This is a genomic window from Nocardioides hungaricus (genome assembly GCF_054782915.1).
On the sequence record NZ_BAAGRO010000038.1, the window covers coordinates 1 to 46,131 of the forward strand.

General features: G+C 69.1%; 48 protein-coding genes. 23 read left to right on the plus strand and 25 right to left on the minus strand.

Features of this window, described 5'->3' with window-relative positions:
* Positions 1 to 299 precede the first annotated feature (299 nt).
* Positions 300 to 926, plus strand: coding sequence for a DUF2510 domain-containing protein (locus tag ACYVKX_RS16150; RefSeq protein ID WP_460834450.1), 627 nt, complete (start codon positions 300 to 302; stop codon positions 924 to 926).
* A 268-nt stretch (positions 927 to 1,194) separates the two neighbouring features.
* Here ACYVKX_RS16150 and ACYVKX_RS16155 read toward each other — a convergent pair whose 3' ends face one another.
* Positions 1,195 to 1,464 carry a hypothetical protein gene (locus ACYVKX_RS16155; RefSeq protein WP_460834453.1) on the minus strand — a complete coding sequence of 90 codons (270 nt, stop codon included), beginning with the start codon at positions 1,462 to 1,464 and terminating at the stop codon, positions 1,195 to 1,197.
* Here ACYVKX_RS16155 and ACYVKX_RS16160 point away from each other — a divergent pair.
* The 3 genes from ACYVKX_RS16160 (at position 1,456) to ACYVKX_RS16170 (ending at position 3,738) form a co-directional block, all read left to right on the plus strand.
* The gene (locus ACYVKX_RS16160; protein ID WP_460834456.1) at positions 1,456 to 2,949 is read left to right on the plus strand and encodes a CehA/McbA family metallohydrolase; all 1,494 of its coding nucleotides are present in this window, start codon (positions 1,456 to 1,458) and stop codon (positions 2,947 to 2,949) included. The two genes, ACYVKX_RS16155 and ACYVKX_RS16160, sit on opposite strands and share 9 nt — an antisense overlap.
* Positions 2,950 to 2,962: 13 nt before the next feature.
* Positions 2,963 to 3,148, plus strand: a complete 186-nt coding sequence (locus ACYVKX_RS16165) for a hypothetical protein (RefSeq protein WP_460834459.1) — start codon at positions 2,963 to 2,965, stop codon at positions 3,146 to 3,148.
* A 92-nt stretch (positions 3,149 to 3,240) separates the two neighbouring features.
* The gene (locus ACYVKX_RS16170; protein WP_460834462.1) at positions 3,241 to 3,738 is read left to right on the plus strand and encodes a M15 family metallopeptidase; all 498 of its coding nucleotides are present in this window, start codon (positions 3,241 to 3,243) and stop codon (positions 3,736 to 3,738) included.
* Here the strand turns inward: ACYVKX_RS16170 and ACYVKX_RS16175 are convergent.
* Both ACYVKX_RS16175 and ACYVKX_RS16180 read right to left on the minus strand, forming a co-directional pair.
* On the minus strand, positions 3,726 to 4,088 hold the full coding sequence (locus ACYVKX_RS16175) for a VOC family protein (protein ID WP_460834467.1): 363 nt from the start codon (positions 4,086 to 4,088) through the stop codon (positions 3,726 to 3,728). The two genes, ACYVKX_RS16170 and ACYVKX_RS16175, sit on opposite strands and share 13 nt — an antisense overlap.
* 7 nt (positions 4,089 to 4,095) lie before the next feature.
* Positions 4,096 to 4,866 (minus strand): trans-aconitate 2-methyltransferase, encoded by a 771-nt coding sequence (locus tag ACYVKX_RS16180; protein ID WP_460834470.1) that lies wholly within the window; start codon positions 4,864 to 4,866, stop codon positions 4,096 to 4,098.
* A 66-nt stretch (positions 4,867 to 4,932) separates the two neighbouring features.
* Here ACYVKX_RS16180 and ACYVKX_RS16185 point away from each other — a divergent pair, with 66 nt between their 5' ends.
* Positions 4,933 to 5,421, plus strand: coding sequence for a MarR family winged helix-turn-helix transcriptional regulator (locus ACYVKX_RS16185; protein ID WP_460834472.1), 489 nt, complete (start codon positions 4,933 to 4,935; stop codon positions 5,419 to 5,421).
* A gap of 8 nt (positions 5,422 to 5,429) precedes the next feature.
* Here the strand turns inward: ACYVKX_RS16185 and ACYVKX_RS16190 are convergent, their stop codons facing one another.
* The 7 genes from ACYVKX_RS16190 to rsmI form a co-directional block, all read right to left on the minus strand.
* Positions 5,430 to 7,265, minus strand: coding sequence for an ABC-F family ATP-binding cassette domain-containing protein (locus tag ACYVKX_RS16190; RefSeq protein ID WP_460834474.1), 1,836 nt, complete (start codon positions 7,263 to 7,265; stop codon positions 5,430 to 5,432).
* Positions 7,266 to 7,277: 12 nt separating this feature from the next.
* Positions 7,278 to 8,183, minus strand: a complete 906-nt coding sequence (locus tag ACYVKX_RS16195) for a 4-(cytidine 5'-diphospho)-2-C-methyl-D-erythritol kinase (protein WP_460834476.1) — start codon at positions 8,181 to 8,183, stop codon at positions 7,278 to 7,280.
* Positions 8,174 to 9,046, minus strand: coding sequence for a 16S rRNA (adenine(1518)-N(6)/adenine(1519)-N(6))-dimethyltransferase RsmA (gene rsmA / locus ACYVKX_RS16200; RefSeq protein ID WP_460834478.1), 873 nt, complete (start codon positions 9,044 to 9,046; stop codon positions 8,174 to 8,176). The genes ACYVKX_RS16195 and rsmA overlap by 10 nt, the downstream gene beginning before the upstream one ends.
* Before the next feature lie 10 nt (positions 9,047 to 9,056).
* Entirely contained in the window at positions 9,057 to 10,199 is a 1,143-nt protein-coding gene (locus ACYVKX_RS16205; RefSeq protein WP_460834480.1) for a ubiquitin-like domain-containing protein, read from the minus strand.
* A 517-nt stretch (positions 10,200 to 10,716) separates the two neighbouring features.
* The gene (locus ACYVKX_RS16210; protein WP_460834482.1) at positions 10,717 to 11,556 is read right to left on the minus strand and encodes a TatD family hydrolase; all 840 of its coding nucleotides are present in this window, start codon (positions 11,554 to 11,556) and stop codon (positions 10,717 to 10,719) included.
* Complete coding sequence (locus tag ACYVKX_RS16215) at positions 11,553 to 12,389, minus strand: alpha/beta fold hydrolase (RefSeq protein ID WP_460834486.1); 837 nt, start codon at positions 12,387 to 12,389, stop codon at positions 11,553 to 11,555. Before ACYVKX_RS16215 ends, ACYVKX_RS16210 begins: the two co-directional genes overlap by 4 nt.
* Positions 12,386 to 13,234, minus strand: a complete 849-nt coding sequence (gene rsmI, locus ACYVKX_RS16220; protein ID WP_460834488.1) for a 16S rRNA (cytidine(1402)-2'-O)-methyltransferase — start codon at positions 13,232 to 13,234, stop codon at positions 12,386 to 12,388. Before rsmI ends, ACYVKX_RS16215 begins: the two co-directional genes overlap by 4 nt.
* Before the next feature lie 19 nt (positions 13,235 to 13,253).
* Here rsmI and ACYVKX_RS16225 point away from each other — a divergent pair, with 19 nt between their 5' ends.
* A complete protein-coding gene (locus ACYVKX_RS16225) occupies positions 13,254 to 14,933 on the plus strand; it encodes a dolichyl-phosphate-mannose--protein mannosyltransferase (RefSeq protein ID WP_460834490.1) in 1,680 nt (559 codons plus the stop codon).
* Here the strand turns inward: ACYVKX_RS16225 and ACYVKX_RS16230 are convergent.
* Entirely contained in the window at positions 14,919 to 15,866 is a 948-nt protein-coding gene (locus ACYVKX_RS16230; protein WP_460834493.1) for an SDR family NAD(P)-dependent oxidoreductase, read from the minus strand. The two genes, ACYVKX_RS16225 and ACYVKX_RS16230, sit on opposite strands and share 15 nt — an antisense overlap.
* Positions 15,867 to 15,898: 32 nt before the next feature.
* On the opposite strand from ACYVKX_RS16230, the gene ACYVKX_RS16235 reads away from it, so the two are divergent.
* Together ACYVKX_RS16235 and ACYVKX_RS16240 are read left to right on the plus strand one after the other, a co-directional pair.
* Positions 15,899 to 16,315: a pyridoxamine 5'-phosphate oxidase family protein gene (locus ACYVKX_RS16235; protein ID WP_460834495.1), complete on the plus strand. Its 417-nt coding sequence runs from the start codon at positions 15,899 to 15,901 to the stop codon at positions 16,313 to 16,315.
* 10 nt (positions 16,316 to 16,325) lie between these two features.
* Positions 16,326 to 16,580 carry a DUF3263 domain-containing protein gene (locus ACYVKX_RS16240; RefSeq protein ID WP_460834498.1) on the plus strand — a complete coding sequence of 85 codons (255 nt, stop codon included), beginning with the start codon at positions 16,326 to 16,328 and terminating at the stop codon, positions 16,578 to 16,580.
* Between the two features lie 251 nt (positions 16,581 to 16,831).
* Here ACYVKX_RS16240 and ACYVKX_RS16245 read toward each other — a convergent pair whose 3' ends face one another.
* A complete protein-coding gene (locus tag ACYVKX_RS16245; protein ID WP_460834500.1) occupies positions 16,832 to 17,104 on the minus strand; it encodes a ribbon-helix-helix domain-containing protein in 273 nt (90 codons plus the stop codon).
* Between the two features lie 2 nt (positions 17,105 to 17,106).
* Complete coding sequence (locus tag ACYVKX_RS16250) at positions 17,107 to 17,355, minus strand: hypothetical protein (RefSeq protein WP_460834501.1); 249 nt, start codon at positions 17,353 to 17,355, stop codon at positions 17,107 to 17,109.
* A 266-nt stretch (positions 17,356 to 17,621) separates the two neighbouring features.
* Here ACYVKX_RS16250 and ACYVKX_RS16255 point away from each other — a divergent pair, with 266 nt between their 5' ends.
* On the plus strand, positions 17,622 to 17,966 hold the full coding sequence (locus tag ACYVKX_RS16255) for a helix-turn-helix domain-containing protein (RefSeq protein WP_460834503.1): 345 nt from the start codon (positions 17,622 to 17,624) through the stop codon (positions 17,964 to 17,966).
* 17 nt (positions 17,967 to 17,983) lie between these two features.
* On the opposite strand, the gene ACYVKX_RS16260 is transcribed toward ACYVKX_RS16255, so the two are convergent.
* The 6 genes from ACYVKX_RS16260 to mobF form a co-directional block, all read right to left on the minus strand.
* Positions 17,984 to 18,547, minus strand: coding sequence for a hypothetical protein (locus ACYVKX_RS16260; RefSeq protein ID WP_460834505.1), 564 nt, complete (start codon positions 18,545 to 18,547; stop codon positions 17,984 to 17,986).
* Positions 18,548 to 18,551: 4 nt separating this feature from the next.
* Positions 18,552 to 18,917 (minus strand): sulfate permease, encoded by a 366-nt coding sequence (locus ACYVKX_RS16265; RefSeq protein ID WP_460834507.1) that lies wholly within the window; start codon positions 18,915 to 18,917, stop codon positions 18,552 to 18,554.
* 153 nt (positions 18,918 to 19,070) lie between these two features.
* Complete coding sequence (locus tag ACYVKX_RS16270) at positions 19,071 to 20,825, minus strand: ThiF family adenylyltransferase (protein WP_460834509.1); 1,755 nt, start codon at positions 20,823 to 20,825, stop codon at positions 19,071 to 19,073.
* Positions 20,822 to 21,817: an SMODS domain-containing nucleotidyltransferase gene (locus tag ACYVKX_RS16275; RefSeq protein WP_460834511.1), complete on the minus strand. Its 996-nt coding sequence runs from the start codon at positions 21,815 to 21,817 to the stop codon at positions 20,822 to 20,824. The genes ACYVKX_RS16270 and ACYVKX_RS16275 overlap by 4 nt, the downstream gene beginning before the upstream one ends.
* Positions 21,814 to 22,905, minus strand: coding sequence for a CBASS cGAMP-activated phospholipase (locus tag ACYVKX_RS16280; protein WP_460834514.1), 1,092 nt, complete (start codon positions 22,903 to 22,905; stop codon positions 21,814 to 21,816). Before ACYVKX_RS16280 ends, ACYVKX_RS16275 begins: the two co-directional genes overlap by 4 nt.
* Before the next feature lie 86 nt (positions 22,906 to 22,991).
* Positions 22,992 to 26,513 (minus strand): MobF family relaxase, encoded by a 3,522-nt coding sequence (mobF, locus tag ACYVKX_RS16285; protein WP_460834516.1) that lies wholly within the window; start codon positions 26,511 to 26,513, stop codon positions 22,992 to 22,994.
* Between the two features lie 283 nt (positions 26,514 to 26,796).
* Between mobF and ACYVKX_RS16290 the strand changes: the two genes are divergently transcribed.
* Positions 26,797 to 27,891 carry a DNA cytosine methyltransferase gene (locus ACYVKX_RS16290; protein WP_460834518.1) on the plus strand — a complete coding sequence of 365 codons (1,095 nt, stop codon included), beginning with the start codon at positions 26,797 to 26,799 and terminating at the stop codon, positions 27,889 to 27,891.
* A gap of 6 nt (positions 27,892 to 27,897) precedes the next feature.
* Here ACYVKX_RS16290 and ACYVKX_RS16295 read toward each other — a convergent pair whose 3' ends face one another.
* On the minus strand, positions 27,898 to 28,479 hold the full coding sequence (locus tag ACYVKX_RS16295) for a sugar O-acetyltransferase (RefSeq protein WP_460834521.1): 582 nt from the start codon (positions 28,477 to 28,479) through the stop codon (positions 27,898 to 27,900).
* A gap of 47 nt (positions 28,480 to 28,526) precedes the next feature.
* A complete protein-coding gene (locus tag ACYVKX_RS16300) occupies positions 28,527 to 29,462 on the minus strand; it encodes a LysR family transcriptional regulator (RefSeq protein WP_460834523.1) in 936 nt (311 codons plus the stop codon).
* Positions 29,463 to 29,582: 120 nt separating this feature from the next.
* Here ACYVKX_RS16300 and ACYVKX_RS16305 point away from each other — a divergent pair, with 120 nt between their 5' ends.
* From ACYVKX_RS16305 to ACYVKX_RS16325, 5 genes are all read left to right on the plus strand, one after another.
* Positions 29,583 to 30,791, plus strand: a complete 1,209-nt coding sequence (locus ACYVKX_RS16305; RefSeq protein WP_460834526.1) for an MFS transporter — start codon at positions 29,583 to 29,585, stop codon at positions 30,789 to 30,791.
* A gap of 125 nt (positions 30,792 to 30,916) precedes the next feature.
* Positions 30,917 to 31,729 (plus strand): helix-turn-helix transcriptional regulator, encoded by an 813-nt coding sequence (locus ACYVKX_RS16310; protein WP_460834528.1) that lies wholly within the window; start codon positions 30,917 to 30,919, stop codon positions 31,727 to 31,729.
* 226 nt (positions 31,730 to 31,955) lie between these two features.
* Entirely contained in the window at positions 31,956 to 32,666 is a 711-nt protein-coding gene (locus tag ACYVKX_RS16315) for an ArdC family protein (protein WP_460834531.1), read from the plus strand.
* Positions 32,667 to 32,746: 80 nt separating this feature from the next.
* Complete coding sequence (locus tag ACYVKX_RS16320; protein WP_460834534.1) at positions 32,747 to 33,949, plus strand: tyrosine-type recombinase/integrase; 1,203 nt, start codon at positions 32,747 to 32,749, stop codon at positions 33,947 to 33,949.
* Positions 33,946 to 36,417 (plus strand): tyrosine-type recombinase/integrase, encoded by a 2,472-nt coding sequence (locus ACYVKX_RS16325; protein ID WP_460834537.1) that lies wholly within the window; start codon positions 33,946 to 33,948, stop codon positions 36,415 to 36,417. Before ACYVKX_RS16320 ends, ACYVKX_RS16325 begins: the two co-directional genes overlap by 4 nt.
* Before the next feature lie 75 nt (positions 36,418 to 36,492).
* Here ACYVKX_RS16325 and ACYVKX_RS16330 read toward each other — a convergent pair whose 3' ends face one another.
* Entirely contained in the window at positions 36,493 to 37,080 is a 588-nt protein-coding gene (locus tag ACYVKX_RS16330; protein ID WP_460834540.1) for an RNA polymerase sigma factor, read from the minus strand.
* Positions 37,029 to 37,787 (minus strand): hypothetical protein, encoded by a 759-nt coding sequence (locus ACYVKX_RS16335; RefSeq protein ID WP_460834543.1) that lies wholly within the window; start codon positions 37,785 to 37,787, stop codon positions 37,029 to 37,031. Before ACYVKX_RS16335 ends, ACYVKX_RS16330 begins: the two co-directional genes overlap by 52 nt.
* Before the next feature lie 308 nt (positions 37,788 to 38,095).
* On the opposite strand from ACYVKX_RS16335, the gene ACYVKX_RS16340 reads away from it, so the two are divergent.
* From ACYVKX_RS16340 to ACYVKX_RS16375, 8 genes are all read left to right on the plus strand, one after another.
* Entirely contained in the window at positions 38,096 to 38,398 is a 303-nt protein-coding gene (locus ACYVKX_RS16340) for a hypothetical protein (RefSeq protein WP_460834547.1), read from the plus strand.
* The gene (locus ACYVKX_RS16345; protein ID WP_460834550.1) at positions 38,395 to 38,859 is read left to right on the plus strand and encodes a hypothetical protein; all 465 of its coding nucleotides are present in this window, start codon (positions 38,395 to 38,397) and stop codon (positions 38,857 to 38,859) included. Before ACYVKX_RS16340 ends, ACYVKX_RS16345 begins: the two co-directional genes overlap by 4 nt.
* Entirely contained in the window at positions 38,856 to 40,583 is a 1,728-nt protein-coding gene (locus ACYVKX_RS16350) for a type IV secretory system conjugative DNA transfer family protein (RefSeq protein ID WP_460834552.1), read from the plus strand. Before ACYVKX_RS16345 ends, ACYVKX_RS16350 begins: the two co-directional genes overlap by 4 nt.
* Before the next feature lie 41 nt (positions 40,584 to 40,624).
* Positions 40,625 to 41,623 carry a DUF6011 domain-containing protein gene (locus tag ACYVKX_RS16355; RefSeq protein WP_460834555.1) on the plus strand — a complete coding sequence of 333 codons (999 nt, stop codon included), beginning with the start codon at positions 40,625 to 40,627 and terminating at the stop codon, positions 41,621 to 41,623.
* 97 nt (positions 41,624 to 41,720) lie between these two features.
* Positions 41,721 to 42,134 carry a single-stranded DNA-binding protein gene (locus ACYVKX_RS16360; RefSeq protein ID WP_460834557.1) on the plus strand — a complete coding sequence of 138 codons (414 nt, stop codon included), beginning with the start codon at positions 41,721 to 41,723 and terminating at the stop codon, positions 42,132 to 42,134.
* 12 nt (positions 42,135 to 42,146) lie between these two features.
* Positions 42,147 to 42,683, plus strand: coding sequence for a hypothetical protein (locus ACYVKX_RS16365; RefSeq protein WP_460834560.1), 537 nt, complete (start codon positions 42,147 to 42,149; stop codon positions 42,681 to 42,683).
* Between the two features lie 118 nt (positions 42,684 to 42,801).
* Complete coding sequence (locus tag ACYVKX_RS16370) at positions 42,802 to 43,101, plus strand: hypothetical protein (RefSeq protein WP_460834562.1); 300 nt, start codon at positions 42,802 to 42,804, stop codon at positions 43,099 to 43,101.
* Positions 43,101 to 44,411 (plus strand): hypothetical protein, encoded by a 1,311-nt coding sequence (locus tag ACYVKX_RS16375; protein WP_460834564.1) that lies wholly within the window; start codon positions 43,101 to 43,103, stop codon positions 44,409 to 44,411. Before ACYVKX_RS16370 ends, ACYVKX_RS16375 begins: the two co-directional genes overlap by 1 nt.
* A 44-nt stretch (positions 44,412 to 44,455) precedes the next feature.
* Here the strand turns inward: ACYVKX_RS16375 and ACYVKX_RS16380 are convergent, their stop codons facing one another.
* Both ACYVKX_RS16380 and ACYVKX_RS16385 read right to left on the minus strand, forming a co-directional pair.
* Complete coding sequence (locus tag ACYVKX_RS16380) at positions 44,456 to 45,652, minus strand: tyrosine-type recombinase/integrase (protein WP_460834566.1); 1,197 nt, start codon at positions 45,650 to 45,652, stop codon at positions 44,456 to 44,458.
* Positions 45,653 to 45,658: 6 nt separating this feature from the next.
* On the minus strand, positions 45,659 to 45,886 hold the full coding sequence (locus ACYVKX_RS16385; protein WP_460834569.1) for a helix-turn-helix transcriptional regulator: 228 nt from the start codon (positions 45,884 to 45,886) through the stop codon (positions 45,659 to 45,661).
* Between the last annotated feature and the right edge of the window lie 245 nt (positions 45,887 to 46,131).

The following is a 46,131-nucleotide window of genomic DNA, read 5'->3' on the forward strand; positions in this document are numbered from 1 at the left end:
GATCTCGTGACCGTCAGCGGGCAGGTTTCATGTCCGCCACTGGGCAGTTCCTGCTGGCCCTTGACAATCCGAACCGAGAAAATCTATGCGAGGTTGGCGAAAATCCATGCCTTCTGACGTGTCCAAGGCAACCATGCACCGGACCGGCTACCAGTGAGTCACTTAGCGCGTTGCCCCGGAGGGGGTAAGCGCATCGAGGTTCACACAAGCGCTGCGAGCAGTCCGTGGTCACCACTAGGCTCGCGCGGACTTCGCGGAGACGGACGCGAGGCAGCAACACAATCAGTAGGGAGAGACTCATGACCGACGGAAGCACCACACCCGCAGGCTGGTATCCGAGCGGGGACGGCGAGCGGTACTGGGACGGGACCGCCTGGACGGAGCAGACCCGACCGGCTCAGCCGCAGACGGGTTCGCCCGCGCAGGTTCCGCAACAGCCCGTGTACTACCAACAGCCTCCCCAGAAGAAGAAGCACACGCTGCGCAACGTGCTCCTCGTGCTGGTCCTCCTCATGGTGCCCTTCGTCGGCGGCTGCTTCGCTATCCTCGGCCTGGCTGCTGACTCTGTCGACAAGGCCATCAATGACGAAGCCAAGAACGACAAGCCGACCGCCGTTACCGAAGGTAAGGCGTTCGACCACGATGGGTTCGCCATCGCGGACGGCTGGAAGGTGACACCAGAGCAGTTCGGGGGCGCGACCATCAAGAACCTGAACGTCACCCTTGAGGATGACCAGGATGTCCCTGGTGGAGGGCGTACGGCGCTGCTCACGTTCCGCCTCTATGACGGCAAGACCGTCGTGACTGAGATTGAGTGCTCCTCCAACGAGATGCAGGAGGGCGAGTCGACCAAGATGGACTGTTTCAACACCGACTCCAAGAAGCTCGGCAGCTACGACACCATCAAGGTCGCGGACGCCTTCTAACCCATCTCACAGGGAACCCCACTGGCGCTGAGCCAGTGGGGTTCTTCTGCATCCAGTGAAGTCCACCCTGTCGGTCTCGGGCGCTAAGCTGCCCGCGTCCTTACCAGCGAATCTCCACGCTCTACCGCTCGAAAGGTCGTGACCGCGAAGCGGGGCCGTCAGGACAATGTTCATCTGGCAACCGTAGGTGCGGACCTCGTAGGTACGTGCAGTGGGCATGACAGTCGTCAAGGGTACGGCGGACATTCCCCTGGCCCGAAACCCGCGGCTACCCTGCTGGTGTGCTGTCGTGGCGATCCCGCAACTCGTTCCTGTCCATCTGCTCGGAGGGGTCGATGCTGTCCGTCGGCAGCGTCGCGTCGTTCGCGTCGATCGGGTCGGTCGGGTCGGCGATGTCGGCCTTCTCGATCGGCTCGTGGATGTCGACGGGGTCCATGCTCTCCTCGCAGAGCAACCTCTCGGTGCTGAGCCACCAGAGCAACGGCTCGATGCTCTCCAGCCAGGCCCGCGGCGGGATCGGCACGAGGCGATGAGCCACCTCGACCGCCGCGCCCTGCTCGTCGCCGGCGCCGGCACCGTCGCCTCCGCGCCCCTGCTGACCTTCGCGCCCGCCGAGGCGGGCACCAGGACCACCAAGGTGTTCCGCGGGAGGTTCTCGGCCTCCACCAGGGACGACTGGTACTACCTGCCGTTCAAGGTGCCGAAGGGGGTGCGCCGGATCGAGGTGAGCTACACCTACCCCGACCCGATCGACAGCGGCCTCGGGTTCAGCAAGAACGTCATCGACATCGGGATCTTCGACTCCTCCGGGATCGGGGTCGGCAACGCGAAGGGCTTCCGCGGCTGGTCGGGCGGCGCCCGCACCTCCTTCCGGCTGAGCCGGACGTCCGCGACACCTGGCTACCTGCCCGGGCCGATCACGCCGGGCAGGTGGCGCATCGCCCTGGGGCCGTACCAGGTCGTCACGCCGATCGACTACGAGGTGCGGGTGACGCTGGTCCACGGCGCCGCCGGGGCCGACTTCGAGCCGGCCCCGGCGCCGACCGCCGTACCCGGGACCGGCGCCGGCTGGTACCGCGGCGACCTCCACGTGCACACCGTCCACTCCGACGGCTCGCAGACCCAGAGGCAGGTGCTCGAGTACGCCGTCGCGGCCGGCCTCGACTTCATCGGCACCTCCGAGCACAACACGAGCTCGGCCACCGGGACCTGGGGGCGCTACGTGCCCGAGGGCTTCCTGGTCATCCCGGGCGAGGAGGTCACGACGCGGCTCGGCCACTGGCTCGCGACCGGCATCCCGAACGGCACCTGGATCGACTGGCGCTACCGCGACGCGCAGCGCCTCGCCGAGTTCACCCAGCAGGTCCGGGACCTGGGCGGCATCTCGATCGCCGCCCACCCGAACGTCCCCGTGCCCTCGATCCGCTGGGACCTCGACACCGAGTTCACCCACATGGACGCGATCGAGGTCTGGAACGGACCGTGGGACGCCTTCGACTCCGCGGCGGTGACACGCTGGCACGACCTGCTCACCAGAGGCGTCTTCAAGCCGGCGGTCGGCAACTCCGACACCCACCGCGAGAGCCAGCGGATCGGGCTTCCGCAGACGGTCGTGCGGGCCGAGGAGTTGTCGGTCGAGGCGCTGGTCCGGGCCTACCGGGAGGGTCGGTGCTGGATCGCCGAGTCGTCGGCGATCGACCTGGGCCTCACCGCGACGCTCGGCAGTGTGACCGGCCAGATCGGCGACCGCGTCCCGAGCGATCCCGGGTCGGAGGTCGCCGTACGCCTGGAGGTCGCCGGCGTGCCCGGCTGCCGGGCCACGCTGCTCGGTCCGGGCTCCGTCCGCTTCGGCTCCGCCGCCGCCGACGAGAGCGGCGCGATCGCCCTGGACCGGGGCGTCCCGGGCGGTACGCCGTTCGTGCGGGCCGAGGTGCGCCGCGGGACCGCCATGGTCGCGCTGACGAACCCGATCTTCCTCACTCCCGCGGGGTCACCCGCGGCCTCGCCACGCCGGAGCTCGTGACATCCTCGTCCCCGTGAGCGGCAGCGGCGGCGTGAACTGGACCCTCCTCCTCATGGCCCTGGCCTGCCTGGTGCCGCTGGCCGCGGGAGTCGCGATGCTGTTCGCCGACGGCGGCAACCGGCCGCTCGGGTGGGGCCTGATCGGGTTCTTCGGCGCGGGCGTCGTGGTGCTCGGCCGTCGGGCCCTCGGGCGCGGGTAGGTACTCGCGGGGGACCGGTGCCGGCCCCTGGTCGGGCGACTAGGCACCTGCGGGGGAGGTCCGCAAGCAGTCCGGCTGCCTACGGTCCCCGTGTGGTCAGACTCCTCGCCCTTCCCGTCACGATCCTCGTCGTCGCCCTGGTCGCGATCGGCTGCCGCTCCGGCGGAGCGGCCGAGCAGCCGTCGGCCGGCGCGACGCCCGCCCGGCCGACGGTCGCCCGCCTCGATCCGGACCTCCGCGGGGCCGTCCGGGCCGCGGGCCGCGCCGCGCGGGACGACGGCGTGAGGCTGAAGATCACCAGCGGCTGGCGCAGCCGCGAGCACCAGCAGCGCCTGTTCACCGCGGCCGTCGCCACGTACGGCAGCGAGGAGGAGGCGCGCCGCTACGTCTCCACCCCGGACGTCTCCGCGCACGTCACCGGCGACGCGGTCGACATCGGCCCGACCGACGCCGACGACTGGCTGATCCGGCACGGTGCCGACTACGGGCTGTGCCAGGTCTTCGCCAACGAGATCTGGCACTTCGAGCTGGCCACGACCCCGGGCGGCACCTGCCCCGCGATGCTGCCCGACGGGAGCTATCGGGGATAGCCGAGCAGCTCGACCCGGTTGCCGTGCGCGTCGAAGGCGTGACACCGCTCGAAGCCGGGGAACGTGTGCCGCTCCCTCCAGTCGACCTCGAAGCCCAGCGCGACCAGCCGGTCCGCGATCGCGTCGAGGTCGGCGACGACCAGGGCCGGGTGCGCCTTGCGAGCGGGTGCGAACGGCTCCTCGACGCCGACGTGCACCTCCGCCGCCTCGGCGCGGAACCAGCAGCCGCCGCGCCCGGCGAGGTCGGCCGGCTTCGCCACCTCGGCCATGCCGAGCCCCTCGGCCCAGAACCGGCGCGCGCCGTCCTCGCCGCCGCGGGGGCAGGCGACCTGGACGTGGTGGAGCCTCATCGGGGACTCACGCCGCCACCTGCGCGACCACGAAGATCCGGCGGAAGGGCAGCACGACGCCGTACTCGTGCACGGGGTACGCCGCCGCGAGCCGTTGCCGGAACTCCGCCTCGAACGCCGGGCGCAGGTCGCCGGGCAGCGCCTGCAGGGTCGGGCGGGCGCCGGTGCCACAGACCCAGGTGAAGACCGGGTCGGGGCCGGTGAGGACATGGAGGTACGTCGTCTCCCACGCGTCGACGGCGCAGCCGAGCCGGGCCAGCGCGTCGAGGTAGGCGGCCGGGTCGTGGCTGGCGGGTACGGCGGCGGCGCGAGTGTGGGCGGCGTACTGCTCCTCGGCGGCCAGCTCGGTGCGGATCGTGTGGCTCGGCTCGTCGAAGTTGCCGGGCACCTGGAAGGCGAACCAGCCGCCGGGGCTCACCTGGTCGACCAGCCGGGGCAGCAGGTCGAGATGGCCGGGGACCCACTGGAGCGCGGCGTTGGAGACGAAGACGTCGACGGGCGCGGGCGGCGCCCAGTCGCGCAGGTCGGTGACGTCGTAGCGGACGCGGGAGCCGGTGGCGCGGGCCCTCTCGACCATCTCCGGGCTGGAGTCGAGGCCGGTGACGGCGGCGTCGGGCCAGCGGTCGGCGAGCAGGGCGGTGAGGTTGCCGGGGCCGCAGCCGAGGTCGGCCACGGTGGCGGGCGCGGTGGCGCCGACCCTGCTCACCAGGTCGCCGAACGGGCGGCCGCGCTCGTCGGCGAAGGTCAGGTAGCGGTCCGGGTCCCAGGTGTGCGCCATGCCCGCATCGTGCGCCGGATATATCTTGATGTCAAGATTCTCGACGCATCCTCTACGCTTCTCCCCATGCGGGACGAGGTCGACGAGCTGGTCGAGGCGTGGGCGCGCGAGCGTCCTGACCTCGACGTCGCGCCGGTCGAGGTGTTCAGCCGGATCGGCCGGCTGGCGCGGCACCTGGACCTGGCCCGCCGGGATGCCTTCACGGCCGCCCGGGTGGAGTCGTGGGAGTTCGACGTGCTGGCCGCGCTGCGGCGGGCCGGCGCGCCGTACGAGCTGTCCCCCGGCCGACTGCTCCGCGAGACGCTGGTGACCAGCGGCACCATGACCAACCGGGTCGACCGGCTCACCTCCCGCGGGCTCGTCGAGCGGCTGCCCGACCCGCACGACCGCCGCGGCGTGCTGGTGCGGCTCACGCCCGAGGGCAAGGCGGCCGTCGACCAGGCCTTCGAGCAGCTGCTCGAGGCGGAAGGGACCTTCCTCGCCGGCCTGCCCGAGCGCGACCGCACCCGGCTGGCCGGCCTGCTGCGCACGCTGCTGGCGCCGTTCGGCTCCTAGAGCGTGTCCTAGTCGAGCACCTCGGCCGCCTCGAGCCACTCCCGCTCGAGCTCGTCCTTCTCGGCCGCCAGCTCGTCGAGCTGGGCGGTGAGCTCGGCGAGCCTCGCGTAGTCCTGCGCGTGCTCGGCGATCTGCTGGGCGATCTCGGCGTTCAGCTCGGCCTCGCGCGCGGCGACCCGCTCGAGCTGCCTGTCGATCCGCGCCAGTGTCTTGCGGGCCGCGCGCTCCCCGGCGCTCCCCGCCTTGACCTTCCGGGCCTGCTCGTTCCGGGCCTGCTCGTTCGCGGCTTGCTCAAACGGCGCAATTGCGCTGTTAGAACGGTCAGCCGGCGGCCCGACCTGTCCAAACGGCGCAATTGCGGCGAGATGGCGCCGCTCCAGGTACTCATCCACACCCCGCGGCAGCATCGAGATCTGGCCGCCGAGCAGCGCCCAGACGGAGTCGGTGACCCGCTCGAGGAAGTACCGGTCGTGGGAGACGACGACGAGCGTGCCGGGCCAGCCGTCGAGGAAGTCCTCCAGCACGTTGAGGGTCTCGATGTCGAGGTCGTTGGTGGGCTCGTCGAGCAGCAGCACGTTGGGCTCGGTGAGCAGCAGGCGGAGCAGCTGGAACCGGCGCCGCTCGCCGCCGGAGAGGTCGCCGATCCGGGCGGTGAGCCGGTCGCCGGTGAACCCGAACCGCTCCAGCATCGCGGTCGCCGTCACCTCGCCGTCCGTCGTCCGGGTGACCCGGCGGATCGACTCGACGGTGGGCAGCACCCGGCCCTCGGGGTCGAGGTCGTCGAGCTGCTGGGTGAGGTGCTGGAGCGCGACCGTGCGGCCGTGCCGCACCCGACCCGCGGCCGGGGCCAGCTCGCCGGCGAGCAGCGCGAGGACCGAGGTCTTGCCGGCGCCGTTGACGCCGACGATGCCGACCCGGTCGCCGGGGCCGAGCCGCCAGGTGGCGTGCGTGAGCAGTCGCCGGTCGCCGCGCACGAGGTCGACGTCCTCGACGTCGATCACGTCCTTGCCGAGCCGCTGGGTGGCGAACCGCTGGAGCTCGAGCCGGTCCCGTGGCGGCGGCACGTCCTCGATCAGCTGGTTGGCGGCGTCGATGCGGAACTTGGGCTTCGACGTCCGCGCCGGCGCGCCGCGACGCAGCCAGGCGAGCTCCTTGCGGACCAGGTTCTGGCGGCGTACCTCCGAGGCGGCGGCCTGGCGCTGCCGCTCGGCCTGGGCGAGCACGAAGGCGGCGTACCCGCCCTCGTAGACGTCGACGACACCGTCGTGCACCTCCCACGTCCACTGGCAGACCTCGTCCAGGAACCACCGGTCGTGCGTGACGACGACCAGCGCGGACGGGCGGGCGGCGAGGTGCCGGGCGAGCCAGGCGACGGCCTCGACGTCGAGGTGGTTCGTGGGCTCGTCCAGTACGACGAGGTCGTGGTCGCCCAGCAGCAGCGCGGCCAGCGAGCAGCGGCGGCGCTCGCCGCCGGAGAGCCCCGTCACCGACCGGTCCAGCGAGACGCCGGCGAGCAGCACCTCGACGATCTCGCGCATCCGGGGTACGGCGGCCCACTCGTGGTCGTCGCGCCCGCCGAGCACCGCCTCGCGGACGGTGTGGCTGTCCACGAGCTCGTCGCCCTGGTGGAGGTAGCCCACCAGCAGCCCGCGCTGCCGCGAGACCCGGCCGAAGTCGGGCTCCTCGAGTCCGGTCATCACCTCGAGCAGCGTGGTCTTGCCGTCGCCGTTGCGGCCGACGATGCCGACCCGCTGGCCGAGGGAGATGCCGAGGGAGACGTCGGTGAGGAGCGGCCGGACGCCGTAGGACTTCGAGACCCGCTCGAGGTTGATCAGATTTGCCATGCCGGATGGACTCTAGGCGTAAGCCACCAGGTGGGCGCCGGCGACGGGGCCGTTCGCGGCGAGGACGACGGGGTGGCCGGTGCCCGACAGCTCGGCGGCGAGCGAGCGGGCCTGGTCGGCGGAGCCGCAGAGGAACACGCAGGTCGGGCCGGATCCGGACACGATGCCGCGCAGGGCACCGGCGGCCTCGCCGAGCTCGATCAGGTCGCCGAGCTCCGGCCGCAGGTCGAGGGCGGCGGCCTCCAGGTCGTTGTGCAGCGAGTCCGCGAGCGCCCAGGTGTCGCCGGCGGCGATCGCCTCGAGCAGCGCGTCGGCGGGCACCGGCTCGGACGGCGCGTCGGGGAACATCCGGTCGAAGTGCCGGTAGACCTCGGGCGTCGCCAGGCCCCGCTCGGCCGGCACGACGACCCACCACCAGGTGCCGCGGTCCTCGACCGGCTCGACCAGCTCGCCGCGGCCGGTGCCGAGCGCCGTACCTCCGAGCAGCGCGAACGGCACGTCGCTGCCGAGCCGCGCGGCCAGCGCGAGCAGGTCCTCGTCGGAGGTGCGGACCCCCCACAGCCGGTCCAGCGCGACCAGCGCCGCGGCGGCGTCCGCCGAGCCGCCCGCCATGCCGCCGGCGACGGGGATCGCCTTGGCGATGTGCACTTCGCCGGTGCGCGCGATGCCGTGGTGGGCGGCGAGCAGGTCGGCCGCCCGGTCGACGATGTTCTCCCCGGCCAGGGGTACGGCGTCCGCCGGCATCCAGTCCGGCAGGCCGGCGCCGAGCGACCAGCCGGGCGCGGTGCGGGCGGTGAGGTCGTCGTACAGGCCGACGGCCTGGTAGACGGTCAGCAGCGGGTGGAAGCCGTCCTCGCGCGGGGCGCCGACGCCGAGGTGCAGGTTGACCTTGGCGGGCGCGCGGACCGTCACCTCCATGTCGTCTCCGGGGGCAGACCTTCCGCGATCCGGACGAAGTCCTCGACGGTGAGCGTCTCGCCGCGCGCCAGCGGGTCGACCCCGGCCGACGCCAGTGCGGCGTCGACTGCCTCGCCGGGCGCGAGCACCCGCAGCGCGCCGCGGAGCGCCTTGCGGCGCTGGGCGAACGCGGCGTCGACGACCGCGAAAACCTGCTCGCGGGTCACGGTGGTCGCCGGCGGCTCGCGCCGGGTCCAGGCGACCAGGCCGGAGTCGACGTTGGGCGCGGGCCAGAAGACGTTGCGGCCGACGGCGCCGGCCCGGCGGACGTCCGCGAACCAGGCGGCCTTGACCGAGGGGACGCCGTACACCTTGGAACCGGGCTTCGCGGCCAGCCGGTCGGCGACCTCGGCCTGCACCATCACCAGGCCGCGCTCGAGCGAGGGCAGCAGGGTCATCAGGTGCAGCAGGACCGGCACAGAGACGTTGTAGGGGAGGTTGGCGACCAGCGCGGTGGGAGGCGGGCCGGGGACCTCCTCGATCCGCAGCGCGTCCGCGAGGACGACCTCGAACCGGTCGGCCTGGGCCGGGGCGTGCTCCGCGATCGTCTCGGGCAGCAGCCCGGCGAGCCGGTCGTCGACCTCGATCGCGACCACCCGGCCGGCGACCTCCAGCAGCGCGAGCGTCAGGGAGCCGAGACCGGGGCCGACCTCGACCACCACATCGCTCGGGCCGACGCCGGACTCGCGCACGATCCGGCGCACGGTGTTGGCGTCGATGACGAAGTTCTGGCCCCGCTGCTTGGTCGGCCGCAGGTCGAGCCGGGCCGCCAGCGCACGGACGTCCGCGGGCCCCAACAGGCGAGGGCCCGCGGACGTCGACATGGGGGTCAACCTATCGAGGCAGCCCCAGCGAGGCGGCGCAGGCCGGCCAGGCGCCGTACCCCCCGGACGCGTCGCGGACCTTGGTCGCGATCGCGATCTGGGTCTCGCGGCTGGCGTTGCTCGGCAGGCCGCTGCCGCCGTACGCCTGCCAGGTGCCGAGGCTGAACTGGAGGCCGCCGTAGTAGCCGTTGCCGGTGTTGATGGCCCAGTTGCCCCCGGACTCGCACTGGGCGAGCCGGTCCCAGACGGTGCTGCCGCCGGCGAAGTTCGCCACGGGTGCCTTGGTGCCGACCTTCACGATCTCGTCGACCGGCTGGCGCAGCACGGTCTGCTTGAGCACCCTGCGGACCGAGATCTCGCCGTTGCGGTAGACGATCCGGTAGGTGACGTTGCGCAGTCCGGTCTCACCGGCGCGTACGACGGAGGTCTCGCCCTCGTACGCCGAGGAGTCCTCCTGCTCGACGGTGCCGAAGTCCACGGCCTCGCCGGCGACGTACCTCTTGACGATGCGGACGTTCGTGAAGACCAGCTTGTCGCCGTCCTCCAGCGCCTGCTTCGGGCCGGGCGTGGTCTCGTCGTACCTGGTGAGGGTCACGCCGAGCTCCTTCAGCGCGTCCTCGACGGTCAGCGCGGTGACGGTCCTGGTGACCATCTTCCGCGCGCCGAGCTTGACCTTCAGCTTCTTCGGCGTGACGACCTCGAGGGTCATGCCCTCGCGGTCGATGCTGCCGCCGCGGCTCGCGGAGAGCTCGGAGCCGCGGTAGGCGCGGCCGACCTGATCCAGGGCGCGGGAGACGGTGGTGGCGGTGACCCAGTAGGTCTGGCTCTCGCCGTCGACGTTCAGCTCGAAGGGACGGGCGAACTCGACGGTGATCTCGCTGCCGTCGGTGATCTCCTCGTCGAGGCTCGGCGCGACGACGTCCTTGTCGCCGACCTCGATGCCCTCGGCCGCGAGGACGTCGCCGACGGTCCCGCCGAACGCGGTGACCTGCTGGGGCTTCCCGTCGAGGTTGAGGGTCACGGTCTTGCTGAGGGCGGTGTAGCCCCACGTCGAGCCGGCAACCGCGAGGACCACGACGCCCGCGAGGGCGATCATCAGGGGTCGGCTGCGGATGATGCGGCTGAGCCACCGGCTGGGCTTGCTGTCCTGCACGATTCTCCGAACGTCGTACTCCCCGGGCCTCGGGTGCCAGCGCGCCGGACGCGTCCGTCCGCGGCTGCGGAGTCGTGCGTTCGGGGGTGTGTCTGCGGCGGCTCCACTGGGCCGCCGGCACTGGCGGATCGTTCCCGATCCCGGCCATCAAGTGAGTCCAGACCACCAGCCTTCCCGCGCGATTGCAAACCGAACCTGTCATATCTCGGGCGATCGTGAGCAGGGTCTCGACGGTAAAGTTCCCGCGCGACCGGCGACCGCGGCGCCGTAATTGCCCCGCTGACCAGCGGAAACGGGGTCTCGATGACGGCCGCGAATCCCGGTCCAGACCTCCCGCCCCGCGGCTGCGTCGCGGGCGCTCCACGCGACGGGTCGGCACCGCCAGCCGATGCGACGCCGTACCGGCCGAGACCCACCGGCCTCACCAGCAACACTGGTCAGGCTCTTCCTGACGTTGTCAGGGGTTGCAACGGCCGACAACGTCAGGGATCCCCGGCTGGCCGGGGATCCATCCCGCCTACCAGCCCCCACCGAACGCCACCCCCGTGTTGGCGTCGACCGCCGCACAGAGGTCGCCGAGGTCGTCGCCACGGACGTCGGCCATCGCGCGCATGGTGAGCGGGACCAGGTAGGAGGCGTTGGTGCGGCCGCGGTAGGGCATCGGCGTCAGGTACGGCGCATCGGTCTCGACCAGCACCCGGTCCTGCGGCGTGACGACCAGAGCCGAGCGCAGCGACGCGGCGTTCTTGAAGGTCACCGTGCCGGCGAAGGACAGGAACGCGCCCCGCGAGAGGCAGGCACGGGCGAAGGACGCGTCGCCGGAGAAGCAGTGCATCACCCAGCGCTCCGGCACGCCCTCGGAGTCGAGGACGCGCAGCACGTCGGCGTGGGCATCGCGGTCGTGGATGACCAGCGTCTTGTCGAGGCGCTTCGCGAGGTCGATGTGCCGGCGGAACGACTCCTCCTGCACCGCGAGACCCTCGGCCCCCGTGCGGAAGTGGTCGAGGCCGGTCTCCCCCACGGCTCGCACCCGGTCGTGGGCCGACGCGAGCGACTCGATCTCGGCCATCGCGTCGTCGAGCGAGGCGAGGCGGGGCGCCTCGTTGGGGTGCAGGGCGACACCGGCCACGAGCGACGGATGCCGCGAGGCCGCCTCGACGGCCCACCGGGCACCGGGCAGGTCGCAGCCGATCTGCACGATCCGGGTGACGCCGACCGCGGTGGCCGCCGCCAGCGCCTCCTCCACCGGCAGGGCGTCGTCGCCGGAGCGGACGACGTCGAGGTGGCAGTGGTTGTCCACGACCGGGTGCGGCAGCGGCTCGGGGGCGGGCGGGCGCCCGGTCGTCGAGGCGCTCATCCGCGCACCCGCGCCAGGATCGCGTCCGCGGCCGCCCGCGGCGCCTGCGTCGGGATCCAGTGGCCGACGCCCGCGAGCACGACCAGGTCGTACGGCGCGTCGACCCATCGGGCGGTGCCATCGACCCCCTCGCGGCCGATCGCGATGTCGCGATCGCTCCACACCAGCGTGGTCGGGACGGCGACCCGGAAGTCGGTGCCGCCGGGCCGCGTGAGCGGCAGGGCGCGGTACCAGCCCAGGGCATGCCGCAGGGCGCCGTACTCCACGACCTCGCGCCGGAACCGCGCGACCTCGTCCGGGGTCATGCCGCCCCGGGCCATCGCCCGGTCGAAGTAGCCGCCGGGCCTGCGGGCCGCCAGCTCGGGCAGCACCGGGAGGTTGAACAGCGCCATGTAGCGCGACCGGCGGCGCTGGCTCCTGCCCCTCATCGCGCGGGCGAACGCCGCCGGGTGCGGCACCGAGAGGGCCGTGTACGTCAGCACCTGCGAGGGGAAGCGGCCCGCGACCGCCCAGCCTACGGCGGCACCCCAGTCGTGCCCGACCAGGTGCACCGGCTGCCCGAGCCGGCCGATCAGCGCGGCGACGTCGCCGGCGAGGTGCTGCATCCGGTAGCTGCGCCGGCCGCGCGGGCGGGCGCCCGGCGAGTAGCCGCGCTGGTCCATCGCGAGCGTCCGCAGCCCGGCCGCGTGCAGCAGCGGCGCCACCTCGCGCCACGAGCTGCTGCGCTCGGGGAAGCCGTGCAGCAGCACCACCGGCGCGCCCTCGACCGGCCCCTCGTCGAGGACGTCGAAGGTCAGGCCCTCGTGGGCGATGGTGGTGATCCGCTCGCTCATCGGTCTCCTCCGTGGACCAGGTTGTAGACCTCGCGCTTGGGTACGCCGGCCAGCCGGGCCACCTCCGCGATCGCGTCCTTGCGCGTGGCACCGCCGGCCTCGAGGTCCGCGACCGCGGCCCGCAGGCTCGCCGGGTCGCTGTCGATCGCCGCGGACGCGGCCGCGCCCTGCACGACGATCGTCACCTCGCCCCGGACGCCCTCGGCCGACCAGGCGACGAGGTCGGCCAGCGGACCGCGGCGTACCTCCTCGTGGGTCTTGGTCAGCTCGCGGCAGACCGCCGCCGGCCGGTCGCCGCCGAGCGCCTCCGCCATCGCGGCGAGCGCAGCCCCCGTGCGGTGCGGCGCCTCGAAGAACACCATGGTGCGCTCCTCGGCCGCCAGCGCCGCGAGCCGCCGGGACCGCTCCCCCGCCTTGCGCGGCAGGAACCCCTCGAAGCAGAACCGGTCGACCGGCAGCCCGCTCACCGCCAGCGCCGCGAGCACCGCCGACGGCCCGGGCACGGCGGTGACCGGCACGTCGTGCGAGACCGCGGCGGCGACGAGCCGGTAGCCGGGGTCGGACACGCTCGGCATGCCCGCGTCGGTCACGAGCAGCACCCGCTCGCCGCTCAGCAGCGCCTCCAGCAGCGTGGGCGTGCGGGCGGACTCGTTGCCCTCGAAGTAGGAGACGACGCGACCCGACACCGTCACGCCGAGGTCGCCGGTGAGCCGCTTGAGCCGGCGGGTGTCCTCGGCCGCCACGACGTCGGCGGTCGCCAGCTCCTCGGCCAGCCGCGGCGGAGCGTCGGCGACGCGGCCGATCGGTGTCGCCGCGAGGACGAGTACGCCGGGTCGATGGGCCACGACCGTAGAGTCTTCCACCGTGACCGCCGCGCCGCCCGAGAGCCCTCCCGCGCGCGCCGGCCTCTCCCGCAACGCCGCCGGCCGCGCCGTACCCTCCGCCTGGCAGCGCGCCCGGGCGCGGATCGCGCTCGAGGACCCGTTCGTGGGCTGGACGGCGAGCATCGCGGTCGCGCTGCTGGCGCTGTTCCTGCGGCTGTGGCAGCTCGGCGAGCCGCAGCGGTTCCAGTTCGACGAGACGTACTACGCCAAGGACGCCTGGTCGCTGCTGAACTTCGGCTACGAGCGCGACACCACCGAGGACGCCAACAAGATCCTGCTCCAGGGCCCCACCACCGACGGGGTCTACAAGGACGGCCCGGAGATGATCGTCCACCCCGAGGTCGGGAAGTGGCTGATCGCGCTCGGGATCAAGGCCTTCGGGATGGACCCGTTCGGCTGGCGGGTCGCCTCGGCCGTCGTCGGCTCGCTGATGGTGCTGGTGATGTGCCGGTTCGTCCGCCGCCTGACCGGCTCCACCATGCTCGGCGTCGTCGGCGGCCTGCTGCTGATGCTCGACGGCCTGCAGTTCGTGCTCTCGCGGCTCGCGCTGCTCGACATCTTCGTCGCGTTCTTCGTGCTGGTCGGCGTGCACTGCCTGGTCGCCGACCGCGACTGGCACCGTGCCAAGATGGCGCAATTGCAGCCGGATCAGGTCGCCGACGCCCGTTCGTGGGGCCCCGTGCGCGGGCTGCTGTTCCGCCCCTGGCTGTTGGCCGCCGGCGTGTCCTTCGGGCTGGCGGTCGGGTCGAAGTGGACCGCGATCTACCCGCTCGCCGCGTTCGGCCTGCTGTGCTGGCTGTGGTCGGCCGGCGCCCGGCGCTCCTTCGGCGTGCGCTGGCCGGTGCTCCGCTCGGCGGTCGTCGACGGCGTACCCGCGTTCGTGCACCTGGTGCTGGTCGCGTTCGTCGTCTACGTCGCGACGTGGACCGGCTGGCTGATCAACGCCCAGGAGTACGAGCAGAACCTCTCGGCGACGCAGTACACCAAGTACGACGGCGGCTCGGAGTGGCCGACGCGCACCGAGCCCGACGCCTCCGGGCTGGGCGAGGTCGCCCAGTCGCTGCGGTCGCTGTGGTACTACCACCAGGACGTCTACACCTTCCACACTCAGTTCCTCAACGACAGGTCGCACACCTACGCCTCCAAGCCGTCGGGCTGGCTGCTCCTCAACCGCCCGGTCGGCGTCGCTGCCGAGACCGACATCAAGCCGGGCACGCAGGGCTGTGACGCGCCGAAGGGCAGCAGCTGCCTGCGCCAGGTGCTGCTGCTCGGCAACCCGACGATCTGGTGGGCCGGCAGCGTGGCCCTGCTCTTCGCGCTGGTGATGTGGGTGGGCGCCCGCGACTGGCGCTTCGGGGTCGCCGTGGTCGGCGTCGCGTCGACCTGGCTGCCGTGGCTCCAGTACGACGACCGGCCGATCTTCCTGTTCTACGCGGTCGTCGCGCTGCCGTTTCTCGTGCTCGCGCTCGTGCTCGCCATGGGGAGGCTGATCGGCTCCGCCCGGGCACCCTCGCCGCGGCGTACCGCCGGCGTGATCGTCTCCGGCGCGCTCCTCGTGCTCGCCCTGGTGAACTTCGCGTGGTTCTGGCCGATCTGGACCAACCAGCTGCTCACACACTCGGAGTGGGTGGAGCGGATCTGGTTCTCACGCTGGGTCTAGACCCACCGCTCCCGCGACCCACTCCCACAGCCGCTCCCGCTCGGCGTCGCCGGTGCGGGTACGGCGCAGCAGCTGGGTCGGCCGCGGCGCGCGGTCGTGCCAGAGGCGGCCGCCGGGCGGCGGGGGCTGCGCGGCGGCGAGCCAGACGGTCGTGTCCGCGCCGCCCTTCGCGTCGCGCAGCAGCGGGCCGGTGAGCCGGTGGAACAGCGGGAGCGAGTCGACCACGCCCGGGGTGTCCGCCCAGCCGGGGTGGGTGGCATGCACCGCGAGCCCCGGCCAGCGGCGGGAGAGCACCGGCAACAGCTCGACCTGGGCCCGCTTGCTGCGGGCGTAGGCCGTCGTCGGCCGGTACTCGCCCGCGAGGTACTCCGGGTCGTCGGCGCGCAGCCGCTGCGTGTACATGCCGCCGGAGGTCACCAACACCACACGGCCGTCCCGGAAGCGGTCGGCCAGCAGCTCGGTCATCAGCACCGGGCCGAGGACGTGCACCGCCATCGACAGCTCGTGGCCCTGCGGCGACTCGGCGCGCTCCGGCGGCATCGCCCCGGCGTTGTGCACGAGGACGTCGACCGCTCCCTCGACCGACCCGGCGAACCGGCGTACGTCGTCGAGGTCGCCGACGTCGCAGCGCCGCACGTCCAAAGTCGCCCCCGGCACGCGGGACGCGATGCCGGCGGCCACGTCCGCGCCCTTCGCGGTGTCGCGCACGACCAGCACCACCTCGGCCCCGAGCGCGGCCAGCCCCTCGGCCGTCGCGACGCCGAGGCCGCTGCTCGCACCGGTCACCAGCGCGCGCCTGCCGGCCATCGACCCCGCGAGCGGGTCGGCCGGCCAGGTGGGCAGCCTGCGGCGTACCGCCGGGCCGATCCGCGTGTAGCCGGGCACGACCGTGCGGTCCAGGGCGGTGTCGATGAGCTGCGCGAGCTGCGGCATGTCCCCGACGGTAGCCAGGGAGGCGTGCCAGCATGTCCCCCGTGACCTCGTGGCGACCGGGCTGGGATGCTTTCCCCCAGGACCTGCTGGACTTCTGGACCGAGCGGCACCTCTGCACGCTCACGACGCTGCGCGCGGACGGGCTGCCGCACGTCGTACCCGTGGGGCTGGCGCTCGACCCCGAGCGGGAGTGCGCCTGGATCATCACCTTCAACACCTCGCAGAAGGTGCGGAACCTGGCGCACGCCGACCGGGTGGCGGTGTGCCAGGTCGACGGCGGCCGCTGGTCCACGCTCGAGGGCCGGGCGGCGGTGCTGGACGACGAGGCGTCGGTACGCCGGGCGATGGACCGCTACGCCTCGCGCTACCGCCAGCCGCAGCCCAACCCGCTGCGCGTCGCCGTCCGGATCGAGGTGGACCGGTTCCTGGTCTCGCCGGGCCTCGTGTGAGGATTCCCCCGTGCAGGCAGACGATCTGACCGATCTCGACCGCGAGATCCTCGCGTTCGAGGAGGACTGGGTGACCCACGCGGGCACCAAGGACTCCGCCCTGCGCGAGCGGTTCGACCTGACGCCGACCGGCTACCACCAGCTCCTCAACCGGATCATCGACAACCCCGCCGCCGAGACCCACGCCCCGCGACTCGTACGCCGGCTGCGGCGCCGCCGGGCGGCCCGGCAGGAGCAGCGGGCAACTCGCCGACTCGGCGGCTGAGCAGGTCGGCGCTGCCGCCCGAAGCATCCCGGGCCGAAGCGCCCCGGACCCACGCCGAGGGAGGCGAGGTCAGAGCCAGGACGGCTCCCAGCCCTCGGGGATGGCGGCAGGGTACGGCGCCAGCCCGAGGCAGCGGCGATAGGCGGCGTGGATCCAGGCGGCCGCCTCGTCAAGATGGTCACGGACGTCAGACGGACAGTGGAAGCGGTTGCGCAATCCGCATGACGTCCCGGGCCGTTCGCCGAGTGCGGCTACGCAGAGCGGAGCCAGGCGCGTAGCGCGTCGCGGATGACCTGGCTGGCGTTCGTGTGCTCGGACTCTGCGTGGGCCTTCAGGGCGGCCTCGAGCTCAGGGTCGAGGCGGACCGGGATCACGCGCGCGACAGCGGACCCGATCGGCTTGCGGCCGCCCGTGCGCTTGAGGGAGTGAACGTCGTAGCCTGCCTCGGCCTCGTCTGCGAGCTGGTCGACGAGGTCGTCGGTGACGGCCCTGCCCTGGGCAGTAGGGGTCTTCTTGGGTGTCATGGTCATGGCCCTCCGGGCAGAAGGTCGAAGTACTGCTGTCGGCACCTCATGGCGTGGATAACCAACTCGGCGTCGTCATCGAGGAGCATGACGACGATCTCCAGAAGTCGTCCGGTCATGTCGAACCCGAGCCTCAGCTCTCGGGCTGGCTGGTCGTCGTCGATCAGGTAGGCGACCAGATAAGTAGAAGCGGCTTGTGTGATGTCTTCATCGCTGATCCCGTGCTTGCGGGCGGAGCGGTGAAGTTCCACCGAGCAATCGCATTACGAAATCGCGTTACGATCCATGCCGGCGCCGAATCAAGCGCGCAATCCTGTCGACACGTCGTTGACCCTTGCAGGCGCAACCGCCGGCGACCACGAGATCTGCGAGGCATCCGTCAAGGTCGACAGGGATCCTCTTGGCAGACGACGCCGCGCCTCTGACCGGAGGGTTCTGGTGGAAGTTTCGAGAGTACGTTCCAACCCTGCCCCCGATCGCAAAGTCCCTGGTCAGCGGGCTGTCTGTGGGCTCCGCGGTGGTCGATCAGGAGCCGCGATCGGTCCCCTCGGGGAAGGCTCCGGGTATCCGGCAGGCGCAGAAGCGCCTCGATGCCGCCTCGATCGACGCGCTCGTGGACGGCTACCTCGCCGGTCAGACCGTGTACGAGCTGGCCGCTGAGTTCGGTATCGAACGCCGCACCGTGAGCGCACACCTGCATCGGCGTGGCGTCCCGATGCGACGGCGCGGCCTGTCTCTCGCGCAGAAGGAGGAGGCGTTCGCGTTGCGGGATCGCGGCTGGTCATTGGCTCAGATCGGCGCGCGGTTCGACGTGGCTCCGGGTACGGTGCGCTCCACTCTGCTATCCGCCACGAAGGCGTAGTCCGGTTTGGGGCGGAGTCAGCCTTGTGAGTCGTCGTTGTTCTCGACCTCTGCCCGTGCAGCGATCCACGCATCGCAGTCCGAGAGGAATCCGCGATAGAGGGCAAGCGCCGCCTTCTCCGTCTGATCGATGTCGAGGCGTTCACCGAGCCAGCCCCATATCGCGCTGTCGTTGCTGGACTTGTCGAGGTACCAGGTCTGCACCTGTCTGCGGCTGACCGTTACGTCGCGGCCTTCGTCAAGGTTGTACTCGTCAATGTGCTCACTCACGTTCCTGAGCCTGAGCAGCGACGGGACCTCGCCGTCGAAGGCGCGGAGGCGACCGCCCAGCGTTGAGCCGAGTCCGGGGACACGGTTCGCTGTCCGTTCGATGCACCGGCGAAGGCGGACGACCGCCATGAGGAAGAAGTGCAGATCGACTTCGAGGGCCTGCACTTCCGCCTGCTCGGGATACTCCTTCCGGAAGCGCCGGTCAATGCGTCCCGACTGGAGCGCAACGGCGTTGATCCAGTTCGTTGCCTCGGTGCGCAGGCGCTCCACAACCACACCCTCGGAGGGACCGTCGTTGTCGCGGAAGGTCACGCTCTCATTCTGCCGGTGCGGCGACGAGCGTCATGCGGTCGTTCTCTCGTCGGAGGTGGCGACGGGCTGCTGACTCGGCGAGACGAATCCGCGCCAGGAGCACGAGGCTGACCGGACCCATGATGATGAACTTCATCGCGTTCCACACGCCCCATAGAACGATGAGGTTGAGCCAGCCGGGGCCGTCGTCGGCGATCAGGTTGGTGCAGATGCTCGCGGCGAGCAAGTACGGGCCGGCGAGCAGCATGGCGGGTACGCCCCACTTCAGGCCGCGGCGGGTGCGGATCGCGTCGAGCGCGATGTTGGTGGGCATGTAGCGCCGCAAGTAGTAGCGGGTGTGGACGCTGGCGGCCCAGAGCAGACGGAACATGGCACTGTCCTCTCATCGCACGGATGTCGAGCGAGACAGTGCGTCAGAGAGTGGCCGATTCCGGCCTGCCCATGAGGGCGCCATCGTGGAGGAGAAAGCTGCCTCGCCTTCTACTGTACGCGGGACCGCCGACGTATGGAACCGATCGGAGGGTCACTCAGATGTGCCTGTCCTTGCCGGAAGGAACTGATGTCGGGGGCCGGCTGGTGCGTGCGGCAGAGCGATGAGGTGGGTTCCTGAAACAGGTGCCCCTGCCTGTTGGAGGTGCAGGCCGATCATGTTGACGAGTGTCGCGGCGACGGCAGCGAGGTCTGCGGCCGAGCCGTGGAACGTGGGTACGGAGCATCCTCTGGTGGGGACTAGTTCGTCGCCTTCGGCTGCGTCCTCCCAGAGCGGGTGATACAGCTCCAACCCACCATCGGCCACTACCGAGCGGCCTGCCTGGTCGTCAAGCTCAGACGGCGCATAGGTGGCACCGGGCGCGCAGATGTTGGCGATACCGAGCGATCCCGTCCTGGCGTCGGTGGCGACTTGGGCGATGAGTGCCGTGCGGTCTTCGCCGGCGAGGGTGTCGAGGTAGGTGGTGATGCTGTGGCTGACGGTGGCGTCGATGATGAGGTCCGCGGAGAGGGAGACGGCTGGATCGGGGACGCTTCCTTCTGCGACGGTGACGGTCAGGTCGTCGCGGATCGCGCGGAGGCGTGTGGCGAGGGCGTCGGCCTTGGTCTGGCCGATGTCGGCTTCGGTGTAGTTCTGTCGCACGAGCAGTCCGCCGGTGATGGTGCCGGGGTCGCAGACGGTGATGGTGCTGGCTCCGGCGCGTGCGATGAACTCGGCGAGCCATGAGCCCAGGCCACCGCAGCCCCAGATGTGTACGGTCTTTCCTTGGAAGCCATTGACGGGGCGGTTGTCATCGCGTCGGGTTGTGACCTCTTGCCGTTCGTCGGACATGTTGCACCATTCGATCGGGATGTCGGCGTTGATGATCCCAGGGTCGAGGTTGACCGCGGTGCCGTGCTTCTTGGCGAGGCGTCGCAGGGCGTCGGCGGTACTCGCAGGCAAGCGCCCGCCGAGAAGATGATGCGGTCCACCTGCGGGGTGCGGCACAGCAAGCACGAAGTACTGCTCGGTGCCGTCAGGGTTTCGTAGGGCGCTGGCGAGGAGCGAGGTAAGGAACGCGGGCGACTGCGGTGAGACCTCTGGTGGCCGTCCTTCGGCGCGGTCAAGGTGCGGGTCGTCCAGGAGCGTCAGGAACAGCGCGAAGGTGGATGCCGCGCCGAATGGAAGGTCGCTCGCGAGGAGGAAGACGGGTGTGCGGTGTCCGTCGCGGTCGGTCGAGTAGGTGAGGTCGTAGCGGTGCGGTGAGCGGGCGACGAGCCGAGCGATCTGCTGCCGCTTCGACGGTCCAGGTTCGCGGACGACGATGGTGGGTGTGTCGTCGGCGTGGTGGAGCACTCCTCCGACAGCGTGGTACATCGCGGTCGAGGGATCGAATGCGCCGGCCGCTGCGGCGGTGAGCCAGTCCCACAGTCGGCTGAGGAACCCGGCCATTCCGGCGGATGGGCGCCACTCGCGTGAGGGGTCGAGGTAGGTACAGAGCCGCTGCCCTTGAAGGACGTGCGGGAAACCGAGGAAGCGAGTGTGGTCAACCTCGGCGCTGGGCGGCGAGAACAGCGAGGGGCGAATCTTGACGATGAACTCCTCGTCGTCTCCAAGTTCCAGCCCGCCGGGGCGGTGAGGGACGTCGGCGGTGTGGAGCCGGAGTCGGAGGATGGCGTCGCCGTCAGAGTCGAGCCGAGGCTGCTGAACTATCCGCACGTCGTGGGGGCGCTCCCTGGCGAGTGACCTCAGCTCGTCAACGAGATGCTTCTGCCAGGCCGAGAGCGTGGCCCGATTGCGTCGGCTCATCCCGCGCGGCCAGACCGCCCCACCGTGGAAGCGGCCGCGGGAGCTGCTGCAGGGAACTTCGCGCTGTTGGACGAAGTGGCCGGCGCCTTGAATCCGTCACCGAAGATGCCCTGCCACAACTCAATGCTGCGCTCCTTACTCTCCTCCTCGTACGCTTCCTCGATTTCGGCGGCGTGGACATGGATGCGGTCTCGGAAGTAGCTGTAGGTCGACTGCTCCCACCGATGGTCGAAGGTGACCCCGGACCCGGACGGGTCTGGAATGGAGGGCTTGATCGGGCGCGCCTGGAGCCAGGCGTCGAGATCCTTCACGAGGTGCAGGAGGGTGGTTGGGACGTCGCTGTAGTAGCCGGGGTCGAGCAGCGTGCGCAGCTCGGTGACCTGCTCGCCGAGGAGTGTCGTCAGGAGGATGGACCGTGTGCCGGTGAAGGAGTTCTTGTGGTCGCGCAGGTACTTCATCAGCCGGATGACCTTGCGGAGGTTGCCCTTCGCGAGCGTGTCCTTGTTCTTCATCCAGTCTGTGAAGCCCTGGGGGTTGGTCAGTTCCCAGGCGTTGTCGTCGCGGTTGACGATGACTTCGCGACCATCGGCGAGGTTGAGGTGCGGCACGATGTCGAGGTGCATGGAGTTCGCGTAGACGAGTCGGACGCAACGGCACTTGCGTGAGTGCGGCTTGTTGCCGTAGGTGCTGTGGCGGTGCAGAGCCGCGTAGACCTCCTCGATGTACGTCTTGGGATCGTCGGACCAGTCGGCGTTCTCGCTCATGTTGAGCATGAAGTCCGCGTCGAACTCGTTGCTGCCCACCGGGTTGATGATGGTCTTGTGCGCCCACGAGCCTTGGGGCGTCTTGCCGAGGATGAGGTGCCCGATCTGCTCGTCGGCCTTCAACGCCTTGTAGACCGCCTCGACGCGAGAGTCGAGCGAGTCGAGCTTCACCTGGCCGAGGTTGACGGTGTCCTTGAGTAGGACGTTGAAGTAGTCAGTGAGCTTCATCGGGAGACCTCCGTGGTCGACGTGCTGGTCGGGTCGCCGCGGTGTCGGTCTCCGATCAACGGTGTGTAGTCGGCCGCGCGATGATCTGCGAATCGCGCGGTGTAGATGGGGCTGAGCTCGCGGCTCACGGACGCGGCGAGGCCGGCGACATCGCTCGGGTCTGCCGCGTCGAGTGCGTACAGTCCGCCCGGCACGAGAGCATCGAACCTCGTGAAAGCGGCCTTGCCGATCAGATGCTCAGCGATGCCCTGTCCGCCACGGCTGCCGGCTGTAAGGATCAGTGGCGCGATCGGCTTCGCCCAGTTGAAAAGCCCGCCGCGGTCGAGGCGCTTGGGGTGGTTCGTGAGCTGGTCGATGGTGCCGACGTTGAGCACCCTGATCGAGGCGAGCGGAACGTCGAGCATGCTCACGGCCTCGGCGATCGCGACGACAGAGGGGTTATTCGCCCACACGCCGCCGTCGATGAGGCGGTGTCCATCGACACGCGCGGCAGGGAAGTAGAGCGGTGCCGCCGAGGTCGCCATCGCGATGTCCACCATCGGGATGCGCCAGTCTCGGGCGAGCCGTGCGTGGTGCGGCGTCTTGAAGATGTGCACGGAGCCTCGTTGAACGTCCCACGCTAGGATGACTAACCGCTTCGTGCTGTCCCCGAGCAACCGGTCACCGAGCACCTTCGTCAAGGCGGTGCGCAGCGCGTTGGCGTCGTAGATGGGTGCGGTGAGTTGGCGAGGCCGCCGCCAGAGTCGCCGACGCGCGGTCGGGAAGACAGCCTCCACCAGTTCTTCGTAGTGCCCCACGATCTCGCTCGGGGTGAGACCAGCACCCAACCCGAGCGCGACGATCCCACCCGCCGACGTCCCGGCGATGAAGTCGAACGAGTCGTTGATGCTCACGCCGAGGTCCTGCTCCAGCCGCGCGAGCACGTGAGCGGTGAACAGTGCCTTGGCACCCCCTCCATCAAGGGCGAGAATCTGGAAACGATTGGATAGGGGCGAGGCCGACGGGTACTCCTGCGTGCCAGGCGCGACCACTGCCCCGGTCGGCGAATCGCCTCCGGGGTGTGTCGAACTTGCAGGAACTACACCCATGTAACTATTCTACTCCGCCGCTCGGACAGTCCTCTGGGGTCACGTCGCGAGGCGGACGACGGCGAGTGGAGTCGACACAGTCGCTCCTACAGCCGAAGCGCCGGGAGCTGGGCGCGGTTGCGGGATGGCTGGTCTCGGACGACTTGCTCGCGGACGTGAGCAAGTGCTCGATGTGCTCGTGCGGCGTCGATCTTCTGCGCGGTGCTCTCGGGCGGTGCGCCGAGCGGGACAGGCCCGGTGATGCTGTAGCGGTCGCGGTAGGCGACCACGGTTCGGGCGTGGCGCAGCCAGGTCGCGGCGGCGCGCTCATCCTTGGGCGGCGTGCCGAGTGCGGCCGTCCAGCTCTCGCCGTCGTTGAGGGCTTGGTCCAGGATCGCGTCCGCGCGGGTTTCGATGAGGTCGCGTCGTTCAGTGAGCGCCCTGCGCATGTCGGCGGTCATGGTGCCGGTGGCTTCGGGGATGAGCCCGACGATGAGACGTGGGGCCTTGCGGGCGCGCCCGGAGCCGGCCGGGCGAGTGGTCGCTGTGGCGACGCGGTGGTGGAGGACGGCGGCGATGTCGTCGGCGTCGCCGAACCCGCGAGCTCGGACCAGTCGTGGCAGCAGTGTCGTCACGTCGTGGTGGTTGGCTTCGGCGCGGCGGAGCTCGACGGCGAGCGCCCCGAAGGCGTCGGAGGCGATCGCGTCGTCGGCTTCGTCATCGGTGAGCCCGGAGGCCCGGACGAGGGCGACCCAGCGGTCGTGTTGGGCGGCTGCGGCGATGGTCTCGTACTCGGCGGCGAGCTGGGCGATCGAGGCCCAGGCGTCTTGCTCGGCGGTGATGGTCTCGTGTGCGGACAGCTCGGCGCCGACGTGCTGGAGGACTCCGAACAGGACGCTGCGGCCGGTGGCTTCGGTGTTGTCGCCGGGGTGCGGTCCCTCGTGTGCGGCGTCGGGCTTGTCGACCGCGACATAGGCGATGTTGGATTCGCGGCCGCGGGTGAGGGCGACGTACAGGTTCTCGCGTGTCATGGCGGCGTCGACCAGGACGTGCGCGGTGTCGGTCGTGATCCCCTGCGCCCGGTAGGACGTGACGGCATAGCCGAGGTCGAGGTGTTCGGCCACGTAGTCGGCCGGCAGCAAGACCGAGGCGCCCCAGCGGCGGCCGGCGCGGCGGAGGGTGACCGATCCGTCGTCGCGGACCTCGGTGACGGTCCAGCGGTCGCCGTTGCGGACCCAGGCTCGGCCGGCGCGCAGTCGGCGGTCGTTGCGGCGGGTGATGACGGTATCCCCGGTCGCGGCGCGGGTGCCGTCGTGCAGTTCGACCTCGTGCGGGCCTCGCACGGTGCCGTCGAGGATCAGGTCAGTCCGGGCGCGCATGTTCAGCGCAGTCACGGCCTCGTTGGAGTCGGTGACCAGCACGGTTGCCTTCCCGGCGAGCATGTCGGCGCGCCACGCGGTGTAGGCGGCGTCGGTCATCGCCTCGGTGTCGCCGTCGAGAACGCGGCCCTGGTCGATGTAGGTGTCGATGACCTCGGTGCGGCCGTGCCGCAGCGTCAGGGAGGCGGTCTTCTCCCAGGCGTGGGTGAAGCGGTGGACATCGACGAGCTCGGGCGCGTCGTCCCGATCATGCACGAGCATCCCGAAGGCACCGCCGGCATCGACGGACTGGAGCTGGGCGTAGTCCCCGACCAAGAGCACCTTCGCTCCCGCCTCGGCCGCCAGCGCGGTGATGCGGTCCAGCGACAGGGTGCCGGCCAGGGATGCCTCGTCCACGATCACGAGCTGACCGACGCGGAACGTCTCGCCGGTCACGAGGTGGTTCTGCCACCACTTCGCCGTGTTCTCGGTGCCGATGCCGAGGTCGTCGGCGAGGACCTGCGCCGCCACCGCCGATGGCGCCAGGCCGACCACGGACCCGGCGCCGTGCTCGCGCTCCCACGCACGGCGTAGCGCGTTCATCGCGGTGGTCTTGCCCGCGCCGGCCGGGCCTACGAGCACGTCGACCTGGCGACCGGAGACGGCGACCTTCGCGAGTGCGGCCGCTTGGTCGTCGCCGAGCATCCGGCCCTCGCGGTCTGGCCGGCTGGCGATCTTCTCGACGGTCACCAGCGGCACGGTCGGGCCGGTGGTGGTGCGGGCGCGGTCGAGAAGCCGGTCCTCGGCCGCCAACAGCAGTTCGGAGGAGAACACCGTGGAGTGCTTCGGCCGGAACACCGACGTTCCGTCCTGCCGCTGGAACACGGCCGGGCTCGACGCGAGCTCGGGTGGCGTCAAGCGCAGCGACGCGGCCTCGGCGGCGTCCACGACGAGCCCGACGACCGCCTCGCGGTCCTCAACGGTGGCGAACCGGTAGCCCATCGTCTGCCGGGCCGCCTCGGCGGTCAGGTTCCATCGCCGCCAGGTGGACCGCTTCTCCCCGACCGCCTCGACCACGCTCTGCCCGAGATTGGCGATCACGTCGAGCGGCACATCGTCGGCCCGCAACAACAATGGCGCGTCGTTCGCGACGACGGCGCGCGCCCACGCGGTCGGGTTCGATCCGAGGACCCGGCCGGCGCGCGCTCGCCAGTCGGCGGTGAGGTCGGCCAGGGAGTGGACCTCCTTCTCTGGCCGGGTGCTGAGGGCGGCTTGGGCGCGGAGCTTCATGATCGTCGCCGGTGACGGCCGCCGGCCGTGCGAGGTGACATAGGCGTCGATGAGTCGATCGGTCTCGGCGTCGATGTGCCGCGAGCGCGTGGAGAACTCGGCTACCAGTTCCTCCGGCACGGTGGTGATCGCCCACGCCGGGTTCCGGTCACGGCCCATCTCGCGGGCCTCCCACTCGACCCCGAACGTGCGGGTCAGGTGGTCGGCGAACACCGCCTCGTGCAGTTCGGACAGCGCCACCACGGCGGCGTGCATCGGCCGGCCGTCCAGCGAGCGCCACTTGCCGTCGAGGACGGTCTGGACCTTGTTGCTGATGACGACGTGCGTGTGTAAGTGCGGGTCGCCGGCCCGGCTGTCGTAGTGATCGAACGCGGTAGCGATCAGCCCGGTCACATCGACCTGCGCAACCGCACCGTCGCAGCCGGTTGCACCGGTACGCGTGGCGGCAACCTCGCGCTCCATGAACGCAACCACCTCCGCAACCGCCGCATGATGCGCGTCCGCGATGAGCGCCTGCGTCCCGGCGTCCGCGACCGCCCACAACACCGAGGCGGACTTCGGGATCGAGAAGGTGAAGTCGAACCTCGCAACCGCCCGCCGCCTGCCGCGCTCGGCTTCCTCGGCCTCGATCGCGGCGACCGCCTCGGCCCGTGCGACCGGGCCGAGCTCGGGGTCGAGGGCGGCGGTGCGGTCCTCGATCCGCTCAGCCACGGACTTGTAGGCCGGGTAGGCGCGTCCGAGCGGGTCGCCGGTGATCGGGTCGCGGCCCATGCCGACGAGGAGCTGGAGCTGGGCTTCGGAGACCTGATCGCCCTCTGCGATCCGCCCGCTGCCAAGCCCAGCCAGACCGCTCCCGAGCCAGCGGCCGGGCGGTGTCCCTGCCTCGGCGTAGTAGCGGGTCAGCGGTGTCGAGAGGGACCTGTCGCCGTCGCCGGCCGCGACGGTGCGCAGCAGGTACTTGTAGCCATCGCCCGCGCTCATCACGCGCATCGAAACCGTCACGCGCCCGACCTCCACCGCTGCTCGCGGGGAAGGTGAGCGGCGCCGGTCCGGTCGCATCTGATGCGACTCGGGACGGTTCAACCTCGATCTGCAAGAGGCGTGGTCGCTCAGAGAGGAGGTGAGAACGACTGCTCCGGCGGGCTGTCCGGGAGAGGTCGAGCGAGCGGAACGCGAGTGGCGACGAGCACCTGGCAGGTGACCAGCCCGGCATCGAGTTTCCGAGAGGACGACGGCCGGGGTTCACGAGCCTGCCGGAGTCCTCATGCGCGAACCGAACGACACCGACGACGAACGGCGTCTGCGGATCGGATCGCTGTTCTCCGGCTACGGCGGACTCGACCTTGCCGTTGAGGAAGTCTTCGACGCCCGCACCGTCTGGTTCTCCGAAATCAACGAGCCTGTCGCCTGCGTCTTCGCCCACCACTGGCCCGACGCCCCGAACCTCGGAGACATCACCGCGATCGACTGGAACAGGGTGCCGCCGGTAGACATCCTCTGCGGCGGCTTTCCCTGTCAGGACGTGTCCACGGTCGGGAAGATGGCCGGCCTTGGACCCGGCACCCGCTCCGGCCTGTGGGCGCACATGGCAACGGCGATCGAGGTGCTGCAACCCGAGTGGGTCGCAATCGAGAACGTCCGCGGGCTGCTCTCCGCACCCGCGGCCCGCCCGCGCTCCGAAGGAGACGACCATGAGCGACGCAACCCCGCCGAGGCAACCCCCGGTGGCGCAACCCTTCGCAACCTGGAACCCGATCCGTGGCGTCTGGGAAACGAGTCAGCCGGACCTCTACGGGCACTTGGCGCCGTACTCGGAGACTTGGCCGACCTCCGGTATGACGCACGATGGATCGGCCTACCCGCTTCCCTCGTCGGTGCACCCCATCCCCGGTTCCGCATCTTTGTCCTCGCCAAGTGCGCTGTTCCGCACACCACTCGCTTCGGACTCCGCGAGGGGCGGCGAAACGCTGGATCAAGTGCGAGCTCGACGCGGCACGATCGCTCTCTCCCACCAGATCATCGACCTCGCTCTCAACGGACCGCCTGGCTCAGGCAGGAGACGTGGCGGATCGGAGATGCTGTGGTCTTTGATAGGGGACATCTTCAACGCTGGGGAAACTATGCACATGTCATCGCCCGATGGGAGCACATCACCGGACGGTCAGCCCCCGCCCCCGCCCTCCTGAGCGACGGCGCTGGTCCGCGTCCAGCACCAGAGTTCGTAGAGTGGCTTATGGGACTCAATCCCGGTTGGGTTGTTGACTCGATGTACGGGCTCACGCAGAACCAGCAGATCACCGCGCTCGGCAACGGAGTGCTCCCACTCCAGGCTGTCGCTGCCCTCACAAGGTTGCTCTAGAGGTCGTCACTCCCAGCGTCGACGCACTGTGGCCTTGCTGCCAGCCACAAGGCTTGCCGGTGGAACGTCGTCGGTCACAATCGCTCCGGCGGCAATCACGGCGTCGCGCCCGATGCTGACTCCGGGCAGGATCGTGGCGCCAGCGCCGATCCACACGTTCTCTGCCACGTCGATGGGCGCGCCGGTGAGGTACAGCCGCCGCTCACCAGGGTCAACGGGATGGCTCATGGTGATGAAAGTTGCCTTCGGGCCGATCATCGTGCCCGCCCCCACCCGGATGCCGGCGTAGTCCAGGAACGTGCAGTTCTGGTTGATGAACACCCGCTCGGCCAGATCCAAGCGGAGACCGTGATCGGTGTAGAAGGGTGGATAGATCGTGACCCGCGCCGGGAGAGGCCGGCCCAGGATCAACTCGAACAGTTCCGCCTTGCCCGCCTCGTCCTCGAAGGGAAGGACATTCAGGCGCGAGGTGAACTCGGTTACCCGCAGGACCCTTTCACTCATCGCCGTGAACTCAGGGCTGAAAACCCGCTCGTCTGTCCCTTCGGGTTCGGGACTGTGGATGCGCATGAGAGGGTCGATGGGCATGGCTTGATCCTTTCTGAGGTGCTGGTCCGCGGCGGATTCGCTAAACGTCAGCCTTCAACGTCCTGCGCCCATGTCGGTGTCCACGCATCGCGATTCGTTCGGCTATCCCGTGCCGATGCCAGGTAGTCGAGGAACACGGTCAGCGATGGGTGCGGATTGTCTCTCCGCCAGATGATCGAATGTGGATACACCGGCGTGGGGTCATGGAGTGGGATGAGACGCAGGTCGTAGCTTGCCGGCCAGACGAGTCGTGGCGCATCACTGACAATCGTGGCGAGGTCTGAGGATTCAGCGAGCGCATCCAGAAGCGCCTCGGTTCCGAAATTTGGGCCGATGGCGTCGATCGTGAGGCCGAAGGTGTCGGCGAACTCGTCGTAGTACGCCGCCCATTCTGTGCCTGGCGTGTTGCCAGGCATCCAAATGCGATGCCCGGCGAGCTGTTCTGGTGAGAGTCGGTGGGCTGAGGTAAACACGTGTTTCGGGCCGACAAGGAGTTGGAGCGCATCATCGAGCGTGCGGACGCTACTCAGATCGTTTGGGAGTTCACCTTTCAGTGCTCGGAACGTAGCGTCGAGTGTTCCATCTTGCACGGCCTCGATCGCAGCCTTCGCATCCATGAGAGTCACAATGTCTAGCTCGATTTCAGGGTGGTCGTGGTGGAAATCACGGACTAGCAAACCGGGCGCGATCCGGCGACTGATCGTGTCGATCCGAAGGGCTCTGTAACCGGGACGAACGGATGCGATGGCCCGGTCCTCGACGGCTAGCAGGTCTCGGGCGTGTGGGAGGAAGGCTTTCCCGTCCAGGGTGAGCCGCACACCGCGGGCAGCGGCTCGAACGAACAGTCGTACCCCCAGCTCTCGTTCCAGCGCCGCGATGCGCTTGGACACGGCCTGCTGGGTGATCGCCAGGTCGGCCGCAGCCTCCTGAAACTGCCCAAGGTCCGCCACGGAGACGAACGTGCGCACGACACCGAGGTCCATCCCGTCAGTCTATCCAAACAACTAGAGGTTGTACGAATCCCGCGATGTCGTTGTTTGCATCGTTGTCTCTGGCGTTGGTTCGTTGGGACAAATCAACTAATGGTTGTCGAAGGGGTGTAGATGCGTTCGGGTCGGTTGGGGAGTGACTTCGACCGCCTGTGGGCTGCCTATGCGTCCAGTTCGTTCGGCACCGGGCTCGCGTTCGGCGCGCTCCCGCTGATCGCTGTGCAGGTCTTGCACGCCGATTCCTTCGAGGTCTCGTTGCTGGCAGCAGCCGGCCTCGCGGTCGGTTCGGTGGTTGCATTGCCGCTGGGACCGTGGATCGAGTTCCATCGTAAGAGGCCCCTGATGGTCGCGATGGACCTCATCCGGTTCGTGGCGATGGCGAGCATTCCGGTTGCCTTCGCGCTCGGTTGGCTGACCTTCGTCCAATTGCTGGTCGTCACGATCATCAGTGCGACCGCGAACATTGCATTCACTTCGGCCAGCGGTGGCTTCCTCAAACATGCGGTCGCGAACGACTTGCTCATCGTTGCCAACAGTCGCTTCGAGGCAACGACATGGACAGCAACAGCGGCAGGGCCGCCCTTGGGCGGACTGCTCATCAGCGTATTCGGCCAAGTCACGACGGTGATCGCCAACGCCATCAGCTACTTGGTGTCCGCATCCGCTCTCCTGGCCATCTCCGGCCGTGAGCCACGTCCAGCACGCCCGGCTAACACCAGGCTCCGATTCTCCGACATCACCGAAGGGTGGAGGTTCATCCTCTCCGACGGTCCGTTGCGATCACTATTCCTGAACACGACCGCCGTGAATGGTCTCATCATGGCCACCGACCCGCTTCTCGCGGTGCTCCTACTCGGCCAATTCGGGTTCGAGGCGTGGCAGTACGGTCTCGCCCTCGGCTTGCCGTGTCTTGGCGGACTTCTCGGTTCCCGTCTGGCTCCGCGACTCGTCGCACGATTCGGCCCACAAAGTGTTCTCTACGTCAGCGGCATCCTGCGCGTCTGCTGGCCAGTAGCTCTAGTCTTTGCGCAGCCTGGGCTACAGGGCTTGCTCACGGTGATCGCCGTCGAGTTTGCGCTCATCGCCAGCATCGCCGTCTTCAACCCAGTGTTTGCCACATATCGGCTCCAGAGGCTCCGGCCAGAGCAAGTCGCACGAGCCCTCACAGCCTGGCGAATCAGCGGCAACGTAACCATCGCCTTGCTGACGGCCACCTGGGGCGTGCTCGCTAGCTTCGTCGGCGCCCACGCCGCCATCGTGCTCGCCGGCGTGGCTCTACTGGCGACGCCTGCATTGCTCTACCGGCGCGGTTACGACCTGTGACCCTGGACGCTGATCGCAGGCAGCGAACACGCGCCCCCACGGCGTACTCGCCCATCGTCGCCCGGACGTGCACGATCCACGAGCCGATCAGCCCCGCCTCATACGACTGTGTGAGGTTGATTGCCGTGAGGAACGGCTCAGCGATCCTGCTCAGTGAGTTCGGCGAACGGCCGATAGCGGTTGGCGATGTGATCGCCTTGGGCGCACATACCCTGTGCGGTAGCGAACCAGAGGGCTGGGTCACGGTCACCACGATCTACCTCGATCGCGACTATCTCGCAGATCAGGTGTTCTGGCAGCATGCCGGCTTGCTACGAGACCGGCTCGACGCACAGGACTTCATGGACAAGGTCTACGCCGAACCCGCTCAGATTCTCCGCCTCGGTGAGGACCGAGCTGGGATGCTCATGCCGTGGCTGGACGAACTGGTCGCCCTTAGCATCGACGGCCCTGGCCCTGAACGGTTCTACCGAATGCAGGCGCTCTTGTTCGCCGTGCTTGATGTCCTAATCCCGTTCGTCAAGATCACCGTGGTACCCGCGTCGGCCAGCCAACGCGCGTGGATCATCCCCACTGTTCCGCGCCACCGGATGTTCGGACCCTTGCGTGTCGAAGCCGCGGAGGCACGGGACCTACTCCACAGTTCTCCGAACGATTCGTGGACGCTCGGTGCGTTGGCGGAGCGGGTGCATCTATCGCCAAAGCAACTGACGAGGGTGTTCACGGAGGCGTACGGCAAAACGCCGTCGGCGTATCTGACGATGCTGCGTGTCGAACGCATGGCACGCCTGCTTCGTGAGGACGAGCTGAGCGTCTCTGCGGCTGGGAGGGCGGCCGGTTGGTCCAGCCGGAGCCGCGCGGCGGAGGCGTTTCGTCAGTCTGTCGGCGTGACCCCGCAGCGATATCGGGCCCGAGTCCGAGCCGGTACGCGCAACTGACCGGGATCAGGACATTCCTGTAGTCGATATGGACACCATCACCGTTCCGCCGTCCGTTGCGGGACTTGGGCTGGTAGTCCGGTAGGGACTCGTCGGGTTCATCGCGGAGCCTGTCGGTCGCAGCCTCGTTCCGTCGTCCGTCTCGTCTCCCTGATCCTCCCGGCGCACCTCATGGTCGCAAGGGCCGCTGGCACACGCCGTTGGCCCCGCCGGGAGGAGGTCAGCGATGGGGACGACAGCCGAGGAGGCCAGGGCCGCGCGGGACGCGAAGCTCGACGCGCTGCATGAGCGGCTGACCGGCGCGGTCGAGGCGCTGGTGTCCGGGGATGACTGGCGGCGCGCGTTGGAGTTCGCGGCGCGGTTCCGGGCGCGGTCGTTCAACAACACGCTGTTGACCTGGTCGCAGCACCTGGCGGCGTTCGAGCAGGGCCGGGTGCCGGACGCGGTGCCGTCGTACGTGGCCGGCTACAAGCAATGGCAGTCGTTGGGCCGGCAGGTCACGAAGGGGCAGCCGGGCTACATGATCTTCGCTCCGGTCAAGGGCCGGTTCGCGACGACGACTCCGCAGGATGCGTTGTCGTGGCGGCGGCTGGGCCGGTTCGAGAAGCCTAAGCCGGGTGAGGTCGTGCGCTCCCGTCTCGTCGGCGCGCGCCCGGCCTACGTGTGGGACGTGTCGCAGACGGCCGGCGTCCCGGTGCCCGAGCGGCCCCGGCCGGTGCTGCTGGAAGGCGAAGCGCCCAAGGGGCTGTGGGATGGGCTGGCGGCGCTCATCAAGTCCGAGGGGTTCACGGTCCTGCGGGTCGAGCACGAGGGGACGATCGGCGGCGCGAACGGCTTGACCGACTACGCGGCACGGACGGTCGCGGTGTGGACGAACATGGACCCGGCCGCGCAAGCGAAGACGCTCGCGCACGACCTATTGACCGCACCAACCTGAGCGTCCTGAGCCGTCCTCGAGCGAGCCGTGCCGGACGACTCGCCGGCGATGTTGGATGTCCACCGGCTCTAAGCCTGCACGTGCTGGCGTTCGTCGTCGCAACGAACGAGGAGTGGAAGGTCGCAGGGATGGATCGTGATGTGACGGGACTGGTTGTCCCGGCCATCGGAGCGGTGGCCAGCATCGAGGCGGCGCCGGGCACGGCGCTACTGGATGTCACGGGTGAGCCGGTCAAGGAGGTCAGCGAGTTCTTCGCCACGATGCTGGCCTCCGGCGCGAGCGTCAGTTCGCTGCGTTCCTACGGCTTGGCACTTCTGCGATGGTGGCGCTTCCTGGCTGCGATCGGGGTCCCGTGGGAGCGTGCGAGTCGGGTCGAGGCGCGCGACTTCGTGCTGTGGATGCGACTGGTTGGTCCAGCCGGTCGGCAGGGCGGATATGCGCCGGCGACCATCAACCACGCGCTCGCGGTGGTCAAGATGTTTTACATCGACCGGATCAGCGCTGGCGACGGGCCGCTGATCAACCCAGTCCCCAACGCCAGCCATCGGGAGGGACGAAGGTCGCAATCGCACCACAACCCAATGCAGCCCTTCGCGCCGGGCCCGCGGGCACCGTTCCGGCAGAGGATGCCCGAGCGGATCCCGCGCCACCTGCCGGATCGGCTCTTCGATGAACTGTTCGCGACGTTGCGCTCGGACCGGGACCGGGCACTGCTGGCGTTCTACGTTTCGACTGGCGCTCGTGCCTCGGAACTGCTCGGCCTCACCGTGGACCGTGTGAACCCCGGCGACCAGCGCATCGGGGTCCACCGGAAGGGCTCGGGACGGTTGCAGTGGCTACCGGCCTCAGCGGACGCATTCGTTTGGTTGCGGCTCTACGAGCAGCAGGCACAGCGCCCGGACGGCGAACGGGCGTTGTGGCTGACTCGGCGCCATCCGGTGCGTCCGCTGACTTACTCCGCGGCACGACGCATGCTGCAGCGCGCGAACGAGTCGCTGGGCACGGCATGGACGCTCCACGATCTGCGACACACGGCCGCACAACGGATGATCGACGACCCGAAGATGTCGCTGAGCGATGTGCAATGGGTGCTGGGCCACGCCCACATCACCACGACCCAGATCTACCTGCGTCCGCGGGAGGAAGACGTCGTGGCCCGGGTGCTCGCCCATCACCGCGACCGGGCCGAACCTCCGACCGCACCACCACCACCGTTGTCGGTGGCCGCGGCAGGCTACTCAGCCGAGGTGCTGGCTGTGCTGTTCGGCGGGCCGCGGCCATGAGCGACCACATCGACGCGGTCGCTCATCTGCAGAGGGCCGCGCGTCCATCGCGCCACGTTCCCATAGACAACGGCGGTCTACGCCCCAAGGCGCCGACCCCGCAGCTGCCGACTCCGGCGATCGCCCGACCTTCCGTGTGGGCCGCCTCCCAGGTGAGCTACGAGGAGGTACTCGCTGCGGTCCGCGACCTGGAGATCGCGACCGGGGCCACGCAGAAGCACGTCCGCAGCCAGGTGCTGTTCGCGGAGACCCTGCTCGAGTGGCTGCTGAGGTTCCCCGGGGAGTCGTGGCAGCAACGGTGGCACGCCTCCGGGGCGGACGCGGCCGGGAGGGACTGGACCGACTTGGTTGGCGAGCCCGACAGGCACAAGCACCTTGTCGCGGCAGCGGGCAGGCTGCTGATGCTGGACGTGATCCGGCCCGACTACTCCTGGCTCTACGCCACCCAGGCGACACCCAGGCTTTACGAGCGTTTGCGGGCGCTGCGTGATCCCTCGGGGTTCGCCAACATGGAGCGTCTTTGCGACGCTGACGCACGGATGTTGCCGAGCGACCGTCGCCAAGCGTTGAATCAGCTCACCAGGATGCTGGTCCACAACGGCGGCACGTTGGCCGACATCACCTTGTCGGACTGCATCGAGGCCCACCGTGCGCAAGACGGCTACCGTGGCCGGTCCCACCCTCGCTGGTACACGCTGCTCCGGGAAGCCTCAGTCCTGCCGGCGGAGAGCCCGCCGACTATCTTCGCCGCTTCGCGGCGCGGCCAGCTGACGGTCGAGGAGATGGTCGACCGCTACGACGTCGTGTGCCGCCCGATCCGGGATGTGTTCGTCGCCTACCTTTACGAGCGCCGGGCCGCGATGGACTACAACTCCATCCGCTACCTGGCGGCCAAGCTCGTGCTGCTGTTCTGGCGCGACCTGGAGATCCACGAGCCCGGCATCGACTCCCTCCACCTGAGCGACGAGGTCGCCCGCCGTTGGAAGACGAGACTCAGCGGCCCCGTGCTCTACGGCAGTAATCGAGTCGGGAAGAAGCGCGAGGACCCTTACACGATCCTCATGGCAGTCCGTGCCTTCTACGCCGACCTCTCCCATTGGGCGCTGGAGGACCCTGCCCGATGGGCGGCGTGGGCCGCACCTTCGCCAGTCGACTCCCGCGACCTGGCTGGCATGACCAAGATGCTCAAACAGTCCCGGTCACGTACCCACCAGCGCATCCGCGAACTTGCGCCGCTGCTTCCACGGCTCGTCGACGCAGCCCGCGACCACCGAGCCGCAGCCAAGGCAGTACTCGATGCCGCCGCCGCGACGCCACCTGGCGAGCCGTTCACCGTAGCCGGGCACACGCTCCGACGAGCATCCCTCAGCGACGACGGGAGCAACGGCACGAAGACCAGCCGTGGGCACGTGTACGTCGAAACTCCTGCGCGCGGCGGCACCGGCGGCCGGCCGCATGACAGCCGACGAAACCTGAGCCTGGAGGCCGACCGGGCGTTCTGGGCGTGGGCGCTGGTCGAGGTCCTGCGGCACACCGGAGCCCGTATCGAGGAAGTCCTTGAGATCACCCACCGATCCTTCGTGTCCTACCGGCTTCCGGCGACCGGTGAGGTGATCCCGATGTTGCAGATCACCCCGTCCAAAACCGACAAGGAACGGCTGCTGGTGATCGGGCCAGAGCTCGCGGTGGCGTTCGCCGAGATCGTCTCCCACGTCCGTGGCGGCAACGCGCAGTTGCCCCTGGTCAGCCGCTACGACAGCGCCGAACGCGTCCACAGCCCAGAGCTTCCGTTCCTGTTCCAACGGCAGTGGGGCACAGGCAGGATCGCGATGAGCTCCTCGTACGTCGTCAAACTGCTCGACGAGCTGGTCACCATCGCGATGATCGCCAACAACGACGGAACTTCGGCCAAGTTCAGCCCGCATGACTTTCGGAGGATCTTCGCTACTGAGGCCGTCGCGTCCGGCCTGCCGGTGCACATCACCGCCAAGATCCTGGGCCACGACTCGATCGCGACGACCCAGACATACGTCGCGGTCTACGACCGAGACGTGATCGAGCACCACCGTGCCTACATCGCCCGTCGACGGGCACTTCGACCCTCGCAGGAGTATCGCGAACCCACCGACAGCGAATGGGACGAGTTCCTCGGCCACTTCGCCCAGCGCAGACTCGAGCTCGGCACCTGTGGTCGTGCGTATGGCTCCGGTTGCCAACACGAACACGCCTGCATCCGCTGCCCGATGCTCCGCCCCGACCCCGCCCAGCACGACCGGCTTCGGGCCATCATCGACAGCTTGGAGGAGCGGATCGCCGAGGCCACCAAACGCGATTGGCTCGGCGAAGTCGAGGGCCTGCGGACCAGCCTCGCCGCCGCCGAACAGAAGCTCACCCAAATGCAGCGCACTGCAACCAACCTCGGCATGCCGAGGTTCCCGCCCAGGCCTGACGTTGAGCACCAGACCTGATTTGGCGTCCGCTGGACTCCACGGCGCCCAGGCGAGCTTCCGCCCTGTCATACCTCGCATCCGACGCGCGTCGGTCTACCGATCGGCTGCCGTAGTTGTCGGCTCAGCACTTGCCAACTCCCGCAACGCGGGATGCTCGGCCAACGCACGACGTGCTCGGAGCAGTCGCATCCGAGCAGTCCCAGGACGCATCCCGAGGACCACCGCTGCTTCGGCAACTTGCAGCTGCTCCCACTCCGTGAGGCGGATGAGCTCGCGATCGGTCTCTCTCAGGCTGTCCAACGCCTCGTGTACGGCGCGGTCCCGGTCCGTTCGTGTGACAGCCGACGTACCTGGGTGTGAATCGAGCAGTCGGGCTCGTTCCTCCTCGGCTTGGGTGCGTCGGGAGACTGTCCGGCGCTGAGAGAGCAGCAGACGTCGGGCCGTGCCGAAGAGCCACGCTCGCCGCAGTTGCTGCTCCGGCAGATCAGCCATCCTCTGCAGCGCTACCACGAACACCTCGCCGAGGAGGTCCGTTCCACTCTGTCCGGCCCGCCGGTACAGGTACCCGTGGAGTTCAGCCGCGTGGAATTCGTAGAGCTCCGCGATGTCGGCTCGGGTGGCCACCTTATTCAAGGTCGCGTTCCTAGCCCGAGGTCGGTGGTAAGCCCATCTGGCATGCACGACGAGTTCCCGAAGAGTGCGTCGCGGGCCACGCGTGGCCGGTCTGCCTCGATCGCCCGTTGGACGTCCGGAAGCCAGGCGAACTCGGACTCGTTGGCCATCTCCGGATCTGTGTCGGTGATGGCAGGCCATGTGGTCGCCGAGAGAACGACCTCGGATGCCGCGCGTTGCGTTTCGACGTCTCCAGAGCGGAGCGCTGCAGCCCACTGGTCAGTCCATGAGCAGATCGCGTGGCCGGCCATCCAGAGCCGAATGGCACCAGAGGACACGATCGGACCAGACTCGCCCTTGAAGTTGTCCGCCTCGAAGTCAAGCGAGCGCTGGCGCGCCTCATCAGAGGGAAAGCGGATGTCCCTGGTGATCTCGTCGACGACGTGAGCAAAGTCCGGAGCCGCCGGATCGAGCCGCTCGCCCGGACCGCCCAGTTCCTTGTCCTCGGCGTCAACAGGGCCGATGCCCGTGTGGGCGCTGTAGACCGCGGCCGTAGCGACCCCGGCGCCGCCGATCGCAAGCGCAGCGATCGTGCCGGCGACAACTGTGCGCCGAGACCTGTGTCGACGCTGCTTCGCCACCGTCGGCCGGTCCTCGATCCTCTGCCAGAGGGCGTCTCTCTCGGCCGCGGTGAACACCGGGACCTCGGGAGTTGCCTCGCGAACGGTGCGGCCTACCCAGTCCCACGCCGGCGGGTCGTTGGTCTTCAGCGCCATGAGTCCTCCTCAAACGAATGCTTTCACTATTGGAGTGTCGGCGCGTCACACACCAGACGCTGGACGACATCGAGTTGCGCCCCGTCATTCCGCTGTTCAGTTCGGGCAGCGCCGTGTTCCGCAACTGTCGGCAGTCGTGAACGTCGACCCAACAAGCACACCTGAAGGACATGACCAGCTGCAGCGCAATCACTCGTCGGCCTTGGTGCAGAAAAGAACTCGGCCATGTTCTCCTCCACGCGCCACCGGAGAGTGCCCTGTCGACCGAGTCCGCCGCCGACGCGACCCTGCACCGTGGGATCGCCGAGGTGGAAGCCGAATCAGTCGCGCTCATGGTCGGTGCCGCCCACGGGCTCGACACCTCCTCCTACACGGTGCCGTACGTGTCGACCTGGGCAGCGAGCGTCCCGGGCAAGAACCCGGTCGAGGTCGTGCAGTCGACCGCCGAACGCGTCCGCGCGACGGCGCTCGGCATCCTCGACCAGGTCGACACGAAGCAGGTCGGCGACGGCAACCCGCCTGGGCTCGACCGAGAAGCGCTCAGCCACCGGACCGGGACAACTCCTGTGACCACCGACGCACGCCGCGATGGGGCGGTGCTCGGGCTATGAAGATCCCCGTCGTGCTGAGCGTTGTTCACGTCGCCATCGATGCCGACGGCGTGCTCGCGGTCGACCTCGATGGTGTCCCGCTCGATTCGGAACAGGGCAGGACCCGTGGCGATCTTCGCGCGGTCATCGACGAGATCACCTCGGACCTCGGAGCGCCCGTTCGCGTCGAGGTGCGCGAGGCCGACGGCTCGACGTACGCCGACATCGCGACTCCCCCACCGTCCTCAGCGCCAGCCCCCGCGGAACCATCACCTCGCTCGCCACGTTCTGCGCTCGCGGGTGCCGGGTTCCAGCCCGGCGAGGAGGTCGCGTTGGCGTACGTCGTGGTTCGCCAGAACGCCGATGCTGAAGGCAACGCTTCACTCAACTTGCCGCCCGCACTGCTCGCCGCCACGCGCGGTGCCCTCGTGCTCGTCGGGATGACCTCCATGACAGTCACGCCCTTCGAGGCGCCGGCATGAACCCTGCCTCACGTGGCGCGGATGACGAGCTCGTGAACCTGGCACTTATCGGGCTCATGGCGGCCTTCGCACTGGCGCTCGTACTCCGCGCCGCAGCAACTGCCGCCGCCGTCGCAACGGGCGCGACCGCGCCCGAGGGCGGGATCGCGAGCGGACTCCGGGTCCTGACCGATCCTGGACGGCCGGCGCGAGCATTCGAGGCGCCCGGGCTGTCAGCGATCGCGTACTGGACCGTGGTGACGCTGCTCATCGGCGTCCTCGCGGCGGTCGCTTGGTGCGTGTGGCGATTGGTCGCTCGCGTCCGGCACCGGACTGCTCGAGATCCCCACCGCATCCAGGGCACCGCAACCGCGCGAGACATCGACACGACCGCATCGAAGAAGGCCCTGGTACGGCGCGCCGCGACCCTCCGCCCCTCGATCCGCCACCCCCGCGCGCACGATGTCGGCTACCTGATCGGGCGCAGCCGCGGCCGCGAGATCTGGGCCTCGGTCGAGGACTCGATCCTCGTGATCGGCCCGCCACGTTCCGGCAAAGGGCTGCACCTCGTCATCAACGCCATCCTCGACGCGCCCGGCGCCGTCGTCACCACCTCCACCCGGCCGGACAACATCGCCGCCACCATCACCACCCGCAGGGCGCGAGGGCCGGTCGCCGTCTTCGACCCTCAACACCTCACGGCAGGGCTGCCCGCCGTCGACCGCTGCGGCGTCCGATGGTCGCCGATCCGCGGCTGCGAGCAGCCCCTGACCGCGATGATCCGCGCTTCAGGGCTGGCATCGTCGACCGGACTCTCTTCCGGCGGCACGGAGTCCGGCGGCTTCTGGGAAGGGAAGGCCCGCTCCGCCCTCCAAGCACTCCTCCACGCAGCCGCGCTCGAGAAACTTCCGACTCGCGCTCTCTTCGAATGGTCGCTGTCCGCGTCTGCCGCAACCGACGCCGTCGGCATCCTCGCCAGCCACCCGCAAGCCGCTGCAGGATGGTCGGACTCGCTGGAAGGCATGATCAGCTCCGACCCGCGCACACGTGACTCCATCTGGATGGCCGTCGCCCAAGCCCTCTCCTGCCTCGCCGACCCTGCCGTACTGGACGCTGTCAGTCCCGAGGCGGGCGAGGCGTTCGACCCACGCGACTTCCTCACCCAGAACGGCACGCTTTACCTACTCGCCACGGGAGCCGGCGCGGGAGCCTCGTGGCCGCTCGTCGCCGCGTTCATGGAAGACCTCGCTGAGGTGGCCCGTCACCTTGCCGCCGCGTCACCGGGCGCACGTCTTGATCCTCCCGTACTCATGGCGCTCGACGAGATCGGCAACCTCGCACCGCTCCCCTCCCTCCCGGTCCTCATGGCCGAGGGCGGAGGCACCGGCATTACGACCATGCCCGTCCTCCAGTCGCTGGCCCAAGCCCGCAACAAGTGGGGCGACCATGCGGCCAGCACCATCTGGGACGCCTCGATCGTCAAGGTCATCCTCGGAGGCGCCTCAGCCTCCAAGGATCTCCAGGAGCTTTCTGTCCTCATCGGGGAACGTGACGAACGCACCGACACCGTCAGCATCGGCGACTACGGCCAGCGATCGCTCCAGCGTTCGACTCGACGTGTCGCTGTGATGGCACCGGAGCGCATCCGGACCCTGCCGTTCGGCACGGGCCTCGTATTGCTTCGCAGCGCGCCGCCGATCGTCACTGATCTCCGTCCTTTCACGGCACGGCAGGGCTTTGGCTGATTCCCAGTTGGGTCTCGGAAGCCTGTGGAAGGATCTCGATCATGCCTGCCGCCGTTCCCCCTCGGGCGTCTGGACGCAAGAGGGACCCGGTAACCCGGCTGGCTGCGAACCTCATGCAGGTGGAAGCCTGGGCGCGCAAGGGCAAGCTCGACCGGGCACGCGACATGCTCCAAGCTTGCAAGGTTCTTCACCTACCAGCTGTGCCGGAAGAACTGCGCGAGCCTTGGGAGCGAAAGATCCGTCTTCTCGACGACCAGCTCCCGAAGACGACGTGGGATCCCTCTGGTCCGAGTTCGTCTGACACGCCGCACAGGCGTCGCCACGATAGGCCTCGACCTACGCCGACGAGTACGGGCGATGTTGCGGAAGAACCAGTAGCAGTTCGAAGCCCTGTCTGGGAGCGCCTGGCAAGGGCACTCGACGACCGCCGCACTGAGGCAGCAACCTTGACGGTCTCCGAGTTCAAGGCTCGATTCGACTACGTAGCGGCCGAACCCGGGGTCCAAATCTGGGCAACACTCCGAAACGCTCCGCGCGCTGCTTGGTCCGCCCACCACGAGAGCCGCTTCATCCGGGACGCCCGTGCGATCGCGCCCTCAGCGCTGCGTCTTGTTCCCGTCGATACCGCGCCTGATGATGCCTCCGCTTGGCTCCTCGTATGGGCCTTCGTATCCATCCCGGACGCCAGAGTCGCCGTTAAGAGCCACTTCCTCGAGGTCTCGCCGGACACTGCGCCAGAGTTGAAGGTCGAACGCCATCCGTTAGCGGCTGCGGCGGAGTTTGATCGTGCAGTCGAACGGTTGGGCAGTCGGCAGTACCGACCGGGACAGGGCCGCAAACGGTTCGCGGTAACCACATGCGCGAGGTGCGGCCAACCGCTGTCCGATCCGAACAGCGTCATCCTGGGCATAGGCCCAGACTGCCTCAAGTACTTCGACCCGACGGTGTTAGCCGCGGCCAGGCAGTGGAAGCCCGGATCAGTCCGTGCAGTCGGGCGGACAACCAAGAACTTCCTGGCTGCCGTGACTGGGGATTGGTAGCCAGGTCGGCTGAGTGCCGAGCCGTTCTGGTTCGTTCGACGCACCTCACTTCTGAGCGCAGCGCCGTCAGGGCGCCGCCCGAATATCAGGAGTCAGGATGTCCATTCCCACCCAGATGAGCCTGGTCGGCTTCATCGCCTCAGCACCCGAGCTTCACTTCACCAAGGCCGGCGCCGAGTGCTGCCGGATGCGCGTCGGCATCGAGCAATGGCGCAAGGAGATCGACGGCAGTTTCACGAAGCTCGACCCCACCTTCCACGACATGATCGCCTTCGAGAGCACCGCGCGCGAGGCCTACGCCCGCTTCCGCAAGGGCGACTCGTTCGTTGCGAGCGGCTACGTGCACGAGTACGAGGTCGACGGCCACGAGGGCAGCGTCATCAAGGAAGAGTTCGTCGCCCGCAAGATCGGCCACAACGCCAACAAGACCGACTACGTCGTCCAGCGCGGTCGTCATGCTGCCGATCGGCCCCTCTCCGCTGTGCCGCAGCCACCCGCCGTCGGACTCTGACCGGACCCTGCGATGAGCGCGTTCCCGGAGGAGCCTGACGACGGTGAGGCCTACCGCAGCGTGACCGACCTGCTCGAGCGCCCCCCGGCCCCGATCAATTGGAACCTCCTCGACGCCGAGCAGGCCGAGATCGAGTGGCAGGACCTCGACCATTGGGTGAAGTGGCTCAAGAGCACGTTTGGCCTTCCACCCAACATCGTGCCGCCGTATTGGCACCGCCACGACGAGCTCGTCTGGGAACTCTCCGCTCTCCATTGCCACTGGCTGAGCTGTTACCACGAGTCGGCATCACCATCGGCTCCGATCGCATGGATGCGCGACTTCGCTGACGCTCGCTACCGGCTACGGGACTGGGTATCGATCTGCGGCACTCGGCTCGATCGCGACCGTCCCACACGCCAGACGACGTGGCCCGGTGAAGCGGCCCCCGAGCCAGGCTCCGAGATCGAGATCCGGAATCGGGACGAAGACTTCGCGGCATTCGTGCGAGAGGACGTGCTCCGCAGGCGCCGGATCGCGGCCATCGCCGACCAGCAACTCATCGGCTGAGTCGAGAAGCACGCCATGGCCAGCCTGTGCTCGGACTCATCCACAGAAGTCCGAGCAAGCGAACGCCAATCACGACTGCCCACTCAGAGTCGGTATCCGACCCACTGAAGGAGGGAAGATGCTTCTCCCCCACGCACAGACGCTCGCTCAAGCGAGGTCCTACGTAGCGGCCCTCGCCGACCAGGCACTGAAACTCGACGCCTCCTCCGCGTACGAACGCGTCCTCCTCGAACTCGACCGCGTACACGGCGACGAATGCCCGGCACTCGATACCGAGGACCTCACCGACGACAGCGCCATCCTCCTCGCGTGCGCGCACAGCGCCATTCAGGAACTCGAGGACCACGGCGTCGACGCCTTGTCGGTCGAGCTGATTCTCACGATGCTCGTCGACGCACACGACCTGGACATCGGCTGATGTACGGCGAGAACGGCGCCCAGATGCGCGCGGAACTGGCTGCACTCCTCCGCCAGCACCGAATCATGCGCCGCCTCGCCGCAGAGTCACCGGTTGAGCGCGCCACGGCGGGGCAACAGATCCTGCGATACCGACAGTCCGTTCTCGTCTGGTGCGCGCAGGCCATCGGCGTCGCGCGACCGCTCACCTTCCCCAATGTCCCACAGAAGCCGGCCGACCCGTTCCGCGCCGCGAGCGACCATGGCGCTGCAGTGGCCGAACTCGCTCGAGCCTTGGAGGCGGCTCGCGGTCAGGCGACGACGCGGCCGGCGTCGAGCCAGGATCTCGCGACCCCGAGCACAAACGGCGTCGTCGAACACTGGCGTCTCGCAGCACGCGCTGCAGCGCTCGCAGAGCACGACACGGCGCCCGACCAGGCGATCCACCTCACCGCGGCGCAGGCGCGAACGATCGCAGGGGACGTCGCGGCCATCAGCCAGGCCCTCGTCGTACTCGACCGCCGATACCGCAACACCCCCGGCTGGGACCCCATCGCCGGCTGCGATCGCCTCGGTTGGGCTGCGCTCGCCACGGCCTTGGACGTCAGCCTTGGGCAACCCGACTACAGCGTCGACCAGACCGGGTGGCGACCGCGGACCAAGCCCATCGCAGGCCCAGCAAAGCCGGGCGTCCTCGGCGTCCTCCAGGCCGAGCACAACCTGCTCGTGAGGCTGGCGTCCTTCCCCGACGCGATGAACCTGCGTCTGGTCGTCGACTCGCAACGACTGCTCAGCGCCGGCCTGGTGCCATACGCCCAACGGATCGACCCCGACCTCGCTGGGCAGTGGGGTGCGCGGGCAGAGACCTACTCGCGCATCCAGCGCGAACTGCGCAACGTCGGAGGACGGCTCGGCAACGGCACGGCCGCCGCGGGCGAGGCCGCCAACGCCGTCAGTCGCCTGAAGTCGCTCAGAGCAGACACCGTGATCGAGCCGAGGATGCTCGGCGGCTTTCAGACGCTCTTCCGTCGGGTCGATTCGCGCATCACCGACATCCTCGAATCCGGAGTCGAGCGAGGCGCGTTCGTCCAGCGCGTGACGGTCCCACGACTGGTCAGCGGCGACGGACGCTTGGTCCACCCGGTCCGCGAACGGTTCGTACCCGTCGCCCGAGCAACGGATCTCGATGTCATCAGAACCGCACGCGAACATCTGCGACCCCCGGAAGAGCCCACCGTCTCGTCAGCGGGCACGAGCCGGGCAGACCTCCACGCTGCCCTCGTCCACCGTCCGCCGACGAGCGCGTCTCGACGCGACACGCCTCGCCTTTGAGTTGCCGGCAGCGAAGCCAAGGCCAACGGTTAGCCACCGGGCCGCTAGGTCCCGCCGTCCGCTCGCTTGGGGGCCAGCGACTCGAGGATTTCTGCCGTCACGGGATCCACTGCCTCGTCCGGCTCGATGTAGTGCTCCTTGGTGATCTTGGACGAGCTGTGTCCCAACAGCTCGGCTGCAAGGTCTGGGCCGCTCGCCCTGTCGAGGACTGTCGCGACTGTGCGACGGAAGGCGTGCGGCGTGACACCTTCTATCCCTGCGTCGGCGAGGACTGCCCTGAGCCGGCGCCGAATGTTGTTCGTCGTCAATGGAGTTCCGTTGCGCGTGAAGAACAACAGGTGCTCGGGATCCTCCTGGCCGACGACAACAAGCCGCTCCCGAATGACCTCGGCCACGAAGCTCGGCACCGACACCACGCGCGTCGACTTCTGCGTCTTTGGGTGCGGCTGACGGTAGGTGGGCTTGCCGGCGGGCGACACGATGGTGCCGCAGATTCGCACAGTCGCCGGGGAGACCGTCACATCGACGTCGCACCGCCTGATGGCCAGGACCTCCCCGATTCGGGCGGACGTGCCCAGCATCATCTCGATGATCTGCTCGAGCTGGCCATCGGGCGGCGGGCCCGGAACCCCCGGTCCGCGGCGCCAATTGCGCGTGGCGTGGCGGATCGCCTCAACCTGCTCCAGTGTCAGGGCCATCGTCTCCGAGGGCGGCTTGTGGAGACGGGCCGTGTCGCGGACGGGGTTCTCTCGGAGTGCGTCATAGCGGACGGCCAAGCCGAGCGCGAGGCTGAGGACTGTGCGTGCCTGCTTGGCGGTGCTGTAGCTCTTGGCCAACGCCAGGCGCTTGATGAACTGGTCCACCTTGCGCACGCTGATCTCGCGCAAGAGGTAGTTCTCGAATGCCGGCAGGACGAGCTGGCGCATGTTTCGCTCGTACAGCGCCCTCGTGCTCTCCGCGAGCTTGCCCTGGAGGTCGAGGTCCTCCAGCCACACGTCGACCAGGTGGCTGAATGTGCTGTCGGGCGTCAGCTCGCCGAACCCGGCCGAATAGCCGCCGCGGAGCGCGAGCTTCTCCTTGAGGCGGTGTTCAGCGCTCTTGCGAGTGTCGCCGCTGGCTTCGACCCGTCGCAGCCGCCCGTCGTGATCCCTGAAGCGCGTCCTCGCTCGCACCGTGCCGTTGGGAAGCGTCGTGAACTCGAGCTCGCCGAATGTCCCGATTGGAGTGCGGGGCCTAGCCATGCCGGATCACTCCCCGGCAATCCGGCGCTTGGGGAGCTCGCGTTGCTCGTCCAGCCACGCCTGGACATCCGACAGCGCGAACTTGAGGTGGCGACCAATGTGGATGCAGGCAGGGCCGCGGCCCGACTGGCGCCACTCGTAGATCGTCTTGACCGGGACGCCGAGGTACTCGGCGAGCTCGGTGATCGACACGAGCGGGTCGAGCCCGCTCAGCGGATTGGTCTCGGTCTCCATGCCCACTAGGTGGGGCCATCCGACCGGGCACTCCGGTGATGTTCGGAACGGCTACGACACGTCCGGACGACTGGCCAGCGGCCACGCCGTCCGACACCTCAAAGTGGAGGGTTTGTGGTGGATGGATCAATTCTCAAAAACTTTCAGGCCCGGGATTCACGCTGAATCCCGGGCCTGATTGTCAAGGGCCAGCAGGAACTGCCCAGTGGCGGACATGAAACCTGCCCGCTGACGGTCACGAGATC

What these genes read in the sequence shown, in the direction of transcription:
- ACYVKX_RS16150 (WP_460834450.1), top strand. Translation starts at nt 300, where the DNA reads ATGACCGACGGAAGCACCACACCCGCAGGCTGGTATCCGAGCGGGGAC.
- ACYVKX_RS16160 (WP_460834456.1), top strand. Translation starts at nt 1,456, where the DNA reads ATGAGCCACCTCGACCGCCGCGCCCTGCTCGTCGCCGGCGCCGGCACC.
- ACYVKX_RS16175 (WP_460834467.1), bottom strand. Translation starts at nt 4,088, where the DNA reads ATGAGGCTCCACCACGTCCAGGTCGCCTGCCCCCGCGGCGGCGAGGAC.
- ACYVKX_RS16180 (WP_460834470.1), bottom strand. Translation starts at nt 4,866, where the DNA reads ATGGCGCACACCTGGGACCCGGACCGCTACCTGACCTTCGCCGACGAG.
- ACYVKX_RS16185 (WP_460834472.1), top strand. Translation starts at nt 4,933, where the DNA reads ATGCGGGACGAGGTCGACGAGCTGGTCGAGGCGTGGGCGCGCGAGCGT.
- ACYVKX_RS16190 (WP_460834474.1), bottom strand. Translation starts at nt 7,265, where the DNA reads ATGGCAAATCTGATCAACCTCGAGCGGGTCTCGAAGTCCTACGGCGTC.
- ACYVKX_RS16195 (WP_460834476.1), bottom strand. Translation starts at nt 8,183, where the DNA reads ATGGAGGTGACGGTCCGCGCGCCCGCCAAGGTCAACCTGCACCTCGGC.
- rsmA (WP_460834478.1), bottom strand. Translation starts at nt 9,046, where the DNA reads ATGTCGACGTCCGCGGGCCCTCGCCTGTTGGGGCCCGCGGACGTCCGT.
- ACYVKX_RS16210 (WP_460834482.1), bottom strand. Translation starts at nt 11,556, where the DNA reads ATGAGCGCCTCGACGACCGGGCGCCCGCCCGCCCCCGAGCCGCTGCCG.
- ACYVKX_RS16215 (WP_460834486.1), bottom strand. Translation starts at nt 12,389, where the DNA reads ATGAGCGAGCGGATCACCACCATCGCCCACGAGGGCCTGACCTTCGAC.
- ACYVKX_RS16230 (WP_460834493.1), bottom strand. Translation starts at nt 15,866, where the DNA reads ATGCCGCAGCTCGCGCAGCTCATCGACACCGCCCTGGACCGCACGGTC.
- ACYVKX_RS16235 (WP_460834495.1), top strand. Translation starts at nt 15,899, where the DNA reads ATGTCCCCCGTGACCTCGTGGCGACCGGGCTGGGATGCTTTCCCCCAG.
- ACYVKX_RS16245 (WP_460834500.1), bottom strand. Translation starts at nt 17,104, where the DNA reads ATGACACCCAAGAAGACCCCTACTGCCCAGGGCAGGGCCGTCACCGAC.
- ACYVKX_RS16265 (WP_460834507.1), bottom strand. Translation starts at nt 18,917, where the DNA reads ATGTTCCGTCTGCTCTGGGCCGCCAGCGTCCACACCCGCTACTACTTG.
- ACYVKX_RS16270 (WP_460834509.1), bottom strand. Translation starts at nt 20,825, where the DNA reads ATGAGCCGACGCAATCGGGCCACGCTCTCGGCCTGGCAGAAGCATCTC.
- ACYVKX_RS16275 (WP_460834511.1), bottom strand. Translation starts at nt 21,817, where the DNA reads ATGAAGCTCACTGACTACTTCAACGTCCTACTCAAGGACACCGTCAAC.
- ACYVKX_RS16280 (WP_460834514.1), bottom strand. Translation starts at nt 22,905, where the DNA reads ATGGGTGTAGTTCCTGCAAGTTCGACACACCCCGGAGGCGATTCGCCG.
- mobF (WP_460834516.1), bottom strand. Translation starts at nt 26,513, where the DNA reads ATGAGCGCGGGCGATGGCTACAAGTACCTGCTGCGCACCGTCGCGGCC.
- ACYVKX_RS16290 (WP_460834518.1), top strand. Translation starts at nt 26,797, where the DNA reads ATGCGCGAACCGAACGACACCGACGACGAACGGCGTCTGCGGATCGGA.
- ACYVKX_RS16295 (WP_460834521.1), bottom strand. Translation starts at nt 28,479, where the DNA reads ATGCCCATCGACCCTCTCATGCGCATCCACAGTCCCGAACCCGAAGGG.
- ACYVKX_RS16300 (WP_460834523.1), bottom strand. Translation starts at nt 29,462, where the DNA reads ATGGACCTCGGTGTCGTGCGCACGTTCGTCTCCGTGGCGGACCTTGGG.
- ACYVKX_RS16305 (WP_460834526.1), top strand. Translation starts at nt 29,583, where the DNA reads ATGCGTTCGGGTCGGTTGGGGAGTGACTTCGACCGCCTGTGGGCTGCC.
- ACYVKX_RS16315 (WP_460834531.1), top strand. Translation starts at nt 31,956, where the DNA reads ATGGGGACGACAGCCGAGGAGGCCAGGGCCGCGCGGGACGCGAAGCTC.
- ACYVKX_RS16325 (WP_460834537.1), top strand. Translation starts at nt 33,946, where the DNA reads ATGAGCGACCACATCGACGCGGTCGCTCATCTGCAGAGGGCCGCGCGT.
- ACYVKX_RS16335 (WP_460834543.1), bottom strand. Translation starts at nt 37,787, where the DNA reads ATGGCGCTGAAGACCAACGACCCGCCGGCGTGGGACTGGGTAGGCCGC.
- ACYVKX_RS16345 (WP_460834550.1), top strand. Translation starts at nt 38,395, where the DNA reads ATGAAGATCCCCGTCGTGCTGAGCGTTGTTCACGTCGCCATCGATGCC.
- ACYVKX_RS16350 (WP_460834552.1), top strand. Translation starts at nt 38,856, where the DNA reads ATGAACCCTGCCTCACGTGGCGCGGATGACGAGCTCGTGAACCTGGCA.
- ACYVKX_RS16355 (WP_460834555.1), top strand. Translation starts at nt 40,625, where the DNA reads ATGCCTGCCGCCGTTCCCCCTCGGGCGTCTGGACGCAAGAGGGACCCG.
- ACYVKX_RS16360 (WP_460834557.1), top strand. Translation starts at nt 41,721, where the DNA reads ATGTCCATTCCCACCCAGATGAGCCTGGTCGGCTTCATCGCCTCAGCA.
- ACYVKX_RS16365 (WP_460834560.1), top strand. Translation starts at nt 42,147, where the DNA reads ATGAGCGCGTTCCCGGAGGAGCCTGACGACGGTGAGGCCTACCGCAGC.
- ACYVKX_RS16370 (WP_460834562.1), top strand. Translation starts at nt 42,802, where the DNA reads ATGCTTCTCCCCCACGCACAGACGCTCGCTCAAGCGAGGTCCTACGTA.
- ACYVKX_RS16375 (WP_460834564.1), top strand. Translation starts at nt 43,101, where the DNA reads ATGTACGGCGAGAACGGCGCCCAGATGCGCGCGGAACTGGCTGCACTC.
- ACYVKX_RS16380 (WP_460834566.1), bottom strand. Translation starts at nt 45,652, where the DNA reads ATGGCTAGGCCCCGCACTCCAATCGGGACATTCGGCGAGCTCGAGTTC.
- ACYVKX_RS16385 (WP_460834569.1), bottom strand. Translation starts at nt 45,886, where the DNA reads ATGGAGACCGAGACCAATCCGCTGAGCGGGCTCGACCCGCTCGTGTCG.